The 57,671-nt window shown below is 57.5% G+C and carries 44 protein-coding genes and 2 pseudogenes (1 of these 46 running past the window's edge); 22 read left to right on the top strand and 24 right to left on the bottom strand.

The annotated features are described in order from the left end of the window. Positions 1 to 152 precede the first annotated feature (152 nt). The gene (locus HGP31_RS19505; RefSeq protein WP_168758486.1) at positions 153 to 2,036 is read right to left on the bottom strand and encodes an integrase catalytic domain-containing protein; all 1,884 of its coding nucleotides are present in this window, start codon (positions 2,034 to 2,036) and stop codon (positions 153 to 155) included. Beyond that, positions 2,023 to 2,646 carry a hypothetical protein gene (locus HGP31_RS19500; RefSeq protein ID WP_168758485.1) on the bottom strand — a complete coding sequence of 208 codons (624 nt, stop codon included), beginning with the start codon at positions 2,644 to 2,646 and terminating at the stop codon, positions 2,023 to 2,025. The genes HGP31_RS19505 and HGP31_RS19500 overlap by 14 nt, the downstream gene beginning before the upstream one ends. Positions 2,647 to 3,711: 1,065 nt before the next feature. On the opposite strand from HGP31_RS19500, the gene HGP31_RS19495 reads away from it, so the two are divergent. Then, positions 3,712 to 4,689 (top strand): hypothetical protein, encoded by a 978-nt coding sequence (locus tag HGP31_RS19495; protein WP_168758484.1) that lies wholly within the window; start codon positions 3,712 to 3,714, stop codon positions 4,687 to 4,689. Between the two features lie 10 nt (positions 4,690 to 4,699). Here the strand turns inward: HGP31_RS19495 and HGP31_RS19490 are convergent, their stop codons facing one another. Continuing rightward, a complete protein-coding gene (locus HGP31_RS19490; RefSeq protein ID WP_168758483.1) occupies positions 4,700 to 5,659 on the bottom strand; it encodes a DNA-binding protein in 960 nt (319 codons plus the stop codon). A gap of 202 nt (positions 5,660 to 5,861) precedes the next feature. Between HGP31_RS19490 and HGP31_RS19485 the strand changes: the two genes are divergently transcribed. Together HGP31_RS19485 and HGP31_RS19480 are read left to right on the top strand one after the other, a co-directional pair. Next, complete coding sequence (locus HGP31_RS19485) at positions 5,862 to 6,746, top strand: site-specific integrase (protein WP_168758482.1); 885 nt, start codon at positions 5,862 to 5,864, stop codon at positions 6,744 to 6,746. 216 nt (positions 6,747 to 6,962) lie between these two features. Beyond that, a complete protein-coding gene (locus HGP31_RS19480) occupies positions 6,963 to 7,874 on the top strand; it encodes a DUF4238 domain-containing protein (protein ID WP_168758481.1) in 912 nt (303 codons plus the stop codon). A 670-nt stretch (positions 7,875 to 8,544) separates the two neighbouring features. Here the strand turns inward: HGP31_RS19480 and HGP31_RS19475 are convergent. From HGP31_RS19475 to HGP31_RS19445, 7 genes are all read right to left on the bottom strand, one after another. Beyond that, the gene (locus HGP31_RS19475; protein WP_240963494.1) at positions 8,545 to 9,381 is read right to left on the bottom strand and encodes a macro domain-containing protein; all 837 of its coding nucleotides are present in this window, start codon (positions 9,379 to 9,381) and stop codon (positions 8,545 to 8,547) included. A gap of 33 nt (positions 9,382 to 9,414) precedes the next feature. Further along, complete coding sequence (locus tag HGP31_RS19470) at positions 9,415 to 9,978, bottom strand: TIR domain-containing protein (RefSeq protein WP_057715159.1); 564 nt, start codon at positions 9,976 to 9,978, stop codon at positions 9,415 to 9,417. Between the two features lie 241 nt (positions 9,979 to 10,219). Next, entirely contained in the window at positions 10,220 to 10,999 is a 780-nt protein-coding gene (locus tag HGP31_RS19465) for an E2 domain-associated cysteine-rich protein (protein WP_168758479.1), read from the bottom strand. Further along, positions 10,996 to 12,546: a Pycsar phage resistance system uridylate cyclase PycC gene (pycC, locus tag HGP31_RS19460; protein ID WP_168758478.1), complete on the bottom strand. Its 1,551-nt coding sequence runs from the start codon at positions 12,544 to 12,546 to the stop codon at positions 10,996 to 10,998. Before pycC (HGP31_RS19460) ends, HGP31_RS19465 begins: the two co-directional genes overlap by 4 nt. Positions 12,547 to 12,619: 73 nt before the next feature. Then, positions 12,620 to 13,540: a TIR domain-containing protein gene (locus tag HGP31_RS19455; RefSeq protein ID WP_168758477.1), complete on the bottom strand. Its 921-nt coding sequence runs from the start codon at positions 13,538 to 13,540 to the stop codon at positions 12,620 to 12,622. Positions 13,541 to 13,942: 402 nt separating this feature from the next. Then, positions 13,943 to 14,632 carry a Pycsar phage resistance system uridylate cyclase PycC gene (gene pycC / locus HGP31_RS19450; RefSeq protein ID WP_168758476.1) on the bottom strand — a complete coding sequence of 230 codons (690 nt, stop codon included), beginning with the start codon at positions 14,630 to 14,632 and terminating at the stop codon, positions 13,943 to 13,945. 264 nt (positions 14,633 to 14,896) lie between these two features. After that, positions 14,897 to 15,373 carry a hypothetical protein gene (locus HGP31_RS19445; protein WP_168758475.1) on the bottom strand — a complete coding sequence of 159 codons (477 nt, stop codon included), beginning with the start codon at positions 15,371 to 15,373 and terminating at the stop codon, positions 14,897 to 14,899. 590 nt (positions 15,374 to 15,963) lie between these two features. On the opposite strand from HGP31_RS19445, the pseudogene HGP31_RS19440 reads away from it, so the two are divergent. Together HGP31_RS19440 and HGP31_RS19435 are read left to right on the top strand one after the other, a co-directional pair. Then, a pseudogene (locus HGP31_RS19440) lies at positions 15,964 to 16,863 on the top strand (amidohydrolase); the annotation flags it as partial. Positions 16,864 to 16,898: 35 nt separating this feature from the next. Beyond that, positions 16,899 to 17,075: pseudogene (locus HGP31_RS19435) on the top strand (transposase); the annotation flags it as partial. 28 nt (positions 17,076 to 17,103) lie between these two features. Here the strand turns inward: HGP31_RS19435 and HGP31_RS19430 are convergent. Continuing rightward, positions 17,104 to 18,495: an aspartate aminotransferase family protein gene (locus HGP31_RS19430; protein WP_168758474.1), complete on the bottom strand. Its 1,392-nt coding sequence runs from the start codon at positions 18,493 to 18,495 to the stop codon at positions 17,104 to 17,106. Between the two features lie 36 nt (positions 18,496 to 18,531). Then, entirely contained in the window at positions 18,532 to 19,413 is an 882-nt protein-coding gene (locus HGP31_RS19425) for a phytanoyl-CoA dioxygenase family protein (RefSeq protein ID WP_168758473.1), read from the bottom strand. A 252-nt stretch (positions 19,414 to 19,665) separates the two neighbouring features. On the opposite strand from HGP31_RS19425, the gene HGP31_RS19420 reads away from it, so the two are divergent. After that, complete coding sequence (locus HGP31_RS19420) at positions 19,666 to 20,559, top strand: alpha/beta hydrolase (protein WP_168758472.1); 894 nt, start codon at positions 19,666 to 19,668, stop codon at positions 20,557 to 20,559. A 30-nt stretch (positions 20,560 to 20,589) separates the two neighbouring features. Beyond that, positions 20,590 to 21,915 (top strand): aspartate aminotransferase family protein, encoded by a 1,326-nt coding sequence (locus tag HGP31_RS19415; RefSeq protein WP_168758471.1) that lies wholly within the window; start codon positions 20,590 to 20,592, stop codon positions 21,913 to 21,915. A 185-nt stretch (positions 21,916 to 22,100) separates the two neighbouring features. Here the strand turns inward: HGP31_RS19415 and HGP31_RS19410 are convergent, their stop codons facing one another. The 4 genes from HGP31_RS19410 to HGP31_RS19395 form a co-directional block, all read right to left on the bottom strand. Then, complete coding sequence (locus HGP31_RS19410) at positions 22,101 to 22,898, bottom strand: SDR family NAD(P)-dependent oxidoreductase (protein WP_168758470.1); 798 nt, start codon at positions 22,896 to 22,898, stop codon at positions 22,101 to 22,103. A gap of 167 nt (positions 22,899 to 23,065) precedes the next feature. Beyond that, a complete protein-coding gene (locus tag HGP31_RS19405) occupies positions 23,066 to 24,052 on the bottom strand; it encodes an alpha/beta hydrolase (RefSeq protein ID WP_168758469.1) in 987 nt (328 codons plus the stop codon). Continuing rightward, positions 24,049 to 25,539, bottom strand: a complete 1,491-nt coding sequence (locus HGP31_RS19400) for a flavin-containing monooxygenase (protein WP_205896179.1) — start codon at positions 25,537 to 25,539, stop codon at positions 24,049 to 24,051. Before HGP31_RS19400 ends, HGP31_RS19405 begins: the two co-directional genes overlap by 4 nt. A gap of 39 nt (positions 25,540 to 25,578) precedes the next feature. Continuing rightward, positions 25,579 to 26,742, bottom strand: coding sequence for an iron-containing alcohol dehydrogenase (locus HGP31_RS19395; RefSeq protein WP_168758468.1), 1,164 nt, complete (start codon positions 26,740 to 26,742; stop codon positions 25,579 to 25,581). Positions 26,743 to 26,995: 253 nt separating this feature from the next. On the opposite strand from HGP31_RS19395, the gene HGP31_RS19390 reads away from it, so the two are divergent. The 6 genes from HGP31_RS19390 (at position 26,996) to HGP31_RS19365 (ending at position 37,409) form a co-directional block, all read left to right on the top strand. After that, positions 26,996 to 28,645 (top strand): fatty acid--CoA ligase, encoded by a 1,650-nt coding sequence (locus HGP31_RS19390; RefSeq protein WP_168758467.1) that lies wholly within the window; start codon positions 26,996 to 26,998, stop codon positions 28,643 to 28,645. Positions 28,646 to 28,769: 124 nt separating this feature from the next. After that, positions 28,770 to 31,346, top strand: coding sequence for a LuxR C-terminal-related transcriptional regulator (locus HGP31_RS19385; RefSeq protein ID WP_168758466.1), 2,577 nt, complete (start codon positions 28,770 to 28,772; stop codon positions 31,344 to 31,346). A gap of 138 nt (positions 31,347 to 31,484) precedes the next feature. Next, positions 31,485 to 33,278, top strand: coding sequence for an acyl-CoA dehydrogenase (locus HGP31_RS19380; RefSeq protein ID WP_168758465.1), 1,794 nt, complete (start codon positions 31,485 to 31,487; stop codon positions 33,276 to 33,278). 39 nt (positions 33,279 to 33,317) lie between these two features. Beyond that, positions 33,318 to 35,429: a 3-hydroxyacyl-CoA dehydrogenase NAD-binding domain-containing protein gene (locus tag HGP31_RS19375; protein ID WP_168758464.1), complete on the top strand. Its 2,112-nt coding sequence runs from the start codon at positions 33,318 to 33,320 to the stop codon at positions 35,427 to 35,429. 25 nt (positions 35,430 to 35,454) lie between these two features. Next, on the top strand, positions 35,455 to 36,639 hold the full coding sequence (locus HGP31_RS19370) for an acetyl-CoA C-acyltransferase (protein WP_168758463.1): 1,185 nt from the start codon (positions 35,455 to 35,457) through the stop codon (positions 36,637 to 36,639). Next, positions 36,639 to 37,409: an SDR family NAD(P)-dependent oxidoreductase gene (locus HGP31_RS19365; protein WP_420850662.1), complete on the top strand. Its 771-nt coding sequence runs from the start codon at positions 36,639 to 36,641 to the stop codon at positions 37,407 to 37,409. Before HGP31_RS19370 ends, HGP31_RS19365 begins: the two co-directional genes overlap by 1 nt. A gap of 181 nt (positions 37,410 to 37,590) precedes the next feature. On the opposite strand, the gene HGP31_RS19360 is transcribed toward HGP31_RS19365, so the two are convergent. The 5 genes from HGP31_RS19360 to HGP31_RS19340 all read right to left on the bottom strand — a co-directional run bounded on the left by HGP31_RS19360 (position 37,591) and on the right by HGP31_RS19340 (position 43,222). Further along, positions 37,591 to 38,391: an SDR family NAD(P)-dependent oxidoreductase gene (locus HGP31_RS19360; protein WP_168758461.1), complete on the bottom strand. Its 801-nt coding sequence runs from the start codon at positions 38,389 to 38,391 to the stop codon at positions 37,591 to 37,593. 222 nt (positions 38,392 to 38,613) lie between these two features. Then, the gene (locus HGP31_RS19355) at positions 38,614 to 39,732 is read right to left on the bottom strand and encodes an AraC family transcriptional regulator (protein WP_168758460.1); all 1,119 of its coding nucleotides are present in this window, start codon (positions 39,730 to 39,732) and stop codon (positions 38,614 to 38,616) included. A gap of 586 nt (positions 39,733 to 40,318) precedes the next feature. Continuing rightward, a complete protein-coding gene (locus tag HGP31_RS19350) occupies positions 40,319 to 41,206 on the bottom strand; it encodes an NAD(P)-dependent oxidoreductase (protein WP_168758459.1) in 888 nt (295 codons plus the stop codon). A gap of 90 nt (positions 41,207 to 41,296) precedes the next feature. After that, a complete protein-coding gene (locus tag HGP31_RS19345; RefSeq protein WP_168758458.1) occupies positions 41,297 to 42,166 on the bottom strand; it encodes a phytanoyl-CoA dioxygenase family protein in 870 nt (289 codons plus the stop codon). Positions 42,167 to 42,235: 69 nt separating this feature from the next. Next, complete coding sequence (locus tag HGP31_RS19340) at positions 42,236 to 43,222, bottom strand: aminotransferase class IV (protein WP_168758457.1); 987 nt, start codon at positions 43,220 to 43,222, stop codon at positions 42,236 to 42,238. A gap of 276 nt (positions 43,223 to 43,498) precedes the next feature. Between HGP31_RS19340 and HGP31_RS19335 the strand changes: the two genes are divergently transcribed. The 8 genes from HGP31_RS19335 to HGP31_RS19300 all read left to right on the top strand — a co-directional run bounded on the left by HGP31_RS19335 (position 43,499) and on the right by HGP31_RS19300 (position 53,887). Then, positions 43,499 to 44,407, top strand: coding sequence for an NAD(P)-dependent oxidoreductase (locus HGP31_RS19335; protein ID WP_168758456.1), 909 nt, complete (start codon positions 43,499 to 43,501; stop codon positions 44,405 to 44,407). 50 nt (positions 44,408 to 44,457) lie between these two features. After that, entirely contained in the window at positions 44,458 to 44,847 is a 390-nt protein-coding gene (locus HGP31_RS19330; protein WP_168758455.1) for a hypothetical protein, read from the top strand. A 12-nt stretch (positions 44,848 to 44,859) separates the two neighbouring features. Then, positions 44,860 to 46,335 carry a cytosine permease gene (locus tag HGP31_RS19325; RefSeq protein ID WP_168758454.1) on the top strand — a complete coding sequence of 492 codons (1,476 nt, stop codon included), beginning with the start codon at positions 44,860 to 44,862 and terminating at the stop codon, positions 46,333 to 46,335. Between the two features lie 183 nt (positions 46,336 to 46,518). Continuing rightward, positions 46,519 to 47,994 carry a cytosine permease gene (locus HGP31_RS19320; protein WP_168758453.1) on the top strand — a complete coding sequence of 492 codons (1,476 nt, stop codon included), beginning with the start codon at positions 46,519 to 46,521 and terminating at the stop codon, positions 47,992 to 47,994. Positions 47,995 to 48,089: 95 nt separating this feature from the next. Next, positions 48,090 to 48,812, top strand: coding sequence for a TetR/AcrR family transcriptional regulator (locus tag HGP31_RS19315; protein WP_168758452.1), 723 nt, complete (start codon positions 48,090 to 48,092; stop codon positions 48,810 to 48,812). 70 nt (positions 48,813 to 48,882) lie between these two features. After that, positions 48,883 to 49,947, top strand: coding sequence for an AraC family transcriptional regulator (locus HGP31_RS19310; RefSeq protein WP_168758451.1), 1,065 nt, complete (start codon positions 48,883 to 48,885; stop codon positions 49,945 to 49,947). A 147-nt stretch (positions 49,948 to 50,094) separates the two neighbouring features. Then, the gene (locus HGP31_RS19305; protein ID WP_168758450.1) at positions 50,095 to 51,399 is read left to right on the top strand and encodes an alginate export family protein; all 1,305 of its coding nucleotides are present in this window, start codon (positions 50,095 to 50,097) and stop codon (positions 51,397 to 51,399) included. A gap of 835 nt (positions 51,400 to 52,234) precedes the next feature. Further along, positions 52,235 to 53,887: a methyl-accepting chemotaxis protein gene (locus HGP31_RS19300; protein ID WP_168758449.1), complete on the top strand. Its 1,653-nt coding sequence runs from the start codon at positions 52,235 to 52,237 to the stop codon at positions 53,885 to 53,887. Here the strand turns inward: HGP31_RS19300 and HGP31_RS19295 are convergent. Genes HGP31_RS19295 through HGP31_RS19285 form a run of 3 tightly spaced genes read right to left on the bottom strand, consistent with a single transcriptional unit; the run spans position 53,875 to position 57,047 of the window. Beyond that, complete coding sequence (locus tag HGP31_RS19295) at positions 53,875 to 55,401, bottom strand: DHA2 family efflux MFS transporter permease subunit (protein ID WP_033044361.1); 1,527 nt, start codon at positions 55,399 to 55,401, stop codon at positions 53,875 to 53,877. The two genes, HGP31_RS19300 and HGP31_RS19295, sit on opposite strands and share 13 nt — an antisense overlap. Then, a complete protein-coding gene (locus HGP31_RS19290) occupies positions 55,394 to 56,575 on the bottom strand; it encodes an HlyD family secretion protein (protein ID WP_168758448.1) in 1,182 nt (393 codons plus the stop codon). The genes HGP31_RS19295 and HGP31_RS19290 overlap by 8 nt, the downstream gene beginning before the upstream one ends. Beyond that, positions 56,568 to 57,047, bottom strand: a complete 480-nt coding sequence (locus tag HGP31_RS19285) for a MarR family winged helix-turn-helix transcriptional regulator (RefSeq protein WP_020798270.1) — start codon at positions 57,045 to 57,047, stop codon at positions 56,568 to 56,570. Before HGP31_RS19285 ends, HGP31_RS19290 begins: the two co-directional genes overlap by 8 nt. A gap of 322 nt (positions 57,048 to 57,369) precedes the next feature. Between HGP31_RS19285 and HGP31_RS19280 the strand changes: the two genes are divergently transcribed. Then, positions 57,370 to 57,671 carry the 5' portion of a Rieske 2Fe-2S domain-containing protein gene (locus HGP31_RS19280; RefSeq protein ID WP_057715144.1) on the top strand. The gene runs 640 nt beyond the window's last position, so the window shows 302 of its 942 coding nt (coding positions 1-302); its start codon is at positions 57,370 to 57,372; its stop codon lies beyond the right edge, outside the window.

Here is a 57,671-nt window from a genome sequence, read left to right as displayed (position 1 = left end):
TAGGATTGGCTGGGTACATCGCTTTCACCAAATAGTTATTTGAGCGCACCCACGCTGACTCCGTTCGCTGAGCTTTGGTTCGATAGTGATCGCTGACTACTGCAAGCCTTACCACGGCGATGCACAGTTGTTTCGAACGGATGTGTATGGCGTCAAACATCAACAGATGAGTAGTCGTCGGGTGTGTTTCCGTGATTGCGATATGACTCTGGCGCCTTTGGTTTACTGGTCGCTGCCTTCACCGGGTGTTTGCGTGATCTTTGAAGCGAACCTGTCTCCACAGCTCGCTGATGTTGACGTCGCTGTGCCGGGGTCTTTACCTTGGCCAGCTCACGCAGCAGCGCCAATCGGGCTTGTCGTGCTTTACGCGGGTTAAATGCTTCACGTTCGGTTCTCAGGCGTTTAAGCGTCAATTGATGTAAGTGCATGGTAAGTCCTTGCTGGTAATCAGGATCGACCGCCTGCAGTTCTAGGAGCTCGTTGGGATAGCTGGGATGGCAGGCCCAAGCGTGACCCAGGTCACTTGGGTCGTAATAGACATGGAGTTTGTCTACTTTGGGTTCGCGGTTTGCCAGATACGGCACTCCTGGTCCCGTCCAGAACAGCGAGTTGTACCGCAGCCGCCCTTGTTGGGGCGAAGCTTTGAACGCGCTTAAGAAATGCAGGCGAAGTTCCGAGGGCGAATAGCGCCGCGGCGGAAACATGGCCGTGTAGGCCGCCTTCCATGCCAGCCGAGGAGAAGTGTTCAGGCTGCTGTGCACGCGTTCACAATACACGTCGTTCACCCAGCGGCCGAAGGCATCCCTGACGGCCTCTATGGTCAGGCGCGCATTTTTTTCAGAGTTGTAATCACTCCTTGCTGCGACGTTTGAGAAGGTCGTACCGGGCATCGCGTGGGCGATCTCTTTCGACCAAACTCCGAAAAAGGCTTCGACGTGAGGTTTTTGATTGCCCGTGGCCGGTTCGCAATAACAAACCTCACCGCCCAACAATGCGATGATTCGCCGAAGGTTGTCCGCCACGAATTCAGGGCCACTGTCGAAGACGTAGCGCAGTGCGACACCGCCATAAATATTATCACTGGATAACGATTGCTTGAGCGCCTGCAAGGTGGTGTCCAAGGACGGAGGATTGAACCCGATACACCAGGCGTAGGGCATCCGCGTATAGATTTCCAAAAAGACGGTTAGGTAGGGGCGACCGATCACCTCGCCGTGATCATTAACGACCATGACGTGCATTTGTTGCGTGTCAGCCTCCACCAGTTCGAACAGCCGCCCCGAGCGTGGTCGCTTGCGCGTCCAACCTTGTTTTTTCTGAGCATACTTGCTTCCATGTTGAGCACAGGCCGTTTCGTTGGCATCGAGCTCTCTTAGGATCCGATTGAGGGTCGACTCCGAAGGAATCCTTAGTCGGTCGTGTTTGGGTCTGCCTTCATTGAACGCTTCCAACTCCAGGACGATTGCATCGATCACTTCGGTTTTACAGGCGGGTTCTGACTTCAGGTAGAGCTCCTTGACCTGTTGGTTGATGATCTCCTGAACTTCCTTCGGCTGATGCTCCAATCGATGTGTCCATTTTTTTTTCCTGCCGGGGATGAGCGAAAGATAGCTGTAACCCGATTTGCAAAAAGTTCTGACCCAACTGCGTGCCGTACTTAGGCTGGGCGGGCAGATATCGTTGATCTGTTTTGCCAATCGATTGATCAATGACTGGGCATGTCGCGCTGGCATTCGTCCATGTAATTCGTCCATTAGTCCCCGGGTGTAGTAACAATGTCGGTCGAATGCAGCAGCGTAAGGCTTTGGCAGGCCGGCGATTATTTTTTGTGGATCCTTCTCAATCGGAGCCTCCTGATCTTTGACCAAGTCGCCACGCTTCATCGCCCGAAGCAGAATGTCCCGGGTCTGACGCAACACGATCCGGCGGCCCTCGATGGCGCGCAGTTGTACGCATTCACCTTGCAGGTCGACGATCTGCAAACGTTGGCCGCGATAGCGGTAGTGTTCACCGATCTTGAATTCAAAGATGCCCATCACGGCCTCCGTAGATCATGGTGTTAGGAGCGAGCTGTTGCTCAAGGTCGATCCGCAGTTTGTCAAGGAAGATGGCGTGACAGATGTCGGCGGACGAGGCGCCGCTGGCGAGGAGGGCCTCGAACGTTGTCCGTTGTTCCATCAGACCTACCACGTGCGCGCGCACCTGCTGAGCCGCCCGTTGGGAACTGCCAAAGCCTTGGTGGTAGAGGTACCGCAGGTTGTAACTGACCAGGGGGTGAGGAAGGTCACCGGGAACAAGCCAACGAAACAACAGCTCGCGATCGCGAAGCATCGCTTCGACGGCTTGTTTGTGATGACCAATGAGTGCACCCGGTTGATCGTCGGACGGTAGAAATTTGAGGTACACCGCGGGCCCGCTGCTCAGAACCACGAGGAAATCGGCCTTGTAACGTAAAGCCTCACAGCACACGGTGGGAGGCCGGCATTGGTAGGTGAGAACATCCTGGCGGTATTCCAGATGGACACAGTAATCAGCCTGCTGCAGATTGCCGCAAGCTACGGGGCCACCCGTCTTTCGCGACGGGAAAAACGTGACGCGACTGCCCGGGCGTCCTTTGGTCAAAGGGGCACGGGCGAGGTTATCCATGGGACGTTTCGCTGCTGCACACATGATGGCTCTCCTCGAGGGGGAGATGAATTGAGCAATGACCACGGCTGATCAATGCAACACCGGAGCAGGTGGCGTTGAGCGTTTTGACTCTGAGTCTAAGCCGTACGCAGAGGGGCATGCCCCTCTGCGCGTTGGCCGCCCCGCTCAGGCAGTGATAGCCGAAAATCTCGCGGACGCCGAACGCTCGATTGCGCTCAAGGGCGCAATTACGAGGGGCATAAAACGTATCGGATATGGCCAGGCGTGACCGATAGCGGGACTGCTGGTCCGTGATAACGCGGACGCAGTCGCCGCCGGGCCAGTTCAAGAAGCGAGATACCCATGGCTGCTTCGATCAGACAGATTTGCTGCTCATCGTCACCAACGATGAACGTGGTATGAATCAGTGGGGGGACTCCCGATAGGACCCGGTGAGTTGAACGACCGAAAGGGCGAAACATCCACCACACGACAATGCGCAGATCACCACCGCCGGCGAAACAGCGGCGTTGTTCATCGGATGGGCGACGGCTCCGGGCGGTCGCTGGATTGCAGGGCCGGTGCGAACAACCAAGCCGCGGATGCCATTGAGCAATCGGGGTCATTGGTGCGTACATGGGCGGATTACGGGGGTGCTGTCGATAGGAATACATATTCATGTCCTCCAGACGACCCAACGGATTTGCCGGATCGGGCGGATAATTTATCCCGGTACATACTGCGAATCTATCGACTAAAACGGCGCAAAATAGTGCATAGACATACTGTATTTCTCCAATTTATCAATAACTTACGAGAATAAAACTTTGACACTACCCTGCACCAACCAGTCTGCTGGCCGTCTAGTTGGAAGGCGCCCAGATCCATTCATAGACGCGGCCTATGCTTGCGGAAAATCAGTAAGTTAGCGAAAAAAAAGTTTGTGCATGACGACTCGCGATGCCCTGAATCGCTACCGCCTAAAATGTTTTCTTTAAGGCGTGCCGAGGCTGGGTGGCGGCGATTACATAGCGTTCTATAGTTATTTGCCGGGGCTACTGCTGGGGGACGGGAGGTAACAAAGTGTCGACACTTTGTCGCAAATCAATCCGTCGCTGCCGTAACCGGTTTGTCGGCGCCCAACTCTATCGGCTCGTCGGAGCCCGTTCTCGCAACGAATTCGCCAGCCTCTGCGATCGGCTTGATCGTCCTCATCATTACGTGGTTCCCAGCGGCGTCGGGGTGGAGGCGGTGCACCAAACCAACCCGAAGTGGCTGAGGTTGCTGGATCAGGGCATTCAGCTCCACGCGAACTGCCTGAACCGTTTGTGCAGCGTGTTTCCAGAGATCCTGGCAGTCATCAATGACCCTTTGTGGGAGATCTTGAGTTGGGACAGCGACGATCGGGAGGCGCCAGCGACCTACCTGGAGCAACTCCGGCCGCATTGCCGCGCATTGACGAGTTCCACCTACCGGTGCCGCATCAATGCGGGGATGATAGCGGCGCTGGGTGTTCCTGATTGGACGTACTTGGCGATGCCGCTGGCCCTGCTGCGCTGCTCGACCCGTCGCGCCCCTCAACGACGCTGGTTGCAGGAACATTTCAGCTATTACTTCGCGGCGGCGTCCTTGTCGCCGACGTACCATCGTTGCTTTCCCGATCTGTGGGCGCTGATTGATCAGTGGCTGCGAGCGGGGGGGCTCTGCACCGACCTTTCCCGGATCATATGGCCGGCCAGTGCCAAAACCTTCGAGTTTCAGCAAGTGGCCCTACGACAGGCGCGCGAGGGACTGATAGATTGCGGCTGGCTGCCAGCAGCCGATCGACCTTCGCGTTGCGACTTGGCGATGCTCTGGTGCATCCACATAGGGGGGACCCAGCTCTATGAAAAGCTCGTGCTCAGCCAAAGTCGGGGCGTTCGGCGCTGTCCAGCGCTGCTTCGCCAACGGATGAGGGCACTGGACCCGCGGCTCGATGTGATCATCATGCCACGTCGCACGAACCTGCCCAACAGCCTCGCGCCTGCGCCAACGGCGGGTCTCGGCGGCCGGATTGACTGAGCAATCAGGCTTAGGCGCTAGGGGAGGCCGTTGCTTCCAGGAGTCGTTGTAGATAGATGATCTGGCGCTGCTCGTTGCGAATAGAGTGGGCGTCTCCCCGCTGCTTGATAAGGGCTGCGCGCAGTCGGCTGCGTAGATCGGCTTGCTCGGCCTGCCACTGTACCTGCGCCTCTTGATGATTTTTCGCCAGTTGCTTCCACGCGGCGTTGGCCTGGCGATATTCCTGTGCGTCGGTCAGCATCTGTCGGGCTGCCAGCCGGGATTCGGTGATCAGCCGCTCATTGTCACGGTTGAGCTGGGCGATTTCTTCCTGCTTTTGCAACAGGGTCGATTGCAGTGTCCGTTGTTCCTTGATCAGTTGCTGCATTTGCTGGTCGTAGCGCTCGAGGTCCTGCTCGCGTTGTGCACGCTGCTGCTCGCGATAGTGATCCAGCGAAGCCTTCAAATGTTCGCAGCGCTCGTTGAGCGATTGGACCAGCAGATCCCGCTGGCTGAGCGCCTGCTGCAAGTCGACGAGTTCCTGTTGTCGAGCATCATAAATCCCCTGCAAATCATTTGAACGGGTTTGCAGTTGGTGTTCGCGGGTACGGTACTCCACCAACTGGCTATCCAACCGACGCACCTGTTCCTGCAACGCGTCGATCAGTTCTCGCTGCTGTGCCTGTGCCTGCGCATGTCGACGCCAGGCGTCGTCAACCCGCGTCTGCTCCGCGCTGACGGCGCGTCGGGCTTGGTCCTCAACACGCTCGGCTACACTTGCCACGAGGTGCGCCAGTTCGTCGTTGAGGGTCACCGGTGCTGTCGACGCTGCGGGGGCACTGAGCTCTTTGAGGTAGCGGAGGATGGTGCTTTTGGAGCCGGTATTGCCCAGCTCTACGCGCACCGCATCAATGCTGGGACGAATGCCGCGGGCGATCAGTGCTTCGCGCGCATCCCGCACCAAGGCCTTGTTAATGCCACCGCGTGCCATGACCGGTCTCCTACTATTTCGTAGCGTATTACGAAGTATGTAAGTACACCCGTACAAATGTCCTCTGGTGAATGACGGCAGATGACGAACTGACGTTCGTGAATACGGAATTCTCAAACGTGAGCGGGATTTTGGGGGATTTTCGGCTTATCAGTGGTATGCGAGGAGGGTGTTTGGCGTGACGGCCCCAGTGGATCGGTACTTGAAGGCGGCGCGACGGGCGAGTACGCAACGTCGCTACCTCAGTGCGCTTGAGCATTTTGAAGGGACCTGGCAGGGGTTATTGCCCGCTTCCAGCGAAAGTGTCGCGCGTTATCTGGCGACCTATGCTGAGCAGCTATCCAGTTCTACCCTGCATACTCACTTGGCCGCCTTGGCCCAGTGGCATAAGCGCCATGGATTTGTGGATCCGACCAAAGAGCCGCGGGTGCGTGATGTGCTGCGCGGGATTCGCGCGGAACATCCCCAGCCGGTAAAACGGGCAGAGGCGCTGCAACTGCAGGCGCTGGAGGACTGCGTCGCCGGATTACATGGGCAGGCCACCTCCACTGTTGCCGCAGAGCGACTGCGCGCTTGTCGGGACCAGGCGCTCATCTTGCTCGGTTTCTGGCGGGCGTTTCGCAGCGACGATCTGTGCCAGCTACGCGTCGAGCACATTAAAGTCGAAACGGGCGCAAGCTTGGAAATCTTCCTCGTCAGTGACAAAACCGATCGTGATCATCAAGGACGGACAGTCATGGTGCCCGCGCTGAAGCGTCTGTGTCCGGTGGCGGCGTACGAGGCCTGGTTGGCGGCCAGCGGTCTGCAGCAAGGACCAGTGTTCCGGGCCATTGACCGTTGGGGGCATGTCAGTGCAGAGGGACTGAATGCGAACAGTATGTCGCGGCTTTTACGTATGGCTTTTGCCCGCAATGGCCTGGATGGGGAAGGTTACAGTGGGCATTCGCTGCGCCGCGGTTTTGCTACCTGGGCCAATCGTAACGAGTGGGGGGCTAAGGCCTTGATGGATTATGTCGGTTGGCGAGACGTTCATTCAGCGATGCGCTATATCGACACGACCGCACCTTTTGGCAAATGGCGACGCTAAGTGCCGATGGATTATGTCGGTTAGCTAGGGGCGCAGCCGGCATGGCGGTCCATCGACAGCAACGTCCCGTTCGGAAAGTGACATCGGTAAGCAGTGCCCTGCCTAATATCCGTCCACCCGAGATGAACGTTTTCGCTCTCGTTGGCTGAGGCGAGGCGAAGTATATTAGCGTCGAGAGTCTTGCATCGGATTTAGACACTTGGAGCGTTTCACGGCATGTCGAATCCCCCACGCAATCACCATTTCATCCCTCAGCATTTCCTGAAAGCTTGGCAGCATGCGAGTGGAAAAGTTTTCCGTTATCGTCGCTTACTTCACAGCGGGGTAATGGAGATCAAGCCGGTCTCCATCAAACACACGGCTTCTATCGAAGATCTGTATCGTATCGACTTTCCCGATGGCGGCTTTGAGGTCGAAACCAGCCACATCACTCCGCTGATTGATGAGACCGGTCACAAGATCATCGAAAAGGCACGGGGAAGTCTCGTCCAGGATTGGGGGTTGTCTGATCGCCGACAGCTGGCGAATACCTTGACGTTACTGGAGGCTCGACACCCTGCGGTGCTCAAAGTCATGGATGTTCGTTCGGAACTGGACCTCTTGCGCCAGAGAATGAAAGCCGAACGGCGCTTCTCGCAGGAGTCGATTGATGAGGTCATCCATTATTTTCAGGCAAGCGACTCACTCGGCGTGGTTTCGTTGGTCTTGCTCACCCAAAACGAGATCCTACCCTTGCTTGAGCAACCGTTTTCGGACGGCTTGGTCCAGGCGAACCTGCGCGAGTATAGCCATGAGCGCTTGAGCTTGCTCTGCTCGGATTATCCGACCTCCCGCTGGGGCGATTACTTGAAGGAGTTGTTGTTCATCATTGCCATCAGTCCGCACAAGGCCTTGGTCTTTTCCAACAGCTCCAATATCGCAGTGTTTGATCTATTGAAGCCGCCTGCGCGGGCTCGGCTGATTAACCTTTATACCTTGGGTAAAGCGCAGACCGCGTACTACTGTGATGATGCGCAAGGTGACTTTGTCAGCGCTCATCTCGGCTGGGCACTGACCCGCCCGACTCTTGCCGAGCAGCGTCAGTACGTCGTGGATTTTTTGAAGGCAGAAGATGCCTGGCATCGTTAGTGATATTCAGGGTGCATCTGTTCCGAGATGCACCCCAACTCGTTAAGGGGGATGGCTTACTGGGTTAGTCCGCCGAGGGCCGCGTCGCCGCTGTTGGGTGCAGGCGCTCGAGCAGCGGTGTGATTAGCTGCTTTGGAGAGGGAATCGGTTCGCCGATCTGCCTTGGCTCGGCGCCATTCTCCTGTGTACGAACGGTGAATATGACACTTTTATCCGCTTGAGCCATGGCAAACACGGCAAATCCATTTTCCAACGGGGGGATGACCTAGCCGGGCCTGACCCCGGGTAAAGCGGCGCTGGGCAGAAATCACTTTTTAAGGCAATGATCCGGACCAGGGTATAAAGCCGTGGTTGAACAACCTGATCGCGGTTTTGCGCGCCCTCGGCGAGTTGGAGCGCTTGAGTTCGCTGCTGGAAGACGTCAGGCCCAGTCCTATACAAATCATACGTATGGAAGGCGAGAAGCGTCAGCGCGCATCTGGTCGCCGAAGTGCGCAGGGTGAGTCCAAGGAGGCTGGCTCGAGCGCAGGCAAACACAGTGATTGGTGATTGCCGAGTTCACATCGCCTGAGAAACAGCGCGCCCTTCACATTGCCAAGGGCGCTCATCAATTCCTATTTCCGATCCTCAACTGCTTGGCAAAGGAGGCGGCGGCCGTTGACGGTCACATTTATAAGCCGTTTTTCGCCGATTTTATGTCCAGAAGATTGATGGTCTTGATCTTGTCTGGGTGGATCACGATCGTCAGTTTGGCAGGGTACTTAAATCGCATTTCACTGATCCGGAATGTCCATAACATGATTTTAAGCAAGTCTTCATCACTGATGTTTTTGTGCTCTTTGATTCGCGTAATGCCTGACCCGAAAATGGGAGTGGAGACGCTTTGTTGAGCGTACACTTTATTAATTTTATCCCAGAAGTTGATCAGAAACTCCAGGTACTCGGGCATGGTCAGAATTGCCCGATTTTGATCATCAAACTTTGAAAAGGCTGTGAGTATGAAATCATCGTAGACACAGAGTGTGCCAATTTTATATTTTTGCAGTTTTCCAACTCGTCTGGCAGTGTTTAAATCACCCAGTTCGTCATGGTCAAAAGAGTACGATTCTAGGTAGTGATCGAGTTTGGCAAGCGTGCCCGGCAGGTGTAAGTTAATAAACGCCCCATTTAAGGAGTGAGCCGATATGATGCGATCATCGACGATGGTGTCAAAGTACTCGTTGAATGCAATGACTTTTAGTCCTGGCTCCAAAAATAAGTCGCCTGCCTTCACCGTGACTTTGCTGCCTTCAATGTCTAAATCCACGCTTTTGAGCTGATTCGCTCTGTGCCACAACCAGACGTAAACTACAATTAATAGGCCGATAAAAATAGCGCCCGCCAATGCCTTCATCTGTGAAGGGATTTCCACGAAAATCAATGCAAGGGACAATACGGTGCTGGTGGTGGAAATCCGTTCCTTAAAGTTTTTCATCAACTGACTGTCAAAAAAACGAACCTTGCGCAAGCTATTCTCCTTGTTGTATGGGTGTGTCATTTGTTATGCGGAATAGCGGTAGACATCCGGTTGGGTCTTGGAAGCAAGCGAAAAGTCTGAGTTGGTCAGTGCGCTTACTATGGTTTCTTGGTTGAGCGGTATGTGTAAAGTCGGCACCTTGGACATCAGTCTTCTAAAAGTCGGAAGCCTGTTCCACAATTTTTTAACATCCTCAGATAAGACGCCATTCAGCAGTAAAGACCCTTTTGTTTTAAATTCTGGGTAAACAACAATGACGGGGAGGCCTTGGTTTTCGATCCCGTATTCAATTTCCTCATTCAGAGCAACTGAACTAAAAGTAGCGCTGCTTAAAAACAATACAATATTTTTTGAGGACTGCAGGCGTTCGCGCAATCTTGGTTTTAACGTTCTTTCCCAATCACTGCCGTCCCTTACGCTATAGGTTTTCGCGTGGGAATCGATGAAAGGAAAGGATGGATCTTTGGCCTTCCAAGCCCTCAGCATGTTGTAGTAAACGAAGTCTTTGGTGGCATGGGCAGCCAGTGAACTTTCGTGGAAGGGCTCAGCCACATAGAACGCGCAATAGTTACCATTTCGGTATGCCATCGTTGCTCCTTGAGGTATTGGCTCGTGCAGGGATCGCGCTTAGTCGGGATATCGGCACATTGCCATTATCAGGGTTGGAAAGGCAAATCGGCTCTGGCGGTGGGGCTATTTAGCGTGGTTCCTTTCATTAATATAGTCATACGTTTGTTACCCTGCGGAGAAGGCCGCCCATGTTGCCAACCAGCACCCCCCAGAACACGATTTCTGGGCATAGCCGACCTGGAAGCTCTTCAGCACCTCGTCAAGGTGTTGGTGAAAGAGGGCAGTTATCGCAGGAGCCACAGCAGCTCCGATCCTGCATGCTTTGCCAATAGCGATCCTCTTCGCTCTGCCAATCACGTAGCGCAAAAGCCAGTTCAACGGCTTGTTTGGCGTGCGGTCCGCACCGACGTAATGTCTTCGGACGCCTAAGCCCAGCGGTCCCGCAAAAGCAGCGCTGCTTCAGATTGATTACTCGCCTGTAAGACTCCCACACGCTATAGACGTGAACGCCGCGAACCCTGATCTCCAGGATGGCCCGACCTTTCGATCGTCGACGTTGCAGTGCAATCTGATTCTGTTCAAGCGCTGCCGAAAATTCACCATTTAGGGCTTTAGCAGCCGTCGATGCGCGAATCTGGTGATGGGCGGCGTTCCCATGGGCCCAGACCTCGTTGTTGGGCCATTTGCGCTGAACCCGGGCCCGTTCTTGAAGCTTGAGGAATCTGTAGAGTGTTTCCAGCCAAGCCACAGCCGATACTTCGTCAGTCACGGTCAAGCGACTGGCCGCTGGGTAATACAGACAGAACGTGCCGTCATAGTTGATGTGGCGTTCAGGGCAAAAGGACGGTAGATGAGTGGGCTGTTCCTCTTGAACGTAAACCGATTCATCGCTCCGTTGAAGGCGCAATTTGTACTGCAAAACCCTGCCGTCGACGAAGCGGATCGGCAATTCCAGAAGCGCCGAAAAGTCTGAGTGAACTGTGCAAACGCCCCCGAAATCGGGGGCGAATTGTGCAATCAGATTAAGTGCGGTGATCAAGAGTTACCTGACTCGCCGGCAGTGGTGATCGCGTAAGGACGAACTTCACGGTTATCCGCGAGAATGATCGCCGGAGCACCAGCATACGCTTCCGTACGTGCCTGTTTGGCTGACTCATCACCCTTGTCGGCCAGCGCCTCAGTGGCTTCGTTATAATCCAGGTTGGCAATCTTGCGAGTCTTGCCAAACAGATCTTTCACGGCGTCAGTCGCGGCTTCATAAGCCGCTTGCCCAATCGCCGTCTCGACACCAGAACAGGCACACTGGCGATTTTCAGATTCGATCACTTTACGCCCTATCGCGCAGCGAACGCGGTCTCCTTGCCTGCCCAGGCGAGTTACCGAAATGGGGCCGATGTCAAAGCCTATCGCGAGACCCAGTTCACCCGTTTCATAATCCTTTGCATTCAAACGCTCGATTGCCAGGTTGAAGCTGCTGCGTAGTGCGCCGGCTAAGCGGGTTGATTCGGAGATCGTTGTTGGTTCGTCCGTGGTGTGGGCAGTACCATCACACGACAGCGCCTGCACACAGTCACCAATGAAGCGGACTCGCCGCCCCTGAAAGTCAGACGTAACCACACGCTCGAGTTCTGCGCGTATTACATGCAGCGTACGGACGACGTCCTCGGCGTTGTCGTCGATATGTTCCGCGACATAGGCCGTGAAGCCGTCGATATCGGCATAAAGGCTCACCATTTCTTGGCGTTTAGAGTTGGCGGGTGTCAGCGTGCTGATGTCCATGTCGCACAGTGGCGGTGTCTGGCGGATAAACTGGTAGCCGCCAATGGGATTGTTCTTCAGGTCCTCGCGCCATTCCTCGACGATTTCGTCGGCAGTGACGTCCAATTTGGCGGCGTCCTGGCAATCCTTGATTTCTTCATTCGTCAACGCAGCTTTTTCGGGCGCGTCTTTCTCAGTCAAGCCGATTGCCATACGGGCAGCATTGGTAAGGTAGATGCCTTTGGCGCTGTTGTTGCTGGCCAGTTTTGCTGCGTGATTAGCCGGGTCGCCTAGGAATAGCGGTTCACGATTTCCCTTGCGGCCGTTATTAACTGCCAGGGCGAGGCCGGTATCAATGCCGATTCGCAGCTTCGCGGCAGGAATTTGCTCATCATCGTCACCTGTCTGGGCAAGCACATCGATCATGAGTTTGGCCGTCGCGACCGCCCGCTGCACACGCTTCAGTTCGGCATCGGTATCGCTGTTGTAAGGTTTGGTGAACAACGAATGTAGCCGTTGGCTGTGGAAGTCTACCCGTCGAGCGTCAACCCGATCGAGAATGCGCTTGACTGCTCGGTAATGCTGATCGAGGAATCGTAGCGTGCGTTTATGGCAGTCAGTGCCCTCGACATGCGTGATGTTGAGCATGTCCTCTAGGTTCTGGATATCCGCGTACATGTGGACACCGTCGACCCGGTAGGCCACGTTCGTCGGGATCGACTCCAAGGACATGTCGCGGACGTAGTCTTTGACGGTGATGTCTTTCACATCAGCAATTTTCTTATCGATATGTTCGACTGCGCGGTTGTGGCTCCAACTCTTGCTCACTGAACTCTCCTATCCTGAGGGACGCATAACTTGGCATGGTGCAAGGCAGTAATTTGCTGATGATGAATTGGTTTTATCGCGGACCTAGGTCGTTGAAAATTTCCCGCAAAGAGGTGCAGACAGGCCCCAGCTTGGCTGGTTCTTTGTCTGCGGCGGGGCGGTAGGTGATGGTGGTGAGACCTTTCAGATCTGAAGGAAGGCGAACTTCGTCGCCCCTGGGCTCCACCAGAATCGAGCGCATGCGGCCAAGTCGACCGACGAACATGCCGAGTTCAAAAATCACATTGTCACGTGGCGCGCCTTGCGATTGTCCACGGCTTGTCACTTCATCATCCGGCTGGGCGATTGCGATCGCAAAATCGCTTTCGTCCAGCTGTTCTTCCAGACTTTCAATGGTGTACTTCGACGCGCGAAACGTACCTTCGGTCCAGATTTTGACAAAGAACGCGTCATGCTCGAGCTGACGTTCGATTTCGCGTGCAATCGGCAACGCCTCTTTGGACGAGATGATGAACACGCGGGCTGATTTGTGGGAGGGTCGCACCAAAGCGTTGCGTTGATGCAGCCGTTCAACCAGTTCACGGGTGACGTGTTGCCAAATGCGGGGGAAAGCGTTTGCTGCGGCTTTAAAGTCGGGTGCTGAAACCTTCAATACGACCGAAGATTCTGTCGCGACGACGGTCGCTGAACGTTTCGCCGTCACCACCAATGCCGACATTTCCCCGACGTGCTCTCCTTGCCCACGGATTGCCACTTCCCGATCGTGGACTTTGATTTTGAGTTGCCCCGTGATGATAAAAAAAACGTCGGTATCGTGGCCTCCCTGCTCTATGAGAACCTGATCTTGCTTTAGCTCCATCAAGGAGCCAGCCTCAGCCAGAAGTTTGGCCAGCGCTTCATTGCCGAGGACCAATTTCTGCTCTAGCAAAACCTCTTCAAGGGCTGGCCGGCCCGCAGCGCCTTCAAAGCGCTCAATCATTTTTTCCGTAGACATTTATCGACAAGCCCCGCGGGGGTTAAGGGTCTCTCCAGCAAATGGGGGCGTGCCGAAAAAGTTCAATGGGATCCAAAAAAGATAAATGCCGTCGAGGGTGCGGGTAGCGGAGCAGGAGTTTTTCTGATCCAACACGCTGTCGAATGGGCCGTCTGTGGGCTGGCGGGGCGTTCTTCAGCTCAGAAACTTTCTGGCGTACATTCCTGACCGAATCGAGCGTGGAGGGCGTGCGACCTTTTGCCGAAAAGATGAAGGGGTTGATGACCAGTCCAAGACGGGTGGTGCTGGGGACCTGAGGCTTAGCGACAAATGTAACGTTGTGTTGATGGTCGCGGCGCGGGCGGCAGACGATTTTGTAGTGCTTGTTAAGTCATGTTCCGCCCTTCAGGGGTGATGATAAATCTACACCCTCCATTTCCAGGTGGAGGAATACGTCCAAATGCCCATTTCCGTCCAATACTCGCGAACCCACATGTCCGTACCATTGGTTTGTTTCAAGTCTGATGCCAACCTTTCATAGACGTCCTCGGTAATACGACTCGGCTTGTTGGCCAGATTAGTGAGTTTTGCGGCATAATTTGCTGCACGGCCCACCCAAACCAAGTCGTTGTCACCTCGCACTCCAATTCGTGCTGTTTTCAACTGACTGGTGTCGATGCCTACAACATGCTTTAAGACAAAATCTGTAGCCCATCCCTTTGAGATGGCGGGTTGAATAATGTCTTGAACGGCGAAATTGATCTTTAAAGCGCATCGGGCCGCGGAAGTGTTTTTATAATCACCCGTGAAGATTCCCATCACGCGATCGCCATCGTACGCGGTGATGACACCACCCTCATTTTTGATTATGTCTGAAGCACATTTGAGGAAGGTTTTATAGATTTCGGTGCTGAACTCCCATTTCTTGGTGTTCACCATGTCTGTAGACCCGTCCAGGTCTGCATACAACACGGTCGCTGAGTCCAGATCTTTTGCATGGTTTGAGTTCAGCCGCAGATCTGCTGGGTTAGGAACCCCAGTCGTCTCTTGAACCTCCCAGGCGGCTGTGAAGGTTTCGTCGACCCATTTTTTCAGGTCTTCAGCTAGTGCCATTTTCTCTTCCTTGTTGGTTAGCACGGTAAAAAAAAACAAGATTGCGGCACTGGCTGCAGGTAACGCCTCTCGCAGCGGCCGCTTGCGACCGAATGAGCACCGCTAACGGATCATTGTAGTGTTGGCGGTATCCACTTGGTAAGCCAAGGCATCGTCAATGAAACGAGCTGCAAAAGCCTTCGTTGTTTAGATGAAGTACATCGTCAGGTACCGACAAAAATGGTAAATGCCGTTGATTGAGGTCTGAGATCAATTGCTTCAGGGTCACAGGCCATATTCCATTTCTGAGATGAAGGCATCAAATTTTGGCTCGTGCTCAATGGATTCATAAATATGGTTGAGCACGAACAGTGCCGCAGCCATGAGTTCAGTGTCCCTCCGGTTGTCATGCCGTTTATCACCGTGGAATAGATTGTTCCGGGCGATTTTTATGCAATCAAGCAACTCTCGCAATGTGGACGGCGTGGTGGGTGTGCCGGACCATTGGACGCCTTCACCAGTGTCGGCCACCAATCGATCCGGCGGAGCGTCGAAATAAATGGCCACCTCGGGTGCCGCGTGCAAGCGGGGAAAAATATCCGCTGGAAGATCGTTAGCGAATTTGGTCCATGCCGCATCAGCGCTGTCACGCCGCCGAAAACCTCCCTTTTTCATCGCGTATTCAAAGCGGGAAAAAACGGCGAACAGATCATAGGCTGCCTGTGAAACGCGGCTGCGAAAGTAGTCTTGCAACTGGATCATGTTGATAAGCACACAGGAAGGGGTGGCAAAGGATAATGGCAGACGCGCGCCGTTCTGCCCAATAAGGCCAAAGTCAGCAGCTCAACGTGAAAATGCCCTGTTCGATAAGTCGACTCATGTGCTCGCGCATGAAGCTCACGCGTGGGTTGTGCAGGGCTGCCTTGTCCCAGGTCAAAAAGAAAGTGTTCTCTGGCGGCGGTAAGGGAAAAGCGTGGCGCGACTGATGAATTTACATCTCAAGGGCCACCTGCCAAGGGATAGGTGCGCCTGCACGAAGAAAAAAACCTCAAACTAACCCAATAACAGAGGAGCAAAGGTCAACGAAGAGCCGACAAACCACTCAATGTGGTGAGTAGGTTCTCGTACTCGGCGACGCCGATATCTTTCTGGATTTCTGCGTAGTCAAGATTTGCCCGCAGACGTCCTCCGTTGAAGATCGGAATGCTGATCTGTGATGGTAAACGAGGACGCTACGCTGTCATGCTCCTCTTCTGCAAAGTACTCGCGCACCGCGGTTAGCACTTCTTCGTTGCGTTCAGAGCTGGCGTTTTCTGGAAGCTGAACTTGAACAACGAACACACCCTGGTCTTCATGCCAGTCAGATCGCCGGCCGCATGCATGCCTGCGGTCACGACGGCCACACCGCGATCTTGCTCGCAGCCGCTTATCGCCTGGCGACCGGCGCCGACTTCAATGGCACCCTTAATCTGATTTTCCAGCCCGACGAGGAGGGGTTGTGCGGGGCCAAGGCGATGATCGACGACGGCCTGTTCCAGCGTTTTCCGTGCGATGCGATTTTTGCCCTGCACAACATGCCCGGCGCACCTGTGGGCACGGTCGTGGTTCAGGCGGGACCGACCATGGCGTCGTCCGAACGGGTGCAGCTGAGCATTACCGGCAAAGGGGGACACGGTGCCATGCCCGAACTGGCGGTCGATCCGGTGCCCGTGGTGGCCAGCTTGATCAACGCGATCCAGACCATCAAGTCGCGTAACCTGGGCCCTGAGGAATACGCGGTGATCAGCATCGGCATGCTCCAGGCCGGCAGCGTCTACAACATCATTCCCGATGAGGTCAGCATGCTGGTCAGTGTGCGCACCGACACCCCGCAGACCCAGCAGAAAATCAACCAGCGCCTGGAGCAGATTGTCCGCGGCCACGAGCAATCATTCGGCGTCCGCATCGACTTGAAAATCACCCAACTGGCGCCAGCGCTGATCAACGATGGGGCCGAGACGCAACGGGTGCGCCAGAGTCTGGAGCCGCTGTTCGAACCTGGCTGCTTGCACAGCCGCGGGCCCAAGGTCATGGGCACTGAGGATTTTGCCTGGATGCTCGGCGAAGTGCCGGGCTGTTACTTCATGCTGGGCAACGGCGAGGGCGAGTTTCATGGCTGCTCCGTGCATAACCCGCACTATGACTTCAACGACGAGTTGATCCGCTTGGGTTCTGATTGCTGGGTCAAGCTGGTGGAGGATTTCCTTGTTTAGGTTACATCGTTAGCCATCATCCATTTCAGTGCTTTCGCCACGAGCGCAATCAGGTCGAAAAGTTGTTTGACAACCTCAAGCGCATCCAGAAATTGGATCGTTTGCGACTACGTGGCTTAAGTGACGCGACCGATGAATTCACGCTAGCCGCCGCGGGGCAGAACTTGCGACGGCTGGCAAAATTTACTTCTCAAGGGCAGCTACCGGTCTGAAAAACGGCAAGTCGCGTGCGGTGTTGAGTCAGTTGTTGGGGATGCTGACTTGAAGGGCTCGATAGAAATGAGTTTCGTCGAGCGAACGTACAAATCGCTCCAGTAATACATCGATTTCCACCGCATTGATAATCAACGGCGGACATAGCGCGATCGTGTCCCCAATACCTCGCACGATCAGGCCATTGGCCTGAGCTCTGGCCATAAAGTACTTTCCCAACTTCCCGACGAAATCCCAAGGACTCTTGTTACCTTTGTCGGCGACCAGTTCGACGCCAGCAATCAACCCACAACCGCGTACTTCTCCCACCAGAGGATGTAATGCCAGTGATTCAAGTCCAGCATGCAGACGTGCGCCCATTTGCGCGGCGTGTTCCACCAGTTTGTCTTCTTCGATGATTCTTACATTTTCAAGCGCTACAGCCGTCGCAACCGGATGTCCGCTCCCGGTAAAGCCGGTTCCCAAAACACCCAGGGCACGACTCTGATCAGCAATGCCTTGATAGAGGTCGTCATTGATCATTACCGCAGCAATCGGCTGATAAGACGAAGATAGCTGCTTTGAAAGAACCATCGCATCCGGAACGATTGCGAATGTCTCGCAGCCAAAAAGCTTGCCCGTGCGACCAAACCCGCAGATCACTTCATCGGCTACGATCAACACCTCGTGACGGCGACAGACTTTCTGGATTTTTTCCCAATAGGTGTTTGGGGGAACGATGACGCCACCGGCTCCCATGAGAGGTTCGGCGACGAAGGCGGCGATGGTTTCTGGACCTTCTCGATTGATGAGGTCTTCCAGCTCTTCTGCGAGGCGGCTGGCAAATTGCTCCTCGGTTTCCCCCGGTAGCGCGTAGCGATAGAAATGCGGGGTACTGACGTGCAGAAAACCAGGGAGTGGCAAATCAAAACCGTTGTGGACAGTGGCCAGTCCAGTGAGACTCGCGCTTAGGCCCGTCACGCCATGGTAACCCCCGAGGCGGCTGATGAACTTCTTGCGCCTGGGCTGGCCGATAGCGTTGTTGCGGTACCAGATGAGTTTGACCAGCACGTCGTTGGCTTCCGAGCCTGAATTGGTGAAGTACACCTTGCTCATCGGCACAGGCGCCAGTGCAATCAGTTTCTCGGCCAGAGAGATGCTGGAGGGGTGCGATTTATGGCTGAAGGTGTGGTAGAACGGCAGCGTTTGCAATTGACGATGGGCTGCGGCGACCAGCCTTTGTTCGCTGAAGCCCAGCGCCGTACTCCACAATCCGGCCATGCCCTCCAGGTAACGATTACCCTGGTTGTCGATGACATAAACCCCGTCGCCGCGCTCGATGATCAATGGCCCTTTCTCCTGGTGCGCACGCGCATCGGTGTAGGAGTGGAGGTGAAAATCGATATCGTTTTGAGCCCACGATTCTGTCGAGTGCGGCATGCACGGGTCCTTTACAAGCGGTAGGTGAAATAGCAGTCAGTCGTCCAGTTCGAGCACCTTGGCCAGCTCAACGTAGTCCAGGCTCCACAAGGTGCCACCGCCCAATTTCTGGTTATGCATGGACCGGAAACCGGTCAGTTGCTGACCGCGTTTGCTAAGGGTTCGGGCCATTTCCAGTGGAACGGCGAACGGGTAGGCCTCTTCAGGTACCAGCCAGCCGGGGCAGAAGGCCAGGGCCAGTGCACGGCGTGGACGATCCGAGACGTTGGCGCCGCCACCGTGGACCATTTTTCCGGAGTAGAGAATGGCGTCGCCTTTTTCCATGACGGCTGGAATGGTCGGTGTGCTGTCGATACGCTCGCGATCATTGAAATCGGGCCAGGCATGGCTGCCCGGGATGATGCGCGTGGCACCCATTTCTTCGGTGTATTCCGAGAGCGCCACCAAACAGTTGCACATCACTTCTGGCCCAGCTGGGCCAAGGTTGCGAAACACCGGGTAGTTTTCCAGATCGCGGTGTAGGAACTGCTGCTTCTCACCAGGCTGGATTTCGATGATTTGCGCAGCGTTCATCCAATAGGCGTCACTGGTGTCCAGCATCAGTGTGTCGACATACGACAGCATGATTTCGTGGTCGAGCATCTCTTCGCGGAAAGTCTTGCTGCGGCGAATCAATTGGGTGATGCGTTTGGTTTTCTTGCCGGCGAATTCTTTCATCCATTCAGGACCGTCATAGCCTGCCGCCCAGTTGGAGACAATTGGGTCCATGTCGGCATTGAATCGCTCGACCTGCGCTTTGAACAGGCCCTTGATGATCACACCGCCGTCTTCGTCGATGATGCGCTTGACGATCTCAGGTGCTGTGCCAGCGGGTACTTCTCTGATTTTTGCAGGGGCTTGGATTTCAGTCGCGAGCATGATGTTCTCCGGTCGGTAGAAACTGTATGTGCTCCTGGTGTCCCGCGGAGCATGACCAGATCATAGGTATCACCGCCGGCGGCCAACAGGTGGCTGCCGGCCAAATTTCCGCACTTCTGCGGCCAGTTCTGCGCTTGGCTTTCAACCACAGAAGTTTGGCCACTGTGCACCTGTGCACCCACGGCGTTGCGATTCACCATCTCCCCCCAGTGGCCGAATTTACGGCTGGTAATTGATTGGCAGGAGACCCTCATGCGTGCAGATATCAGCTTCAAGACAACCGATGGCCTGACGCTCAAGGGCTGGCTCTTTACTCCACAGAACGGGGCTGGCTCGCATCCGGCGATTGTCATGGCGCACGGCTTTACGGCGGTGAAGGAACAGTACCTGGACCGCTATGCCGAGACGTTTGCCAGAAAAGGTTTTGCGGTGCTGGTTTACGACAACCGCAACTTCGGCGCCAGCGAAGGGCTGCCTCGCCAAGAGGCCGATCCGATGTTGCAGGTTCGCGACTACCGCGATGCAATTACTTACGTCAGCGGCCTCGACAACATTGACGCTTCGCGGATCGGTATCTGGGGTTCCAGCTACAGCGGCGGCCATGTACTGCAAGTGGCAGCCTTCGACCGTCGGGTCAAGTGCGTGTCCGCGCAGGTGCCAGCCATCAGTGGCTCCGCCGATGTGCGCATGGCCGTACGCCCGGACCTGATGCCCGGGTTGGTGGAGGCTTTCGAGGCCGACCGCGCGGCGCGTTATGCCGGTGATCATCCGCTGCTGATGGAAGTGGTCAATGAAGACCCGAAGTCTGACTGCGCATTGCCAGGCCAGGATTCCTACGACTACTTCATTGACAGCCACCGCAGCGTGGCACCGGCCTGGCGCAATGAGGTCACGCTCAAGAGTATCGAATTGCTCAACGAGTACGAACCGGCTTACGCGATTGACCGTATCAGCCCCACACCCTTGCAAATCATCGTCGCCCAGAAAGACACCGTCACTGTTCCTGACCTCGCGCTCAAGGCCTATGAGCGTGCGTTGCAGCCCAAGCATCTGGTGCTGCTCGACTGCGGTCACTTCGACCCATACCTGAGCGAATTCGAAGCCTCAAGTTCAGCCGCCGTCGAATGGTTCAAGCGTCACCTCTGATCAAGCCTACTGCCTTTGAAGGAAACACCTATGTCCGCTGCAAAATGGCCAGAAACCCACAGCCAATCCAAAGCCCTGTATGACCGCGCCAGTCAGGTCATGCCGGGTGGTATCACTCGAATCCTTCCGTGGCAGGAACCTTTCCCTGTGTACGCCGGTAGCGGTTCAGGGGCTTATGTCACCGATGTCGACGGCACGCGCCGGCTGGACCTGCTGAACAACTTCGCTTCGCTGATCCACGGTCATGCTCACCCGGCGATCGTCGCGGCGATCCAGGAGCAGGTGACCAAAGGCACAGCGTTTACGCTGCCGACCGAGCCTGAAGTCGCACTGGCCGAAACAATCTGCGCCCGCGCCGAAGGCTTCGAATGGATTCGCTTCTCCAATTCCGGTTCCGAAGCGGTGATGTGCGCGATCAAGGCGGCTCGCGCAATCACCGGGCGCTCTAAAATCGTCAAGGCGGAGGGGGTTTACCACGGCTCTTACGATTATGCCGAAGTCAGCCTCGACTCATCGCCGGAAAACTGGGGTGAAGACCCCCAGTCCATCGGCTATTCGAAGGGCACCCCTGAAGGCGTCAAGAACGACGTCGTGGTCATTCCCTTCAACGACGTAGAGGCAGCCGAACGTATCATCCTGGCCCACCGCGATGCGATCGCGGCGATCATCATCGATCCGGCGCCCAGCTACTTCGGTTTTGTGCCAGTGTCCCAGGCTTTCGTTGAAATGATCCGCCGGGTTTCGACCGAAATCGGCGCTGTGTTCATTCTCGATGAAGTCATCACCTTCCGCGTGCACAGCGGCGGGGCGCAAACCCGCTTTAACATCAAACCGGATCTGACCGTACTGGCGAAAATCATCGGTGGCGGATTCCCGGTCGGGGCGGTAGCGGGCTCGCGCAAGTTCATGCAAGTGTTCGACCACCGCGAGGGCAAGCCGCTGTTGCCATGGAGTGGGACCTTCACCGCGAACCCGATCACCATGACGGCCGGCAAAATCGCCCTGGACCTGTATACCCAGGCCGAATCCGATCGTATGGACGTGCTCGGCGACCGCTTGCGCGCAGGGTTGACCCAAGCGTTTGCCAATGCTGATTTCCCTGGCCAGGTGACCGGCTTCTCGTCGATGTTCATGGTGTTTGGTCATCAGCGTGAGGTGCAGGACTACCGCTCCGGTTACTCCAGCAAGGAGGAAATGAAGTGGGTGACCGCGCTGCAACGCAATCTGGTGCTGGAGGGCTATCACATTGCCAAGACCGGCAAGGCGTTCCTTTCGACGGTCATGACCGAAGAGGACGTCGATGGCTTTATTGCAGCCACGGAACGCGCGGCAATATTGGCGGTTGCACGACGCTGATGGCATAGACAGGTCACGGGTTTGAAAAAGGGGGGGCTCCACTGAGTGGATGCCCCCCTTTTTTCATCGTCGCATACTCACCTGAAAAGACGTAATTTACCCAGCGTATGGTGTGCTGTCCGGCCGTGCAAAAAAAGGAGGCGCCCAGTGGGCGCCTCCTTTGCTCTCTACAGTGGCCGCCTCAATCACTGAGCTGTGTAGGCACCATCAACGGTCAGCAGTGAACCGGTCATCCACTGAGCGTCTTCCGAGGCAAGGAAGGTTACGGCCTTGGAAACGTCTTCAACGTTGCCGATACGCGGCCAGGGCGTCAGGTTTTCCAGCAGTGTCTTGATCTCGGGGTTGTCCAGTTCCTGGCGAACCATGGCTGTGGCGAGGAACCCCGGGCAAACGGCATTGACGTTGATCTTGTGTTGCGCAAAGTCGACGGCCAACTGCCGGGTCAGATTGTTCACGGCGCCTTTGGAGGCGCAGTAGGACGCCTCTTGCGCCAGGCCAACCAACCCGCCGATGGACGAGATGTTGACGATCTTGCCGCGAGTGCCAGTGTCACTGACCTCCTGTTTCATCATTTGGGTAATCGCGAACTTGCACCCCAGCCAAGTGCCCTTGGTGTTGACGTTCATGGTCAGGTCGTAATCGGCCTCGGTTTCTTCAACGATGGTCTTGAGCTCAACCGCGACGCCAGCGTTGTTGATCATGATGTCCAGGCGGCCAAAACGTCTCACGGCTTCCTGAACCAGATTGTCCATGTCGGCGTACTTGGAGACATCGGCCTTGACGAAAATCGCCTCACCGCCGTTCTGGCAAATCAGGTCGTCGGTGTCGATGTGCAGGTCTTTTTCAAAGCCTTCCGGGCGGGCACTTTTGGAGAGATCCGAGCACACCAGATGAGCACCTTCCGCAGCGAGCGCCAGGGCGATTGCGCGGCCGTTGCCTGAGCTCGAACCGGTCACAATGGCTACTTTATTATTGAATCGCATTGAATCGCCTCCATCGGCTAAAACTGTCGTCAGGTGAGGGGTTGTCCCTCGGTTTTTCAGCTGCAGGGGGAGTGTATGAAGCGCCCGAGGGCTAAAACAGGTTCAAAAAGGACAGGCCGTTGCTGTTTGTGTACCCCGGAATCCTTACGGCTTCCGAGGTTGCACGTTCAACAGTTGGTGTTGAGTTTGCGGGCAATAAATTCAGCCGCCTGCTCGAGCAACTGGCGGCCGGTTTCTATTTTTCCGGCGCTGGTCAGTACACCGTGAGCATGCCCTGGCAAGTGGTGATGAGCCACCTCGGAGCCGGCGCGGGCGGCGGCGCTGGCGTAAGCGATGCCCTCATCAGCTAGCGGGTCATGGCCCACGGTCACGATGAACAGGGGCGGTTGCTTGCGGCCCTCGGCATGCAGCAGGGGAGATAGGCGCGCATCGCGCCAGTCTTGATCCTCAGTAGTGTATTGATCCCTGAACCAGTGCATTGATCGGGCTGTCAGGGGAAAGCCGCAGGTGATGCGCTGATACGACGGCTGGCTGGCGGTCAGATCGGTGACCGGATAAAACAGCACCTGCCCCTTGAACGTCATGCCCAGTGCCTGGCATGCGGGGTCGTTGGCCAGCACGGTGGCCATGTTCCCACCCGCGCTATCACCCCCAATCAACGCCCGCCTGGGGTCGACCTTAAGCACTGACGCCTGGGTGGTGATGTACTGGATGGCTGCAAAGCAATCATCCAGCGGCACTGGAAAACGGTGCTCCGGCGCGAGGCGGTATTGCACTGCGATGACCGTCGCGCAAGATTGATTGGCCAGCGCACGGCAGATGCTGTCGTGGCTGTCCAGGTTGCCAATCACCCAGCCACCACCATGGATAAAGACCATCACGGGCGTCACCACGTCCGCTGGCACGCCAATGGGGCGATACAGGCGCAGACTTGCCATACCGTCAGTCACTGGGTAATCCAGCGTGCGGATGTCCGCGACGACCTCCGGTTTCAGGCCATTGCTGGCGCAAGCCTTGAGATAGTTCGCTCGCGCCTGCTCCGGCGTTACGTCCTGGAAAGATACTTCGCCACTGACCCTGAAGGCCCTGATCAGGTCAACTGCGTCAGCGGCGATCTGATACAGCGGAACAGGCTCAGCTATCGATCTGTTCATGAATACACAGACTCCCTGGCAACCAACAGACGATAATCATCCACCTTCCAGTCCGCGGCCAGTGCCCGGTACTCGTCAACGGTGCCCGACCAGTTGTTGATGACCTTGCCGGCGGCATTTTTGTACCAGCTGGAGCAGTCGGAGGAGAACGCCGACGACTGCATGTTGGTTTGCAGCGAATCGTTGTAGGCGTTGAAGGTGTCGGGCTTGACGTCGATTGCGGTGCGCGGATGTTCGCCGAGCCCTTTGACGGCCTGGATAATGTAGCGCTGCTGGATCTCGAGCATGGTAATAATCGAGTTGTGGTTCAGGTTGGTGTTGGGCCCGTAAATCATGAACATGTTCGGGAAGCCCGGCACCGTCATGCCCAGGTAGGCTTCGGCACCTTGTGCCCAGCGATCGTGCAGGGTCTGGCCGCGGGTTCCGGTCACCTGCAGATCACCATGGAAAGCCTGGCTTTCAAAGCCGGTGCCGAAGATCACACTGTCCAGTTCGTGCAGCGTGCCGTTTTTGTCGATGATGCCTTCGGGGACGAACCGGTCGACGGCAGCCGTTTCCAGTGTCACGTTGCTGCGCATCAGCGCCGGGTAATAGTCATCGGAGCGCAGGATTCGTTTGCAGGCGAACTCGTAGTCCGGGGTCAGCTTGGCGCGAAGCGCTTCATCCGACACTTGCGCCGCCAAGTGGCCGGTGGCCATTTTGATGCCTTCCTGCTGTGCGTCGGTACCGTGACGGGTGCGTGCGAAGCCGTTTTCGCGAAAGGCGTGCAGGGTGCGCCGACTTTCTTCGTACAGCTGCGGTTGCGCGCTATAAGCATCCAGTTGCTCCCGAGAGAAGACCATCTGGTTGCGCGGCATGATCCAGTTGGCGCTGCGTTGGAATACTGTCAAATGGCTCGCCTGCTTCGCCACCTCCGGCACGTACTGCACGGCACTGGCCGCTGCGCCAATACTGGCGACTTTCTTGCCGGTGAGGTCCAGGCCCTCTGGCCATTGGGCCGAGTGGAATGCGTGGCCGGCAAAGGTCTCCAGGCCCTTGAACGCCGGGATGGCCGGCTTGTTCAGTTGACCCCAGGCCGGGACGAAAAAACGCCCCTGCAAACGCCGACCGTCGGCGAGTTCGAAAGCCCAGCGGTTAGCCTGTTCGTCCCAGTGAGCCTGGCTCAGCTCGCTGTTGAGTTTGACGTGTTTCATCAAGTCATAACGAGCGGCCATGGCGTCCATGTAACGCAGCAGTTCATCGCGGTCTGCATACATCTTGCTGACGCGAAGGTGCGGGTAAAAACTGTAGCAGTACAAGTGTGACTCGGTATCGCAGGCGGCTCCGGGGTAGGCGTTATCGCGCCATACCCCGCCAATGCGCGCGCCGCGCTCCAGGATGATGAAGTTGTCGATGCCTTGCATTTTCAGCTGGGCACCCATGCCCAGGCCGCCGAAGCCCGCGCCGAGAATGACGATGTCGTAGGAAGTTTGTGCTGTGTTCAACATGGATCGATTCCTCGTGAATAGGGACGATAAGGGGGCTGGTCAGAAGGCTTTTCGGTAAAGAGCCAAGGCGTCCGCCTCGCGCACTTCGACGGGGTTGTTCATCAACAGGCGCTCCTGCTTCATGGCGTCATGGGCCAGTAGTGCCAGACTGTCTTCGCGGACGTTGACGTCGCGCAGGCGACGCGGCGCACCGGAGCGGTTCATCAGGTCTTCCATGAATTCGACGAAGCGGGCCGCACGGGCAGTGACCGTCGCGTTGCTTGCACCCAGCAACACGTCAGCCAGTTCCGCGTACAGCGGCGCTGCGGCACTCAGGTTGAAGCGCAATACCGGCCCCAGCATCAGCGCATTGGAAAGCCCGTGGGGGATGTGGTAATGGCCGCCCAGCGGATACGCCAGTGCATGCACTGCGGCGACCGGGGCATTGGCAAACGCTTGGCCCGCGAGCGTCGCGCCGAGCAGCATTGCCTCGCGGGCCAGGCGATTCTTGCCGTCTTCGCAGGCTGCGATCAGGTTGCGCGTCAACAGCCTCAAGGCCTCGCGGGCGAGGGCATCCGATACCGGGTTCTTTCGATGCCGGCTGGTGTAGGCCTCGATGGCGTGCACCATCGCATCGATACCGGTGGCGGCGGTGATCAGCGGTGGCAGGCCGGTGGTCAGCTCGGCGTCGAGGATGACCTTGTCGGCATACAGCTGGTTGGATACGACGCCCATTTTGGTCGTCTCACCTGTGGTCAGAATGGTGATGTTGGTCACCTCCGAGCCGGTACCCGCCGTGGTCGGAATTTGCACCAATGGCAAGCGGGTGCCCTTGACCTTGCCGATGCCATAAAGCTCGGCCAGCACCTGGTTGGAGGGGATCAGCACGGCGGCCAGTTTGGCAATGTCCATCGACGAACCGCCGCCCAGGCCCAGCACCAGGTCGACGTTTGCGGCTTTGGCCTGACCTACGCAGTCGTACAGCACTGCTTCAGGTGGGTCGGCAACCACGTCGTCGAACACGCTGACCGCAAAGCCGGCCTCAACCAGTGAAGCCTTGGCCGCGTCGAGCAGGCCTGCGGTATGGAGGAATTTATCGGTGACGATCAGCAGATTGCGCCGCTCGGTCCAGTTTCCCAGGATTTCGCCCAGGCGACGCGCGGCGCCCCACTCGGCGACGATCGAGGCAACGGTGTCAAAGGTGAAGGGTTTGAAGATGCTCATGAGTCCGGATTCCTCACAGGAGTGGGTTCGTAGTCGATGGCCCATTTAAGAGCACCAGCTTCTGGCGAGCTTCAACCTGAAGGTGGAATTTGCCTTTGGACAGGGTGGAGAAAGAGGGTTGGTCAAGGGCGGGGCGCAGAAATTTGTCCACCTTGAACCTGTTGCAATTCCACCCTGGGGTTGAAGATCGGAAAACGGCATCGCGCTATAAAAATGGCCAATAACGACAAGACTCAATGCCACTGGAGGAATGATGAATCTGCCTCATCAACCGAAGTTTCTGGCGAACACAGAAAGCTTTAGATCGTCGCCCCTGCTGATTGCAGGATTGCTCGAGGCGGGTGTACGCGCAGCGGGAAACAACGAGATCGTCTATCGCAATATCACCCGTTACGACTACCCGACGCTGAATCGCCGCGTGCACCAGCTGGCTCATGCGCTGAGCGAATTGGGGGTCAAGGCGGGGGATACAGTGGCCGTGCTGGATTGGGACAGCCATCGCTATCTGGAATGCTTTTTTGCCATTCCGATGCTTGGCGCCGTGCTGCACACGGTCAACGTGCGCCTGGCCCCCGAGCAGGTACAATTCACCATGGCGCATGCCGAAGACACCTTTGTGCTGGCGCACCGCGATTTCATTCCGTTGCTGGAATCGATTAGCGCACATCTACCTAGCGTTCGCGGGTATGTGCTCTGCGAGGATGAGGGGCTAGGACCTGAAACGTCGCTCACTGTGCTTGGCGAATACGAAGCGCTATTGGGCCGCCAACCGACGCATTATGACTTTCCCGAGTTTGACGAAAATGCGGTGGCGACCCTGTTCTATACAACGGGGACCACCGGCAACCCCAAGGGCGTGTACTTCACCCATCGCCAGTTGGTGCTCCACACGCTGGTGGGTGCCAACGCACACGCCAGTGCCGGCGCACCATTGCTCAATCGCGACAGGGTCTACATGCCCATCACCCCGATGTTCCATGTGCACGCCTGGGGTGTGCCCTACATCGCCACGATGATGGGGTGCAAGCAGGTCTATCCAGGGCGATACGAACCCAATGTGTTGGCGTCGCTGGTGGTGAACGAGCGCGTCAGTTACTCGCATTGCGTGCCCACTTTGTTGGCCATGGTCCTGGGTGCAGCTGAAGCGACGGGCGCTGATCTCTCGGGCTGGCATGTGCTGGTGGGCGGCTCAGCGTTATCCGCCGGCCTGGCTCGCAAGGCGTTGGCCATGAACGTGGATGTGCGCGGCGCCTACGGCATGTCGGAAACCTGTCCGATCATTTCGCTGACCAGTTTGCCGGCAGGCTTTGCCGAGGATGATGAGGAGCAGCAGTTGCACTGGCGCTGTAGCGCAGGGGTAATAGCACCACTGGTTCAGATGAAGCTGGTGGATGAGCAACATCAGCCTTTGCCCCAGGATGGCCACCAGGTCGGGCAGTTGCTGGTCCGCAGTCCCTGGCTGACGCCTGGGTATTACAAAGATCCCGACAACAGCGAAAAACTCTGGCAGGGCGGTTGGCTGCACACCGGCGACGTTGCCAGCATCGATCCTGACGGGTTGGTGCGCATCCATGACCGCCTCAAGGATTTGATCAAGACAGGCGGGGAGTGGATTTCGTCATTGGACATCGAAAGCCTGATCAGCCGACATCCACACGTAAACGAATGTGCAGTGGTGGGGATACCGGATGCCCGCTGGGGGGAGCGTCCAGTTGCGCTGCTGGTTCAGGCCCCGTCGACCGATACGCTGGATGCCGATTCGATCAAGGCACATCTGATGAGCTTTGTGACTCTTGGCGCGCTGTCAAAATGGGCCATTCCGACCGAGGTTCGTGTCGTGGGGGCGATTCCGCGTACCAGTGTCGGCAAGCTGGATAAAAAATTGATTCGCACACAGTTCTGAAACCCCCAGGGGTAAGATCGCAGTCAACACTTGTAGTCCCAAGGCAATTGTCGTGAAGATACCGATCGATACGAGCAAGTTCCGACCTGCAACCTTGCCCCGCACCCTGATAGCGAGGCCCAGGGTGATAGGGCAAATCGCCGTTGCGCTGGACGAGGACACCGCGCTGACGTTGCTGCGGGCGCCTTTGGGCTACGGCAAGTCTGTGCTGCTGAGCCAGCTGCTGGAGCAAATGGGCACACCCCAGGGGTTTTACCGTATCGATCGCTCGGACAACGAACCCATCAATTTTCTGGGGCACCTGTATCAGTTGTTGCTCAAGCGCGTGCTGCCAGAAGGCACGGGCACGGAGCAGTCCTGGAGCGCTATCCGCAGCCATCTCGATAGCCTGACCGCGCCCTTTACGCTGTGTATCGACGATCTGCATCTGTTGCGCTCTGCGCGTGTGCTCGGTTATCTGGACGCATTGTTGCACCATCCTCCCAGGCAGTTGCGGATGGTCGCGGCGAGTGAAGGCCTGCCCGCGCTGGGGTTGACTCACCTGCGACGGGACAATCGGTTGCGAATGCTGGGTCCGCGCGAGTTGGCCCTTGATGGTGAAGAAACCCAGCAATTGTTGTTGGCCCAGGGCGTGGAGCTAGAGCCTGCGTTCGTCTATCGCTTGCAAGCGGGCAGTGATGGCTGGATCAGTGGTGCGCTGTTCTGGTGTGCGGCCTATCGCGACTTGCACATCATCGACAGTCAGCCTGAACGGCTGCAGCAAGCCATTCAGGCGTCCTACCAGCAAATAGCCTTGTTCATCGAAGAGGAGTTGCTGCGCCGATTGCCTCAGGGGCTGGTCGGGTTTATTGAGCGCACCTCGGTAGTGAATGCGTTCGATCTGGAACTGGCAAGGGTGCTCACAGGGGATCCGCACGCCGAGGGCATGCTGCGCAAGTTGTTGCAACTGGACCTTTTCATCGAAGAGCGTGTCAGTGAGCGCCTGCGTTATCAGTACCATCCAGCCCTGCGCCTGACAGCGCAACAACGACTGCGCCGTCGTGATAATTCCAGCCTGTTGCAACTGCATCAACAAGCGGCAGACTGGCTGTTGGCCAATGCCTATTATGCACAAGCGGTCTATCAATTCGGTCGCGCAAAAAACACCAAGGCGCTGTTTCGAACGGTGGAGCAACACACCTTTGACCTCCTGCGTGAAGGCGAAATCAATGCGATCGTCGACTTCCTCAGCCATGCGCTACGTGGCAGCGATTCCGATCATCTGAATCTGGCCATGACCGAAGCGTCGACCTTGATCGTGACCAACGACATCGAGCGCACGCGCGCGTGTATGAGTGCGCTGAAGCGCTTGAGCGGGCAGTCCGGGCACCATCGCCAGGATCGCGTCATGCAAACGATCGCATTCCTGCGCAGTCATCTGGCGTGGTTGGGCGGTAACCTGCGCCATGGTGTGGATGTGGTGCGTGCTGCTCTTGAGCGTTATCCCGCAGCCAACGCGGCGACTGCCATCCTGCATGCCAATAGTGCCGGGTGCCTGGCGGCGCTGGGTCGCCTGGACGATGCCCAACGCCAGAATGACGAGGCCCTGAAGCAGTTGTCGGCATTGGGCTTCAAGGGCTATACCCATCGTTTGCACTTGCAGGCCGTAGAAATCGAGTTGGCGCAGGGCAAAACCGATCAGGCTCGGCAACGTTTCTTCGAAGGCTCGCTCGACCACGTCAGGGGCAAGGTGTCGGGCAATTTCTACGACGCGTTCTTGCACTTGGGGCAGGGGCTGATTCTGATGCAGCGCAATGAGTTGAGCGCCGCGTCAGTCAGTTTCGCCAAGGCGGAAAAAATAGCGATGGATTTCCCCCAGAGTGCCGCGCTGGCGCTGATTTTCCATCATCAGGCCTGTCTGTTCGACGCACTTGGCGATTCAGCCCGAGCGGTGACGCGGTGGGACCAGGCCAGGCGCCTGGCCGAGGAGTTCGGGCAATGGCGCGTGTATCGTCTTGCGGGTGCCTGGCGGGTTCGGCACGCCGTACGTCATGGCGATCAGGAGTTCCTGTTGAGCTGGCTGCGGGAGTGGCACTGGTGCAAACGGCAATACGCCGAGGACGTGCAGCCCGACGAAGTGCTCGCCTATGCCTGGGTGCAGCGTCACCTCGGACAAAGAGCCGTGGTCGTGCAGCGCTTGCAAGCGCTGAACGAGCTGGCTGAAGAGCAGCATCACCGCCGCCTCAAGCTCGACCTGTTGCTGCTCGAAGCAAGCATGGCCATGGACCAGAGCGATCAACCGCAAGCCATGCGTCTGCTCGACGAGGCGGTTGCGCTGGCCTGTGAGTTCCAGTTGGGCCAATTGCTGCATTTTGAAGGGGCCGCCCTGAGCGATCTGTTCCAGCAGTTGATCGCCCCCGAAACCCGCAAACAGTACGAGTTGCAACGGGACTTGCCCGACCCGCAACAGTTGAAGAGCTTGATGCCTGACCTGATGAGGCCTGTGCACAAGGGCCAGCGCCTGGTCGAACCGGTTACCCGCCGTGAGCGCGAGGTCTTGCAACGCATGGCCAAGGGGCAGGGCAACGCGCAAATCGCCGAATCCCTGTTTGTCAGCTTGAGCACGGTCAAGACCCATATCAACAATCTGTTTCGCAAGCTGGAGGTCACTGACCGCGATGAAGCCTTGCGCAAGGCCCGCAGTGTTGGCTTGTTGAGCTGACGCCCGGGGCACTCCACCCTGGGCGGGTGGACAACTCCATCCCAAACTCCACCCTTGGTTTGACGAATTGCCAAGCCTGCGCTGATACAACATCAAAGTCGTTTTCGCTCATGACTCTTCACGGCGGGATTCACTTTTATGTTGCTCAACGAACGCGATTTTCAGTTTCTGCTGTACGAATTTCTCGATACCCAGGCCTTGCTCGAGCGCGAGCGTTACGCCGAACATGATCGTGCGGTGTTCGATGCCACGCTGACGACCGCACGCCAGGTGGCGGCGGAGTTCTTTGCGCCGCATAACCAAAAGGGCGACCACAACGAGCCCACGTTCGATGGTGAACGGGTCAGCCTGATTCCTGAAACCAAAGCTGCCTGGTTTGCTTTCGCCAATGCAGGGTTTCTGGCCGCGCACCATGACTTTGCGGACGGCGGACTGCAGTTGCCCGAAGTACTCCTGCGTGCCTGCATGGCGTATTTCAATGCTGCCAATATCGCCACCACCGGTTACCCGTTCCTGAGTATTGGCGCGGCCAATCTCATCAAGAGTTTCGCCTCCACTGAGTTGCAACAGCGATTCCTGCCGGTCATGTTTGCCGGTCGCTTCAGCGGCACCATGGCCTTGACCGAGCCGGGGCAAGGTTCGGCGCTCGGTGATCTGCGCACCCGCGCAGTACCGGCCAACGATGGCAGCTACCGGGTGTTCGGACAAAAGATGTTCATCTCCGGTGGTGATCACGAGATGACCGAAAACATCGTGCACCTGGTATTGGCCCGTATCGAAGGTGCACCTGCCGGGGTGAAGGGGATTTCGCTATTTGTGGTGCCCAAGTTCAACGTGAACGCGGATGGCTCGCTCGGGCCACGCAATGACGTCGCCCTTGCGGGCCTGTTGCACAAGATGGGTTATCGCAACACCACCTCGACCGTGCTGAGTTTCGGCGAGCGTGACGGCGCTGTCGGCTACCTCGTGGGCGAAGCCAACAAAGGCCTGGCGTACATGTTCCAGATGATGAACGAAGCCCGCATCGGCGTAGGCCTGGGCGCCGCCAGCCTCGCGTATCAGAGCTATCTGCATGCGCTGGATTACGCCCGCGAACGACCTCAAGGTCGCCTGGCCAGTTGCAAGGATCCCTTGACGCGCCAGGTCCCAATCATCGAGCACGCCGATGTGCGACGCATGTTGCTGATGCAAAAGGCCTATGCAGAGGGCTCCATGGCGCTGTGCCTGTATGCCAGCAGCCTGGTGGAGGATGCGCACACCGGTGGCACCGAACAGTCCCGTGATGATGCGGCGCAATTGCTTGATTTGCTGACCCCGATGGTCAAAACCTGGCCTTCACGCTACGGCCTGATGGCCTCCGAACTGGGTATTCAGATTCTCGGTGGAGCGGGCTACACCCGCGAATACCCGTTGGAGCAGTTGTACCGCGATAACCGTTTGAACCCCATCCATGAGGGTACCGAGGGTATCCAGGCGCTTGATTTGCTCGGCCGCAAGCTGGGTGCGAAAGGCGGCCGAGGTTATGCCTTGTTCCTTGAACAAGTCGGGCACAGCCTGCATCAGGCCAGCAGCCTGAGTGAATGCGGTCCGCTGGGTCAGCAGTTGGCCGAAGGCCTGGCGGTGCTGCAAGACGTGACCGCCTCACTTCAGCAACAAGTCGCGGCCCACGCAGACCTGGGCCTGTCCAATGCCACGGCGTACCTGGACCTGTTCGGTCGGGTGCTGGTGGGTTGGGTGTGGTTGCGCCAGGCGATGCTTGCCGAAGGCGCCTTGCAGCGTGGTGTCGTCGGTGACGAGGTCGATTTCTACCGCGGCAAGTTGCACACGGCACGCTACTACATGCAGTGGGAGTTGGCGCCGTTGCACGGTATTGCCCAATTGCTCTGCGCCGGTAACAGCGCCTGCCACGACATGCAGAACCGCTGGTTCTGAGCCTCATTTCATCAGCCTTCAGCTTTCAGGAATACAACCATGACAACACTGATTGACTACCGGTTGGACGGTGAGGTGGCCCTCATCGGACTGGCTCGACCTCCGGTTAACGCGTTGGGCCAGCCATTGCGTGAGGCGCTGGCCGAAGCATTCGAGCGGGCCATCGCCGAATTGCAGGTACGCGCCGTGGTTATTCATGGGCAGGGGCGAGCGTTCAGTGCCGGCGCCGATATCAGCGAATTCGGTTCCCCAGCCGCGTTCGCGGCGCCTGATCTGGCAAGCTTACTGAACAGACTGGCCGCGTCGCCCAAACCGCTGATCGCCGCCATTTCTGGCACCGCACTGGGCGGCGGTCTGGAAACGGCACTGGCTTGCGGTTACCGCATCAGCACTGCACAAGCCATCTTGGGATTGCCGGAAACCCGGATCGGGTTGTTGCCTGGCGCCGGCGGCACGCAACGCCTGCCGCGTCTGATTGGTGCCGAAGCGGCGTTGGAGATAATCCTGAGCGGTGAGCCAGTATCGGCGTCCCAGGCCTTGGCGCTAGGATTGATTGACCGGTTGATAGCAGGCGGCGAAGACCTGTTGGCCGCAGCGACAGAGTTTGCCAGAAACCTGATTGCCGAATCGGTCCCTGCGCAACGACCTTGGCGCTTTAGCGATCCAGCCCAAGGTTTGCCCGCCAGTTTCTTCGAGGATTACGCAGCGGCACGAGCCCGTCGCTGGAAGGGGCAGTTGGCGCCTTTAATGGCGCTGGAGGCGGTGAGGGCAGCCTGTGCAGGTTCGCTGCAGGAAGGCTTGGCTATCGAGCAGGCGCTGTTCAAACAGGTCGAGTCGTCTGCACAGTCGGCTGCCCTGCGGCATCAATTCTTCGCCCAGCGTGAGGCGTTGAAAATCTCCGGGGTAGACAAGAACACACCACTGTTACCGGTGGGCCATGTTGCAGTGATTGGCGCAGGCACCATGGGAGGCGGCATCGCCATGAACTTTGCCAACGCTGGCATCCCGGTCACCCTGCTGGAGCTCAAGGGCGAAGCGCTGGACCGAGGGCTGGCGCATATTCGCAAGCAATACGACAGCAGCGTCAAACGCGGCAAGTTGACCCCGCAGCAACTTGAAGGACGTATGTCCCTGATCACGGGGACCCTGGAATATGCAGACATTGCCCAGGTCGATCTGGTGATCGAGGCGGTCTTCGAAAGTCTGCCGATCAAACAAAACGTCTTCCGCACCCTGGATGAGGTGTGCAAGACGGGTGCAATCCTGGCTACCAACACCTCGACTCTGGATGTGGATCTGATTGCCGCCGTCACGCGACGCCCGCAAGACGTCATCGGGCTGCATTTTTTCAGCCCGGCAAACGTCATGAAGTTGCTGGAAGTAGTACGTGGCCGTGAGACATCGCCGCAAGTGTTGGCAACCACGCTGGATCTGGCGCGACGAATTGGCAAGACCGCGGTTGTTTCAGGTGTCTGCTTCGGCTTTATTGGCAACCGCATGCTGGAACCCTATGCGCGCGAAGCTCACCGACTGGTCCTCGAAGGCGCTACACCCGCCCTGGTGGACGGCGTGCTGACCGAGCTGGGTTTTGCCATGGGGGTGCTGTCGATGTACGACCTGGCCGGGATCGATGTCGGCTATCTGGTGCGTGAGTCCCGTCGTGAAGCGATTGCCCATGACGCCAGCTATTTCAAACTGGCGGATGAGCTTTACGCCCTGGGCCGTCATGGACAAAAGACCGGTCGCGGGTTCTACCGCTATGAAGGTCGTGAACGTGTCGAAGACTATGAAGTGGTGGCCAGTGCAGAGGTACTTGCCAGCGAACTCGGAATTACCCGGCGAGTGATTTCGAACGAGGAAATTCACGACCGCTGCCTGTTCATGCTGATCAACGAAGGCGTGCAGTTGCTGGATGAAGGTATCGCCGAGCGCAGCGGTGATATCGACCTGGTGTGGATCAACGGTTACGGCTTCCCGGCCTGGCTGGGTGGTCCCATGCATTATGCCGAGCAGTTGGGCCTGGGCCGTGTACTGGCAGGTATCGAGCGATACCGCGAACAGCTGGGTGAATACGGACAGATGTGGTTTCAACCGGCGTCCTTGCTGCAACGCCTGGTAGCCGCCAACCAAGCTCGCATCCAGCGCCTGTAAGGCACTTGCTCAAGGAATTCTGCACATGTCAGACGCTGTCATTCTTTCAACCGCCAGAACACCGATCGCCAAGGCCTTCAAGGGGGCATTCAACACCCTCAAGTCCCCCAGCATGGCGTCGTACGCGATTGCTGCTGCAGTCGAGCGGGCGGGTATCGAGCCGGGCGAAATCGAGGATCTGGTCATGGGCACCGGGATGCCCGGCGGTACGGCGGGGTGGAATCTGGGGCGTATGAGTGCGTTGGCCGCGGGGTTGCCGTTGAGCGTGGCCGGGCAAACCATTGATCGCCAATGCGCCTCGGGACTCATGGCCATCGCCACGGCTGCCAAACAGATCATTCACGATGGCATGCGGGTGACCATCGGCGCAGGGCAGGAAAGTATCAGCGCCGTGCAAACCAGGAACATGGAGTGGGTGTTCGCTGAGCGCGATCCTCGCGTAGAGCAGCATGCCGTGCATGCCTATATGCCCATGTTGCAAACTGCAGAGCGGGTTGCCCAGCGTTATGGCATCACCCGTGAAATGCAGGATGCCTACTCCCTGCAATCCCAGCAGCGCACCGCCATTGCCCAGCAGGAGGGGTTGTTCGCTGACGAGATCATTTCGGTCAGCACCACTAAGGCGGTGGTGGACAAGGTCACGGGTGAGCTCAGTCATCAACCGGTGACCCTGAACATGGACGAAGGTAACCGCCCGGGCACCAGCTTGCAGGACCTGGGCAACCTCAAGTCAGTGGTTGAGGGTGGCAGTATCACCGCTGGCAATGCCAGCCAGTTGTCTGACGGTGCCAGTGCTTGCGTGCTGATGGACGGGCGCCTGGCGCAGCAACGCAACCTCGAGCCCATCGGCCTGTATCGGGGTATCGCCGTGGCCGGGCTGGCGCCTGAGGAGATGGGGATCGGGCCGGTACTGGCGGTGCCCAGGTTACTCAAGCAGCATGGATTGAAGGTAGACGACATCGGCCTCTGGGAACTGAACGAGGCGTTTGCCTGCCAGGTGATCTACTGTCGGGACAAGCTGGGGATCCCCAACGAGCGACTCAATGTGAACGGTGGCGCCATTGCCATCGGCCATCCCTACGGGATGAGTGGCTCCCGGATGGTGGGCCATGCACTGCTGGAAGGACAACGTCGCGGCGTCAAATACGTCGTGATCACCATGTGTGTGGGCGGCGGCATGGGTGCCGCCGGCCTTTTCGAGGTGTTGTGATGAGTACTCTATTTTCGTTGAAGGACAAGGTTGTACTGGTGACCGGTGCTTCCAGCGGGTTGGGCGCGCACTTCGCGCAGGTGGTCAGCGGGGCCGGTGCAAAAGTGGTGATTGCCGCACGGCGAGTCGAGCGTCTGCAGGCGCTGGCCGAACAACTGCGCGGTAAAGGCGGTGAGGTGATTGCAGTGGCCCTCGATGTTACATCGCGCGCGAGTGTCGAGAGCGCCTTCGACCTGGCCTGGCAAACTTTCGGTGTCGTCGATGTGGTCATCAACAACGCTGGGGTGGGCGGTGCGGTCAAGGCGCTGGAAGTGACCGAGCAGGATTGGAGCACCATGATTTCCACCAACCTCGACGGTGTCTGGCGCGTGGCCCAATGTGCCGCTCAGCGCATGGCCAAGGAAGGGAAGGGCGGTAGCATCATCAATATCGCCTCCATACTCGGTGAGCGCGTGGGCACAGGTTTGAGCCATTACTGCGCAGCGAAGGCCGGGGTATTGCAGCTGACCAAGGCGCTGGCACTGGAGTTCGCGCGTTATGACATCCGGGTCAATGCCATTGCGCCCGGGTATTTCCAGACCGAAATGAACGACGGTTACTTCAATTCGGAAAAAGGCCAGGCCTACATCAAGGCGGCTGTGCCAATGCGCAAGCTGGGTCAACTGGAGCAGCTGGAAGGCCCGTTATTGCTGCTTGCCAGTGCGGCGGGTAGTTTCATGACGGGGGCTACGTTGGCGGTGGACGGCGGGCATCTGGTGAGTTCGCTGTAACCGCGGCGGTTTGGTTTGAATGCCTGGCGCAAACGCCAGGCATTTTTTCTGTGAATTTCCGAGCCGTGAATGCGCCGTCCATTGGGCGTTATCCGAGGCGCCGGATGCTACGGCCTTGGCCGCGTCCCGGGCCGTGCCAATGTTTCTCGATGACGAACCCGGCCCCCCGCGTCCGCACGAATCAGACCGAGTAGCGCGAAAGGGTTTCACCGCCATCGATGCGCACCAGTGCGCCATGGATGTAGCTGGAGCGATCGGAAGCCAGGAACACCGCCAGATCGGCGACGTCGGCGATTTCACCCCAGCGCTTGAGCGGGATGCTTTCGCTGAAGTCATCGACATAGCCTGGCTGTTCCATCAGCGCGCGGGTGAGTGCGGTCTTGGCGTACGTCGGGCAGATGCCATTGACGCGAATGCCTTCATGGCCGTATTCGATGGCCAGGCAGCGGGTCATGTTGGCCTGTGCGGCCTTGGAAATGTTGTACACCGACTGCCATGGGTGACCTTGCAGGCCCGCCGTAGACACCAGGTTGATAATGTTGCCGCCGCCACCCTGTTGCAGGAATGTCCTGACCGCGGCTTGGGCACCAAAGAAGGTGCCCTTGACGTTGACGTTCATGCACAGGTCCAGGTCTGCCTCGGAAAACTCGTGGATCAGTTTGCCGTCGCGATAGACCCCGGCATTGTTGATCATGATATCGATGCGTCCGAACCGGCGGGTAGCGGCTTCGATGAGCGCGCTGAAGTCTTCGCTGCGAGTCACGTCGCAACGCTGATACAGCGCCTGGCCGCCTCGCCGGGTGATCAACTCGGCGGTTGTGAACTCAGGTTGTTCGTCGAAGCCACCCGGGTTGCTGGCCTCGTTGATGTCGCCTATCACCAGAAAGGCGCCTTCCTCTGCCAGCCTCAGCGCGATGCCCCGACCCAGGCCCGTGCTTGCACCGGTAATCACTACGACTTTCTCGGTCAGTTTCATATCCATCAAAGGACTCCTTATTCTTGTTGAATCAATGGAGACGCAGGCGGTTGTTATCGACATGGCTGTGCTTGTGCGCTTGAGCGCGCACAGCCAGGGGCATGACAAAGACGGTAAACGGGTGATTAACTGGAGAACCGGCACCGAGCCTCTTATTCGTGGAAGAGGTCGGTACCGGGGTGCCTGCGTTCATCGCTAATCGATGAACGCGATGCGCTGTCGAAGTCGTCAGGCCAAACCCAGGGCGCTTGAACGGCCCAGGCCGAGGCTGCTCTTGCCTTGGCCATACCGTGAGGCGTACTTGCCGCTGTTGTTGAGCACGCGGTACTCGCGGGGCGAGCGTCCTGTCCAGCGCTTGAAGGCGTGCCGGAAGTTCGCCGCATCGCTGTAGTTGAGTTGCTCCGATATCGCCTCGGTGGTCATGGGCGTGCTGAGCAAGTAGCGAATGGCCAGCTTCTTGCGTACTTCCACCAGCAGCGAGTTGTAGGAAGTGCCAAGCGCGTCGAGGCGCCGGCGCAGCGTACGAGGCGAAAGATGCAGGTGGTCGGCAATTTCGGACAGCGAAGCAATGCATTGACCGGAATTGAGCAGCAGGTTCTGCACCTGAAAGCTGATGTCGTATTTCTGCAGGATTTCGCGCAGTTGCGCCTGGCAATTCGTCTTGCAACTGGCGTGCGTGATGCTATTGGATTGCGGCAGCTTGTTGTCGAGCCAATGGGGTGAGAAGCGGATGGCAGTGCGCTCACAATTGAAGCGAACCGGCACACCAAGGCTTTCGCGAATCTCGGCCTGCTGTTGAGGCGCGGCATCAATGCTCAGCTCAATGCCTTCGCAACTGAAATCGCGGCCCAGGATGTCCTGGAGCAGCGTCACCAGCTTCGACACTTCCAGGTAGTACCAGAAGGCATTTTCCGGACTGATCAAGCCGTATTGATCGTTGAGCTCAAGCAAGGCGACGCCGCTCTCGCAGCTCAGTTGCAGGCCCATCTTGAGGTTGATCAACAGCCCGAACTGACTGGCGGTTTCCAGGGCGTCGCGCAGTGTGGCACTGCTGAGCATGGCAAAGCCGACGATGCCGTAGGAGGTCAAATGCAGGCGTTTGCCAACCTGCAGGCTGAGCAACGGGTTGCTCGCTTGCTGGTTGAACGCGGCGTGAATCAGCGATTGCTGGTTCAACGAGATCTTGGTCATTGGATTACCCAGGTCAAACAGAGTCATGGACCCTGCAGCCAGGCATTCGCTCACCAGTCGTTCGTCACCGCCCACCAGGCTGGCTGCCGCCAGAATCTCCGCCGTGGAAAAAACCTTGTCGTCCAATGTGATAGGTGTTGTTTCGATCAGTCCCATGGTACTGCCCTCACTGGTGTAGCCAAGCCAAGATGACCGCGTGAAAACGTGCTGACGCAACGCATCCTCCGCGTGGGTTTATTTGGGAATAAAAAGCAGTGGCGTGGGCAGGCCGGGGACGTTCGTAGAACGGTGCAGGGGTGAAGCGCGGCACCAAACCCATGGAATCGAACTGAGCGAATCCATGAAATTCAGGCTTTATAGGGAGTAGCTTCGCTACTGTCCCGCTTTGGGTCTTGGACCTCATTTGTTATCTCCTGACCTTTCGGGGCTGTCGTGCAGCACCCTTTTTTTGTTGGTCTATCAGGTAGGGATCGATGTGAATCAGACCGAAGAAAACGCGGTTGCATTTATTAGGTCATGTGACCGATTAAATACGGTCGAGCGACCTAGGTCAAGTGACAGATAAGTGTCGCGAGAATAAATTTCGACGAACGGAAGAAATGGACTATCCGGTTCATTTGTTCTGGGTCAGAGGGGGGCACAACTGCTGGATTTTTGGTGTGACGAAGTTGACCCGGCGGACCGGGTTTACTTGGACGGAAGGATTGGTATCCCCCCATCACTGAGGGGGAGTCAGGCAAATTCAGGGATGCATGGCTTTGAACAGCGATGCGATGTCCAACTCACCCATGCCGGCGGTCTGGGCCAGCCTGCAGTAGCTCAGGTAGGCGTCAGTGCTGGCATGGGGCGCGTTCGCACGCTGCAACGCATCGAGCACCACCTCTTGACCGGCGACGTGCACATCGACTGACGCTTGTTCGCCGCTGAAATCGCTGGCGGCAATGCGATCGGCCGCGGTGTTGATGCCATCCACCAGCATGTCGCTCATGATCGGCGACAGGGCCTTGAAGTCCTGTACCGAAACACCGGCGCAGGAGGCGAGTACCGCGCCTTCGAGCCAGGCGGCAAAGGCACCGAAGTAAAAGGCATAGAGTGCGAGGTAGGTGGGCGTGCACGCAGTGGGGTCGGCACCGAGAAACTTAGGGTTCCCCGCCAACACCTTCAGGGTCGACACATGGGCATGGTAGGCGTCGCTGTTGCCTGAGTAGAGGATGGTGGTGTGTTGCCCGCCAATGTCCTTGGGGTAGCACATGATGCCGGCGTCCACATACAGACCGTTGTGCTGGCTCACTCGCTTGGCAATGCGCTGCACATCGTCCACGGTACCGGTGCTCATGTTGACGATGGTTTTGCCGCTCATGTCCAACAATGGGTCAAGGCTGCTCAACACGTCCTGCGAGACGGCCTTGTCGATCATGCAGATGATGATCAGGTTACTCGCATTGATCGCTTCGCTGGCTTCCCGCGCCAGGCTGGCGCCTTCTTGCATCAGGGCAGTTGCGCGCTCCGGGCTGCGGTTCCAGACGGTGACGTCATATCCGGCTTGCAGCAACGTGCGCGCCAGCACACTGCCCATGGCCCCCAGGCCCAGGACGCTGACGCAAGGCTTGTTTGATCCAGACGTTGACATGATGTGCCCTCAAGACAGTAGGGGATTGAAGAGGTCAAAGCCACGCATTGAGGTCGAGTAGATCGGCGCGTGGCAGCATGGTGTTTGACATCAGCGAGGAGGGTTTAGTCCGATGTAATCGGCGATTTCCTCGTAGTTGACTTGCCACAGGCCCGGCAGGCCGTAGAGGTCTGCGGTGAAGGAGCGGAAGCCGAGGATTTGCTGTACGCGCGGCGACAGGGTGCGAACCAGTGCCATGTCGACCACAAAAGGATAGGCTTCCTCTGGTACCAGCCAACCGAGGTTGAAGGTAAAGGCCACTGCTCGGCGGTACTGGTCAGTCGTCACGTTGGCGCCCCCGCCATGCGCGATCTTGCCGGTGAAAAACAGCGCATCACCCGGTTCCAGCTCGGCGGGCACGGTCATTTCCGGTGTGCCCCGGTCATTGTAGTCCGGCCAGTTCTGGCTACCGGGAATGATCCGCGTTGCCCCGTTTTCTTCAGTGCAGGGGCTCAGGGCGATCAGGAAATTGCAGATAACGTCCGGGGCTTTGATTCCCATCTCCTTGAACGCCATGTAGTTCTCGAAATCGCGGTGCAACGGCTGGGCTTTGTTGCCAGGTCCGATCTCGATGACTTGCGCAGTTCCCATCCAGTAGGTATCGCACCATGGGCTCAGAATCGCGTGAGCCAACTGGTGAACCTTGTCGTGGTCGATGATTTCCTCACGGAAGGTTTTGCTGTGGGTCACCAGGTTGGTCAAACGCTTGGTGTTGGCACCATGGAAATCCTGCGCGCCTTCGTTGGTCTTGGACGAGCCTGCGGGAATCTTGTCCATCTGCGGCTGGACGTCGGCGTTGAATCGAGCGACCTGATCCAGGGTGAGCATGCCTTTGATGATGACACCGGCGTCTTCCTTGAGGATCTTCAGAACTTCTTCTTTCGGGGTGTCGAGGGTGATTTTCTTGAATGCGCTGGCCATGGGAAGAACCTGAAAAGCGTAATGGAGTGATCTCAGTGCGGCAGGTGATGACCGCACTCGAGGGGCCGACTAAACGTTGACGGGGGTGCTGTAGTCCACGGCAGTGCCGAGCCAGCCGTCCCAGCGTTTGGTCCAGTAAAGGTTGTGCAGTCGAGTGGTCAATTCGCCGGGGCCAGCCTTGCCGCCCAGTACGGTGTCGTCGACGCTGTTGATGGGCATGATCCCGCCGGCGGTGGACGTCAGGAAGGCCTCGTCGGCATTGAGCAACTGTTCGACATGGACCCGCTCGACATGGATGGGCATGCCGATTTCCTTTGCCAGCTCCAGCGTGGTTTTGCGCGTGATGCCTTCCAGGCAACCCGAATCCGGTGTGTACAGCGCGCCGTCCTTGATCAGGAAGATGTTGGAGCCGGGTGCCTCGGTCAGATAGCCGTTGGCGTCACACAGTACTGACCATTCCTTGTTGGCGGCCTTGGCTTCGAACAACGACAGCTTGAGGTCCATCCAGTGGAAATTCTTCGCGGTAGGGTCCACCGCTTCGGGCGGAATGCGAATGAATTGTTTGCTCACCAGCAGGTCGGTACCACGGGTCCTTTGTTCGTCATTGGAAATAAATACGTAGGGCACGACAAACGCATAGAAGCGATTTTCGTAGGCCTTGGGATTAGTCCGATCACCACCACCAGGCTTGAAGCCGCGAGTGACTGCCCACCATACGTAAGCCTCCTTGGCGCCTGCTTGCTTGACCAGGTTGGTGAGAATCTGGGTGGTTTGCGATTTCGTGTAGGGGTTGGTCAGTTGAAACTTGGCGCATGCACCCTCAAAGCGCTCCAGGTGGTCGTCGAGGCGAAACAGGTAGCCCTTGCTGACACTGACAACGTCGTAGCAGGCGTCGGCCTGAGTGAACCCCAAATCAGTCATCGGGATCGCCGCGTTATCCAGATCCACATAGGTGCCATTGATGAATGCCGAGCCGTGGCTGTACTTAGGCTCATGGGCGACGCGCACATGGGCGGGGTCGTTCAACATGATGTGTTGTGCCTGGATGATGCTCATCGGTGGCTCTCTATTTCAAGGTGAGGTGGAGGCTGCAGACTACGCAGTGCCTTTCAGCGGTATTGCCGGTGTGCTCATGGTAGGGCGGTGGTGGTTGCACCAAACAGGTGAGCAGGGGCCAAATTACAATGTCTGTGCGGCCACGCTTCAGCGTGGCAGAGCCTTGCGCCAGGCCCGGCAAGCGACTGTCCAGTCGAGGATGCTTTATTGGCCATAAATGACCTTTTTCGCCAAACGTCAGCTGCCTAGAGTCCTTGGGCACCGCGGCCGACGCGGTTGACTTTTCATCAGCAAGAAGGAAATGGCATGAAGCATTCAAAAGCAACGTTTATCGGTCTTGGCCAAATGGGCGCGGCGCTGGTCCCGCCATTTATTGATGCCGGTTTGCAAGTGACGGTCTGGAATCGATCGGCAGCCAAGGCTGCTCCATTGGTTGCATTGGGCGCAAAGGCCGCGGCAGACTTTATTACCGCAGTGAGTGCCTGCGACCTCATCATCGTCTGTCTGGCTGACTACGCCACCAGCAATGCGCTGTTTCACCGGGATGAGATCACGCCTCTGCTCAAGGGCAAGACGATCGTGCAGTTGACCACCGGCGATGGCAGGGAGGCCGAATTTGGCGCCCTGTGGGCGGCAGAAGCCGGGGTGAATTACCTGGACGGCGCGATCATGGATTATCCGACCAAGGTCGGTGATCCAGAATGCCTGCTGCTGGTGTCCGGTGATCGTGCGGTGTGGGACAGCTGCGAGGCACAAATCAAGCTGCTGGGTGGCCGCATGACCTATGTCGGCAGCAAGCCTTCGTCAGCCAATCTGCTGGATGGCAGCTTGCTTACGATGTACTACGGCAATACGTTCGCCTTGATGCAAAGCGCGGCGATGCTGGAGGCCGAGCAGGTCGATCTCAAGGACTTCAAAACAGCATTGAATGCGTTCAAACCCGTGATAGAAAGCACCTGGAAGCGCACCATCGAGGCCATCGACCAGCAGGACTATTCCGGTAACGAGGCTTCCATTCATGTTCATTCACTGGGTGTGCAATCGCTGCTGAAGCGGGCCAAAAATTCAGGCGTAGAGCACAGTTTGCTGCAATTATTTTCCGAGTATGTCGACCAGACAGCGGCGCGCGGTCACGAAGCTGATGAGCTGCCGGCAGCCTTCGAAGTATTGCGCCGCAAAGGCTGATCGATACCGTTCGGCAGCAGGTTGGCGGGGAGGGCGCATCGACCCTCAAAATGTCCCCTTCGCACCTGTTTGCCAAGGTTGGCAAGCCCATAATCAAGGCGTCAACGGATGGCGCGGAACTGGCCGGTCATGGTCAAGGCACGCAGGGATGCTGGCAAACAATAAAAACGATCTTTCCAGACATTCTGCCCTCTACCGTTTTACAGGAGCAGCTCATGCGTGATGCATCCAGCCTTCATATCTCAGGCGAACATTCTTTTCTGGTCGACGACACCATTGGCGACCTTGACCTCGATCTGGTCAGGAGCCTGATCGCGTTGGATTCTCCCGAAAACCTCAATGACGAAACCAGTCTACCGACCGGTTCGATCATCCTGACAGCGGCAGCCTGGTTTGTTGCCGGTATTGTCCTTTGGGCCCTCGTGGGCTTTTACATCTGATAGAGGTTTGCCATGAGCAATTCAGGTGAAGACGTAAGCGGGCTTATCTCTCGGGAAACACTGGCAGGGCGCTTGCCGGTGCCAGGTTCCGCGCGGTTGTACAATGGTTTTGGCACATTGCTGGGTGCTGCCATTGCGATCGGCGCTGCCAGTTTCAACTACTTGTTTGGTGCTTCGATCGCCTACATCGGTAACACGAGCATCGGCATTGCTGGCTATGTTATCGGCCTGATGATGACCTTGGCGCCCATGTACCTGGCCTCCGGGATGCTGAGCTATCGGCATGGTGTCGACCCTGTGGACGCAGCAAAAAGTGCGTTGGGCACCCGGGGTTCCGCATTGTTGCTGTTGATGATCCTGGTGACGACGCTGGGCTGGTCGTTCGTGCTGGTCGCCATGACGGGGCAGGCAGCAGGGCGGCTGCAACAGGTGCTGTTCAATCCGGGCGGTGGTATCGACAACACGTTCGTGGCGGTTGTTTCGATTTTCATGCTGGTGCTGATCTGGGTACTGCTCAGAAAAGGCCCGGCCATGATCGCAATGCTCACGCGCTTCACTTCACCGGCGATTCTGATCATTGCGGCAGTGGTGTTGTATCTCGTCACCCGGGACGTCAGTTTTTCAACGTTGTTGCATACCAATGTCGACCCGAAACTGGCCTATACCACCGATCCGTTATTGCAGTTGGCCTACGGCGTTGAATTTGGTGCGTCCAATGCACTGACCATCGTGCCGTTTTTTGGCGGAATGGCGCGGTTGATCCACAAACGCAAACACCTGGTCACGCCGTGCCTGCTGGGCGCTGGATTGATTGGTGCGGGCTTTACCACCGCCGTGGGTGCCCTGGCAGCAGTGGCCACGGGGTCTACCGAGCCCGCGGAGTGGGTGGTCAAGACCGCTGGAAATGGCCTGGGTACGTTGATCGTGACGATCCTTCTGCTGGCCAATCTCGGGACCTTGGTGAGCTTCTTTTACCTGGCCGGCGTGTCGGTTCAGCAGATCAGGTTTTTCGCCAGGATGCGCTGGGACATGATCATCGCCATTCTGTTACTGCCTGGCATAGTCGTCGCGTTTGAAACAGATTGGTTGATCGCCCATGTGATGAACTGGCTGGCCTACAACGGCGCGATGTTTGTCGGTATCGCCGCGATACTACTCACCGACTATCTGCTGCTGCGCCAACAGAAAGTCCTGCCCGGCCACTTGTTTGTCAAAACCAGTGACAGCGCTTATTGGTTCTGGGGAGGGGTGAACTGGGTTGCGATGGGCGTCATTGTGTTGGGCGTGTGTTCCTACCTGTCATTGTTCAACCCGATGACACTGGAGGTTGGCGGCTCGTTTCGCTACATCGGTGCGGCCATGCCTTCTTTTGCGCTGTGTATCGTGACGTACTATGCGGCCATGCGCCTGGTGATTGCATCGAGTGACAAAGGTGGTTATCGAAATGTTGCCCAGTTGGCCTTGAAGAAGGTCAGTGTCGGGCTGTAAGTCAGACTTGCCGGACCAGGCCCTGGCGCAATGCCGGGGCCTTTTCGTTTATGGGATCGAGCTGATTTTGCCGTTTGAGCGGTGCGTCGCTCACCGGTAATTTGTCCGCGTCGCACCTGTTGGGCTATCGCCGCCGGCTCATAATTCGAGCCTGTCTTGTCGGCGGTAGATCAGGGGAGTTCCATGAGTAATTCGGGTGCGGATGTGAGTGGCGCGATATCGCGTGAAGCCTTGGCAGGGCGCTTGCCCGTGCAGGGCTCAAACCGGTTGTACAATGGCTTTGGCTCGTTGTTGGCGGCATGTGTTGCCATCGGTGCTGCCAGTTTCAATTATCTGTTTGGTGCTTCCATTGCCTACATCGGCAATACCTCCATCGGCATTGCCGGTTACCTGATCGGCCTGATAGTGGGGCTCGCGCCCGTGTATCTTGCTTCAGGAATGATCTGTTTTCGCCACGGCGTCGATCCGGTTGATGCCGCCAAAAGCTCGATGGGCACCCGTGGTTCTTCATTGCTGCTGGCACTGATCCTGATGACTACCCTGGGTTGGTCATTCGTGCTCATCGCAATGACCGGACAAGCCGCCGGTCGCCTGCAGCAGATCCTGTTCAACCCTGGCGGGGAAATCGATAATGGCTTTGTCGCCGCGGTATCGGTGCTCATGCTTGCCCTGATCTGGGCGCTGCTGAGAAAGGGCCCGGCGATGATTGCCTTGCTGACAAGGTATACCTCACCGGCCATTCTGATCATCGCTTGCATTGTGCTTTACCTGATCACGCGTGATACCAGTTTGACGACCTTGCTGCAGACCAACGTCGATGCGAAGTCAGCCTACGCCACCGATCCTTTGCTGCAACTGGCCTATGGCGTCGAGTTCGGGGCATCCAATGCCTTGACCAGTGTCCCTTTTTTTGGCGGAATCGCTCGGCTTATCCATAAACGCAAGCATCTCATCACGCCTTCGCTTTTGGGCGCAGGGCTGATCGGTGCAGGTTTCACCTCTGCCGTAGGGGCGCTGGCGGCGGTGGCGACTGGTTCCACCGAGCCTGCGGAATGGGTGATCAAGACTGCTGGCAATGGCGTTGGCACGGTTATCGTATCCGTACTCCTATTGGCCAACCTGGGCACCCTCATCAGCTTCTTCTACTTTGCCGGGGTCTCGGTTCAGCAAGTACGGTTCTTTGCCAGGATGCGCTGGGACATGATCATTCTGGTACTGCTGTTGCCGGGATTGGTGGTTGCCTTCAATACCCAATGGTTGATCGCGCATGTGATGAACTGGCTGGCCTACAACAGCGCCATTTTTGCGGGCATTGCAGCTGTTTTGTTGACAGATTTTCTCTTGCTGCGTCGTCAGGTGTTGTTGCCGACCCACCTGTTCGTGAAGAGCGAGGAAGGTGCCTACTGGTTCTGGGGCGGTGTCAATTGGGTTGCCATGGCTACAATCGCCCTGGGGGCGGCGGTCTACCTGATGTTGTTTGATCCGCTGACGTTGGCGGTAGGCCCCAGCTTCCGTTACGTTGGGGCAACGATGCCGACGCTCGCCGTTTGTGTCCTGGCCTATTACCTGGCCATGCGCCTGGTGATTGCCACCAGTTACAAGGGCGGTTACCGCAACATAGGCCAGTTGGCACTCAAGAAGGTCACTGTCGGCCTTTGATAGAAGTAGACAAGGCGGCGAAACTCGGTCGCTTGACCTATATCACGTGACCTACCTACAATTCTTAAAATCTGCAGAGCGCCAGGGAACGGCCAATGCCCGCGAGATTGGATCGCGGCCTTGGCAGCAGGCATTCTGTAAAAATGGAACATGCGCTATTGGAGCATTACGCGATGTCGAGTGAAAGCACACGGGCCGAGTCGCTGTTCGACAGGACCGCCAGCCCCCGCGAAAAGAAACGCGTTCAGCGGATCGAGGACATCATTGAAGCAGCCGCCATGCTTTTCGTACGTGATGGCTACGCTCAGTTTTCTGCCCGGCGGGTTGCCAGTGAGTTGGGCATCAGCCTCAGTAACCTTCAGCATTATTGCGGTACTACCGAAAACCTTCTGCTTTCCATGATACGGGCAAAAATCGAGGTCTTCGTCACTCGCTTCTACGACATTGCCAATGAGACGTCGCTCACCCCCGAGGAGCGCTTCCTGAAGGTAATCGATGAAGACATGGCCGCGACGCTGGATCCCTGGATTGCATCGTTCTCATTCCAGACTTGGGCGCTGGCCGAACACGACAAAGCCATCAATGAGCATCTCAAGCATATCTACAGTGAGTTCTGCCGCATCCTGGCGAACCTGATCAGAGACGTGAATCCGCAGGTGACCACCAGCAAGGCTGATGTCTACGCGACGCTTATCGCTTCGCAAATCGAAGGGTTGTTATTTTACAATAAACAGATCGCTGACGATCAGCGACATTGGGATGAAACGCTGGAGACGATGCGCACGATGTGGGTCAACATGATTCGCGTCGGCCATTAAATTGTAGCGAGGCCGTTGCGCCCCTGTATTTGGTCTTTTGGCACCTGTTTCTGATTTCCGACCAAGGTTTATGCTCCCCGCTGAATCAGCATGGGGAGTGGATATCATGGGAGGATCCATGGATGACATCGATCGACTGGCGACGTTGCACTTCATCGCACTGGTCGATTCGCTGATGATTGAAGCGGGCCACCCGACGCAAGGGTTGCTGCTGGGCACTGACCTTGGTGCAGAGGAGCTTCAGGCGGGTCTTCGACTGATCGCCCCCTCTCAGGAATACGCCATACTGCGCAACGCGCTTGCCATGACCGGCAATGCGCATCTGGGCCTGGAACTGGGCAAACGTTGCCGATTGGCTGCGTACGGTATCTTCGGCTTCACCCTGCTTTCCAGTTGCGATCTTCGATCAGCGCTGCGCCTGCTGTTCGAATATCCGTTGCCGCTGGGTACAGGCTTCGAGCTTGGTTTGAAGGAAGACCAGGGCGTGGCGACGTTGAACGTCAGCGACACGTTCGACGTTGAAGATGAATTACGTGGATTGGCAATCGAGTTCTGCCTGACGGCCCTGCAAAGCCTTATGGCGGACTTGCTCTACAAGACCTTGCCGGTATTGAGCGTCAATATCGGGTTTCCCGAATTGGCGGATGAACAGGCGTATAAACGTTACTTCGCCTGCCCGGTGACGTTTGATCCGTCCCGCACTCATAGTCTGTCTTTCGATGCACATTGGCTCGATCAACCTCTGCCTTGTGCGCATTCAGTTTCCCATGCCCAGATGAAGAAACACTGCTCCCAGCTCAAGTCTCATCTGGAGAGCCCGCGGGATTTTCTGGCCAATGTGAAATCGGCTATCTGTACTCAGTTTGATTCGGTTCCCACCCTCAACAACATTGCCTTGAACATGGCCTGTTCAGGCAAAACCCTTCAGCGTCAATTGCGAGCTGCGGGCACCAGTTTTCATGAGTTGCTCGGCGAGGTGCGCTATCAGCGCGCGCAGGAACTGCTGTTACAGCAAGTCCCCATCGCACGGATTGCCGAACGATTGGGCTTCAGCGAGGCTGCCGCCTTCCGAAGGGCATTTCAACGCTGGAGTGGGTGCACACCTTCGCAGTATCGCTCGCAGATCAGGCACTGAAAAAACGGTGCCGTTGAGACTTTGAATTGTCGCTTACGATCCCCTTTTTTGACCCGTTTGCGCCTTTAGCCGAGTGCTCTTAAACCAGACAATCGATCCACGTCGCCATGATTGGCTTAACGCATTGATTGAAAGGATAGGGCAGTGATGAGAGTGTCGATTCGCAGTTTGGCGGCAGGTATCGGAACGCTGTATGCAGGTTCCAGTTTCGCATTCGACAGCTTTCAGATCGGGGATGTGTTGGTCGAACCCTCAATGACGATAGGGGCTGCGTACCTGTACCACAGAAACCAGGCATTCGGTGGCCGTACCAGCAGCATCGGGCTTGAGGTGGACCGTACTTCCAGCCGCTTTGAAGGCTTTGTTTTGCCTGGAGTGAAGGTCACGGGTCCAGAGACTGTCTACGGTACAGTGTTCGGCGGAGCCTCGGCTGTCGGCGCTATGACGCGCGGTGGTAGCGATGCCGGTGGATTTACCCATGACGACCCGGAGTCCATCGGCATGGAAACTGCGTACCTCGGCTGGAAAAGCGCGGACCTGTTTCCCTCGCTCGGTAAAGACGCCATCACCCTGAGCGGTGGACGTCAGAATTTCATGATCGACAACGGCTTTCTGATCGGCGACGGTCATGCTGACCAGGGTAAGGATGCGGCTGCCTGGATTGGTCCGCGTACTGCGTTCACCCATACACTGATCGCCCAATTGAACACGGGCAAGATTCATGCGGACCTGTTCGACCTGACCGCGACTCAGGACCTCGACTACGCCGATTACAAGGAAAACCTGCGCCTGCGTGGCGGCAATGTCGAATGGCGCGACACACTCGGTACCCTGGGGGCAACTTACTACCACACGATGGACGCCGACAACGCGGCGCGTGACGGGGTGGATGTCTATGACTTGCGTGCCAAGGGCACGCCGTTCACGGCACTGCCGCAGGTTAGCCTGGCAGCCGAGTATGTCTGGGAGACGGGGGGCGAAGCCAACAAGTCCGCTCATGGCTGGTATGCACAAGCCAGTTATGCCTTCTCGGACGTGGCGTGGACACCGACCCTGACATACCGCCGTACTCAGTACTCCAGCGATTATGACCCGATGACTTATGGCTACGGCGGGGAATACGGTACCTGGTACCAGGGGGAGATCGTCGGTGAATACATGCTGTTCAACAGCAATGTCGACATCGACTTGCTGAGGCTGGCGGTGCAACCCCGTCAGGATGTCGCTGTAGGGTTGATGGGCTACCGGTTCCGCCTGGAGAAGGCCCCCGAGGGCGTTACCAGTCGCGACTTCGGTAACGAAGTCGATCTGTATGTGAACTGGAGCATTACTCCAGCCCTGACGATCAGCACTTTGTATGGCATGACGTTGCCTGGGGACGCTGCGAAGCAGATCTATGGAGATAACGACCGCTCCAGCCTGTTTGAAACCCTCGTGACCTGGAGCTTCTGATGCCAAACTTGTCTACTGTGCTCTAGTCGCTTGGGTCGGTAGCGGATTGTAGGAGCGAGCTTGCGCGCGAAGGATGTGCACAATAACGCGTCTTTTTATTGAACCCGTCGACCTTGGGACTAAACCTGTAGGAGCCGGGCTTGCTGGCGATTGCGGACGTACGGACGAAACAGTTTGTCGCCTGACGAACCGGTATCGCCAGCAAGCCGGCTCCTGCAGTGATTAACGTTTCCTGATTCTTGACTGATCGGGATTAGCTTGCGGGTTGCTTTCTTTTTGGTCTGCGAAATGGCCGTTCTGAAGTGGCACAGCAATGCAGGTACAAAAAAAAGGCGCCCGGAGGCGCCTGTAATGTCACCTGAACCAAGGGCAAAGCCAGGTGAGCTGAACAAACCGGAGGAGCGTTGGTAAGGCGCAAGGTCTGTCCGCCTCGCGGTAAAACGAGTTGGGCAATTTTAGGGGTTTGTACATCATTGAGTAGGTGATGCTCGGCCATTTGTGGCGACGCGGTGGCCAATTGAAGCTTGCGTGAGATTGAACACTGGCAGGCTTACTTTCGCCCGAGCAGTTTTGCGAGTTATCCACTTCCCGTACCCAGTCGCTGTCGACTCCGAAAAGACCTAGGTGGCCGCTGGGGCTGCTTGTCGCATAAAACACCGCATCTTCGATCATTGCCGCACGCAAGGACGGTGTGATCAATGTCGTCATTTCGAAGTGGGATACCAGCCTTTTTTCAATTGTCGTTCTAACAGTAGAATCAAATACTGTATAAAGAATTATGTTGAATAAACGGCCTGCTCAGGCGCACCCCATAAAAACAAAAACGGTAATCACCATGTCATTTCTCAAACGCCTCTCCATCGGCGCCAAGCTCCTCGTGCTGCCCGGGATATTTGTGCTCGCGCTATTGATCGTCTCGGGTCTGGCCTACCACGGGCTGGCCAGGCAACAAGCGGTGATCGAGGAAATCGACCAGTTGCGTTTCCAGCAGTATCGCCAGGTACTGGAAACCGCGTCTGCCTCGCAGGCGGCGATGGTCGGGGCCTATGCCATAGGCGCGCGCATCCTTGAATCCAATGGGCAAGCTTCTGCCGAGGAGCTGGAGTCCTATCTGGAAGACATGCAGGCCAGTGTCGACGACATGCGTGCCGGGCTGGACAAGGTCGCTCGTGAGACGCGTCTGGGGGAGGAGGAGAAAGAACTCTACCGCGCCGTGCAGGAGCAGGCCGCCGTGGTCGGCGAAGGCCTTGCCGATTTCAAGCGCGCTGCCTTGAGTGATCAGATACAGGCGGCCTCGCTGCTGGGCAGGGTGCGCGCCGACAACAATGGTCTGCAAGGTCAATTCAATCGATTGCTGGGACTGCAGGCGCAGCTGACCTCTGGCGCCTTTGCCGAGGCCGGCACTATGCAACGCCAGGTATCGCGGATGCTGGTCGCGGTATTACTCGGCGCCAGCGTACTCGCCGTAATGGTCAGTCTTTTGTTGCGCGCGCAGATTATCCGGCCTATCCGGGAAATCGAACAGGCGTCGATCGAGTTGCGCGATGGTGACCTGACCCGACGTGTGCGAGTCATGGGCCGAGATGAGGTGGCCCACACGGCCCAGGCATTCAACGAACTCATTGATAGCTTCCAGCAGGCCATGCGCCAGGTTGCCGGTGTCGCGGCATCGGTCGGCGCGTCGGCGGAAGAACTGGTAGGAGCGTCGGCGCGTGTGGCGCAAAGTTCCACGGCGCAGGCCGGTGCGGTGGGTGCGGTGTCGATGACCATCGAGCAGATGAGTGACGGGATTGCGGCAATCTCCAGTCATGCTGAAAGCCTGCGCAGCTGTGCCGAAGCCAGTTTGCGCGGTGCGCAAGACGGACACCTGGCCTTGTCGCGACTGCTCGAGAAAATCGACAGCGTGCGCCATGCCTTCTCCGCCATCCGCGGCTCGGTGGGCGATTTTGTCGAAAGCACTACTGCGATCACCGCCAGCATCGGTCAGGTCAAGGACCTCTCCGCGCAGACCAGCATGCTGGCGCTCAATGCGGCCATCGAGGCGGCGCGTGCCGGAGAGAGCGGGCGCGGTTTCAGCGTGGTGGCTGACGAAGTGCGTAACCTGGCGCAACGCTCGGCGTTGGCTGCCAACTCGATCAACCAGTTGACGTTGAAGCTGGAGAGCCAGTCCGGGATCGTCGATGAAGCATTGAGCGCGGGCACTGTGGCACTGGAAGACAGTGGCCGACTGCTGGGTGAGTTGGAAAGTACCCTGCAACAGGCGACGGAACTGGTCGGAGACTCCACGCGCGGGGTGGACCGGATTGCCGATGCGGTGAGCGTGCAGAGCGAGGGCGGGCGGGGCATCGTGGCCAACGTCGAGCACATCGCGCGCATGGCCGGTGAGGGTGATGCGATCACCCATCAGGTATCCGGAGCCGTGGTGTCCTTGCGCGAACTGTCCGATGAGCTGAACGTAGCGGTGGGTCGTTTTCGCTACGAGGCCTGATTGGCTTGAGACTTCGCAGTCCTGAATATCAGCAGCAGCGGTATGACGCCAATGGATAACCACATCAGCAGCTTGAAGTCATCCAGGTAAGCCACCCAGCTGGCTTGAACAGTGATCAAGCCATCCAGGGCTGCACGCCCGCTGGCGGTCAATGGATTGAGTTGGTTGTTGACAGGCCAGGCGTCGAACAGGCGGTTGAACGGCGTCACGTAGGCGCCGATTTCGGCATGGTTGATCTGGGTGTTTTGCGCCAGCAGCACCGTGACGATCGAGATGCCAACGCTCGAACCGACATTGCGTGACAGGTTGTACAGGCCCGTGGCTTCGCCACGCAAATGCGGGGGCAGGGTGGTAAAGGCGATGGTGGTCAGCGGGACGAACAACAGGCCCAGGCTCGCGCCCTGGATAAAGCCGACGTAGACGATGGTGTCGATGGACACGGCCGGCGTCCAGCCAGTCATCATGTACATCGACCAGGCGGACAACACCAGGCCGCAAAACAGTATCCAGCGAATATCGACTTTGCCGATGATCTTCCCGGCAAGGAACATGCTCAGCATCGTCCCCAGGCCGCGCGGCCCCATGACCATGCCGGCGGTGAGAACCGGGTAGCCCATCAGGGTTTGCAGGTAGGGTGTCATCAGTGCCAGCGAGGCCAGGTAGGTGATGCCGATGATGAAGATAAACACCACCGCCACCGAGTAATTGCGATCCTTGAACAACTTCAGGCTGATAAAGGGCTTGTCGTAGGTGAAGGTGTGGACGATGAAAATGTACGAAGCGATGGCGGCCACCAGCGCTTCCAGGATGATTTCCCCAGAGTCGAACCAGCCCAGTTGTTCGCCGCGGTCGAGGAACAGTTGAATCGACATGATGGCCACGCTGAGGGAGCCAAAGCCCAGCCAATCCAGGCGTGCAGTTTTGTCGGCCGGGGTTTCCCGAATGAAGCGGGTCATGCCGATGAAGGCCAGCAACCCGATAGGCAAGTTGATGAAGAACACCCAGCGCCAGCTGAGGTGTTCCGTCAGCCAGCCGCCGAGCATCGGGCCCAATACCGGACCGACCATGACCGATACCCCGAACAAGGCCACTGCCGACCCTCGGTCTTTCTGCGGGTAAATATCCAGGAGAATGCCTTGTGACAGCGGCACTAGCGCCGCCCCTGCCACCCCTTGCAGCAGGCGGAACAGGATGATTTCTTCCAGGGAGCGGGCAATGCCACAGAGCACCGACGCCAGGACAAAACCCAGGATCGACCACAGCAACACGCGCTTGCGACCGAAGCGACGGGCCAGGAAGGCCGAGGGCGGGGTCATGATCGCGGTGGCGACGATGTACGAGGTCAGCACCCAGTTAATCTGATCGGCGCTGGCCGATACGCTGCCCTGCATATAGGGCAGGGCGACGTTGGCGATGGTGGTGTCCAGCGCCTGCATGACCACCGCCAGCACCACACACAAGGTGATCAGTACCCGCAACGGCGATGGCGGAAGTGGTCCGGATACTTCACTCATGATGGCGTGCGAACAGGTTTGCCAGCGGCTTCGGCAGGCCACGGGCCGTGCCGGTGTCGATATCGACCACGGCGCTCATGCCGTGGCGCAGCGCCGGTTTGCCTGCCGCATCGTCGATATGGATCCGTACTGGAATGCGCTGCACAACCTTCACCCAGTTGCCCGTGGAGTTCTGGGCCGGCAACAGGGAGAAGCTCGAACTGGACGCCGGGCTGATGCTTTCCACGGTGCCATGCCAGGTGACACCCGGATAAGTGTCTACCTCAATGGTTACGCCCTGGCCGATGTGAGCGTTGGTCAGCTCGGTCTCTTTCGGTGATGCAGCGACCCACAGCTGCTCGCTGGACACCAGGCTGAAGCCCGATTGTGGTGGTTGGAGGTACGCGCCCACTTGCAGCGAGTCAACGTTGGTGACGACGCCGTCGAACGGGGCGATGACCACGGAGTTTCGCAGGTTGCGTTCGGCTTCATTCAGTGCCGCCAGCGCTTGCAAGTAGGAGGGATGCAGCTCCAGAGCTCTGTCCAGGCGCCCACCCAGTTGAGCCAGCGCCGCGGCAGCCTGGGCCTTGGCGACCGACACCTGCTGACGGGTGTTGTCGAGGTCCTGGTGGGCGTCGTCGTAGACAGTCCTGGATACGGCGGCAACGCTGACCAGCTTTTCCAGCCGTTGCAGATTGGTCTGGTAAAAGGGCAATTTGGCTTCAGCCTGGGCGATCTCGGCCAGCGACTGGTTGTAGCTGGCCTTGAGGTAAAGGATCTGGTTGCGCGCGTTTTCCAGCTGCGCCTTGGCACTGGCCACGGCGATTTCAAAGGGCTCGGGCTTGAGACGGAACAACACCTGGCCTTTGCTCACGCTTTGGTTGTCACTGACTTCAATGGCCGCGACGATCCCGGCGACATCGGTTGAAACCCCCACCCGCTCGGCCTGGATATACGCGTTGTCGGTGCTCACGACCTGGCCACCCAACACGTACCAGGCGGCACAGGCCACGACACTGATCGGTGCCAGCAAGAACAGGCCGATGCGCCAGCGTTGGCGTGCCGTGTCAGCCGGAACTTCAGCATGGCCAACAAGGGCCGACGCCTCGGACGCCTGCATCTGGGGTTTTTCCGCTGGCTCGAGCGGTCGGGCTTCAGCGTGCACGGCAGGGCGCTGCAATGTGGGCTCAGCCATGCTTCACCTCGCTTGCTGCACAACCTGTGGGCTCATCCACGGGCTGACCGCAGGCTGTCAGCAAGTGTTCACGCATACGTTCGAGGTACTGCAGCAATTGGTCGTGCTCCTGAATGGAGAAATCCGCCATGGTTTCCAGTCGGGTTTGCTCGCCGATGGTGCGCATGAATTGCAACAGCGGATGGGCAGCCGGGGTGAGAAACAGCAAGGAGTAACGGCGGTCGGTGGGGTGGTTTCGGCGTTCGATCAACCCGCGCTCCTGCATCTTGTCCAGCAAGCGCACCAGGGTGACCGACTCGATTTCCAACAGGTCTGCCAGGCCTTTCTGGTGGATGCCCTCATGAATCGACAGCTTGGCCAGGACTTGCCATTGCGAGCGCGTGAGACCGGCTGCGCGAGCCCATTGTTCAAAGCGCTTACGCATCAAGCGGGCAACGTCATGGAGGACAAAGCCGAGGGTGGATTGGGTCATCGTCAGCGCACCTTGGAGTCAATGAGCAAGCTAATGGTAATCAGGCTTATGGATTGCTCGCTAGCTATTTTTCATTAAAACATGATCACATAAAGAAAAAATGTCCATTTGGAGGTCGCTTATCAAGCTGAAATGTGCTCTTTAAGCCGAGATGTTTCGGCTTGATGCCTGAAGTATGCCTTTTTATGCTGGGTCTAAAAAAATATCGACAGAAAATAAAAAACTGTCGAATTATGTTTGCTCTATCCACCACGAAGCATTACCGTTAACGCTGACTGCGTTCAACGCAATTGCCCAAGACCAATAACAAAGAGGCAGCCCGATGATGACCCCAGGCTGGTGGGCCATGGCGCTTTGCGAGGCCGTGAATGATCAAACGCCATTGGCCGTGGCCTTTGCCGGCGAGGAGTTGGTGCTGTTCCGAAACGCGGCCGGCCAAGCCTTTGCCTTGGAAGACCGTTGCCCACATCGGCGGGTGCCGCTGGCTCTGGGGCGAGTCGTCGAGTCCGGCCTGCAATGCGGTTATCACGGCTGGACCTTTGATGGCGCCAGTGGTGGCTGCACGCAGATCCCCAATCTGCATGCCGATGAGCGCGTACCTGCACGTTATGCCGCGCGTGCCTT

Origin of the sequence: Pseudomonas umsongensis (genome assembly GCF_012647205.1) — a bacterium.
Taxonomy (GTDB): Bacteria; Pseudomonadota; Gammaproteobacteria; order Pseudomonadales; family Pseudomonadaceae; genus Aquipseudomonas; species Aquipseudomonas umsongensis.
Note: the sequence above shows the minus strand (reverse complement) of the source record. Positions and strands in the feature narration are given on the sequence as shown.

Coding starts and splice junctions, on each gene's coding strand:
- HGP31_RS19340 (WP_168758457.1), bottom strand. CDS start 43,222: ATGAGCATCATCCAGGCACAACACATCATGTTGAACGACCCCGCCCAT.
- HGP31_RS19390 (WP_168758467.1), top strand. CDS start 26,996: ATGAATCTGCCTCATCAACCGAAGTTTCTGGCGAACACAGAAAGCTTT.
- HGP31_RS19360 (WP_168758461.1), bottom strand. CDS start 38,391: ATGGATATGAAACTGACCGAGAAAGTCGTAGTGATTACCGGTGCAAGC.
- HGP31_RS19310 (WP_168758451.1), top strand. CDS start 48,883: ATGCTCCCCGCTGAATCAGCATGGGGAGTGGATATCATGGGAGGATCC.
- HGP31_RS19330 (WP_168758455.1), top strand. CDS start 44,458: ATGTCCCCTTCGCACCTGTTTGCCAAGGTTGGCAAGCCCATAATCAAG.
- HGP31_RS19320 (WP_168758453.1), top strand. CDS start 46,519: ATGAGTAATTCGGGTGCGGATGTGAGTGGCGCGATATCGCGTGAAGCC.
- HGP31_RS19370 (WP_168758463.1), top strand. CDS start 35,455: ATGTCAGACGCTGTCATTCTTTCAACCGCCAGAACACCGATCGCCAAG.
- HGP31_RS19490 (WP_168758483.1), bottom strand. CDS start 5,659: ATGGCACGCGGTGGCATTAACAAGGCCTTGGTGCGGGATGCGCGCGAA.
- HGP31_RS19285 (WP_020798270.1), bottom strand. CDS start 57,047: ATGACCCAATCCACCCTCGGCTTTGTCCTCCATGACGTTGCCCGCTTG.
- HGP31_RS19430 (WP_168758474.1), bottom strand. CDS start 18,495: ATGCCGCACTCGACAGAATCGTGGGCTCAAAACGATATCGATTTTCAC.
- HGP31_RS19295 (WP_033044361.1), bottom strand. CDS start 55,401: ATGAGTGAAGTATCCGGACCACTTCCGCCATCGCCGTTGCGGGTACTG.
- HGP31_RS19410 (WP_168758470.1), bottom strand. CDS start 22,898: ATGCGATTCAATAATAAAGTAGCCATTGTGACCGGTTCGAGCTCAGGC.
- HGP31_RS19305 (WP_168758450.1), top strand. CDS start 50,095: ATGAGAGTGTCGATTCGCAGTTTGGCGGCAGGTATCGGAACGCTGTAT.
- HGP31_RS19395 (WP_168758468.1), bottom strand. CDS start 26,742: ATGAGCATCTTCAAACCCTTCACCTTTGACACCGTTGCCTCGATCGTC.
- HGP31_RS19290 (WP_168758448.1), bottom strand. CDS start 56,575: ATGGCTGAGCCCACATTGCAGCGCCCTGCCGTGCACGCTGAAGCCCGA.
- HGP31_RS19455 (WP_168758477.1), bottom strand. CDS start 13,540: ATGTCTACGGAAAAAATGATTGAGCGCTTTGAAGGCGCTGCGGGCCGG.
- HGP31_RS19350 (WP_168758459.1), bottom strand. CDS start 41,206: ATGTCAACGTCTGGATCAAACAAGCCTTGCGTCAGCGTCCTGGGCCTG.
- pycC (WP_168758476.1), bottom strand. CDS start 14,632: ATGGCACTAGCTGAAGACCTGAAAAAATGGGTCGACGAAACCTTCACA.
- HGP31_RS19325 (WP_168758454.1), top strand. CDS start 44,860: ATGAGCAATTCAGGTGAAGACGTAAGCGGGCTTATCTCTCGGGAAACA.
- HGP31_RS19470 (WP_057715159.1), bottom strand. CDS start 9,978: ATGGCATACCGAAATGGTAACTATTGCGCGTTCTATGTGGCTGAGCCC.
- HGP31_RS19445 (WP_168758475.1), bottom strand. CDS start 15,373: ATGATCCAGTTGCAAGACTACTTTCGCAGCCGCGTTTCACAGGCAGCC.
- HGP31_RS19425 (WP_168758473.1), bottom strand. CDS start 19,413: ATGCTCGCGACTGAAATCCAAGCCCCTGCAAAAATCAGAGAAGTACCC.
- HGP31_RS19315 (WP_168758452.1), top strand. CDS start 48,090: ATGCCCGCGAGATTGGATCGCGGCCTTGGCAGCAGGCATTCTGTAAAA.
- HGP31_RS19415 (WP_168758471.1), top strand. CDS start 20,590: ATGTCCGCTGCAAAATGGCCAGAAACCCACAGCCAATCCAAAGCCCTG.
- HGP31_RS19300 (WP_168758449.1), top strand. CDS start 52,235: ATGTCATTTCTCAAACGCCTCTCCATCGGCGCCAAGCTCCTCGTGCTG.
- HGP31_RS19400 (WP_205896179.1), bottom strand. CDS start 25,539: ATGTTGAACACAGCACAAACTTCCTACGACATCGTCATTCTCGGCGCG.
- HGP31_RS19355 (WP_168758460.1), bottom strand. CDS start 39,732: ATGGGACTGATCGAAACAACACCTATCACATTGGACGACAAGGTTTTT.
- HGP31_RS19380 (WP_168758465.1), top strand. CDS start 31,485: ATGTTGCTCAACGAACGCGATTTTCAGTTTCTGCTGTACGAATTTCTC.
- HGP31_RS19365 (WP_420850662.1), top strand. CDS start 36,639: ATGAGTACTCTATTTTCGTTGAAGGACAAGGTTGTACTGGTGACCGGT.
- HGP31_RS19505 (WP_168758486.1), bottom strand. CDS start 2,036: ATGGGCATCTTTGAATTCAAGATCGGTGAACACTACCGCTATCGCGGC.
- HGP31_RS19375 (WP_168758464.1), top strand. CDS start 33,318: ATGACAACACTGATTGACTACCGGTTGGACGGTGAGGTGGCCCTCATC.
- HGP31_RS19480 (WP_168758481.1), top strand. CDS start 6,963: ATGTCGAATCCCCCACGCAATCACCATTTCATCCCTCAGCATTTCCTG.
- HGP31_RS19345 (WP_168758458.1), bottom strand. CDS start 42,166: ATGGCCAGCGCATTCAAGAAAATCACCCTCGACACCCCGAAAGAAGAA.
- HGP31_RS19500 (WP_168758485.1), bottom strand. CDS start 2,646: ATGGATAACCTCGCCCGTGCCCCTTTGACCAAAGGACGCCCGGGCAGT.
- HGP31_RS19405 (WP_168758469.1), bottom strand. CDS start 24,052: ATGAACAGATCGATAGCTGAGCCTGTTCCGCTGTATCAGATCGCCGCT.
- HGP31_RS19420 (WP_168758472.1), top strand. CDS start 19,666: ATGCGTGCAGATATCAGCTTCAAGACAACCGATGGCCTGACGCTCAAG.